This is a genomic window from Pseudoflavonifractor sp. An85 (genome assembly GCF_002161235.1).
Lineage (GTDB): Bacteria > Bacillota > Clostridia > Oscillospirales > Oscillospiraceae > Enterenecus.
Window position 1 is genome coordinate 1 of the sequence record NZ_NFHE01000010.1, and the last position, 57,671, is coordinate 57,671.

The window sequence follows — 57,671 nt, forward strand, 5'->3', positions numbered from 1 at the left end:
GATTAAGAATAAAAGAATCTTTTTCCATATTGTATCACTACATACCAGAGTTGGCAAGTCATTCCTGCCTGAATTGGCGCAAAGACCCAGACCAACCATTTGGAACCAATGGTTGGTCTAGGTCTTTGCGTCTTTTTTCTAGGACGGGAACGAAAAAACGCCCCAAAAAGTGGAAAAATTCTGTGGATGGAGGGATAAATCCCGCAACACCCACAACAAAATATTCATTTTGTCTCTAATGGACAAAGCCCAGCCGATTGAGTTCCCGGGCATGTTCCGCCCCTGAGGTCACCAAGTAAATGCGGGTGGTCTCGATGCTGGAATGGCCCAGAACATCCGCCAGCTTGGCAATGTCCCGGCTGACCTGATAAAAGGCCGTGGCGAACAGGTGGCGCAGGTTGTGGGGAAACACCTTGGATGCCTCCACCCCCGCTTTTTGGCACAGCTGCTTCATTTCCGCCCAAATTTGTCCCCTGGTCATCCCTCTCCCGCTTCTGGTGATAAAAATTTCACCGGAGGCGATTTTGTTTTTCTTGGCATACTTCAGCAGCTTTCTACACAGCTTCCCAGGCAACAAAATGACCCGAATCTTCCCTTTCAGCGAGATTTCCGCTCTGCCCCTCTGGGCCGCCTCCACCGTGAGGTATCGCACCTCGGACACCCGCACGCTGGTGGCGGCGATGCTCTCCAGCACCAGTCCCAGCCGTGTTTTCCCCAACCGGTGGGCGGTGTCCGTTAAGTTCTGGTACTCTGCACGGCTCAACTCCCGCTGGCTCTCCCGAAATACCCGCCGCTGAATGTTCACATACTTGACTTGGCACCCCGTCCACCCAGCAAAGCGAAAAAAGCTGTGCAGAGAGGCCAGCATGGAATTGACGGTGACAGGGGCATATCCCTGCTCCAGCAGATATCCCTTCCATGCCGCCACCTGTTCCTTTTCCACCCCTCTTCCTCCTAGCCAGGTACGAAAAGCCTTGATGTCTCGCATATATTTTTCTTGGGTACCCTGTGCCCGTTCCTCTCGGCGCAGCCAAGCTTGGTATTCTTTCACCTGTTGTGTGGTCATGTGATATTCCGGCATATTCATCCAGCTCCTTTCCTATCTTTCTATCATGCCACAATTTCAGGAGTACATGCCCTATTTTTGCATAAAAAAGCCTTCCCAGTGTCACCTGGGAAGGCTTTTTGAATCACACTTCCATGATTACAGGGAGAATCATGGGATTGCGTTTGGTTTTCTTGTAGAGGAAGTTGGACAAATTCCCCTTGATCTCCGATTTGATGGTGGACCAGTCCCGGATGTGGCGATCCTGGCAGGTGTTCAGGGCATCCACCGCCACCTGGCGCAGATCATCCATGAGAGCCTCGGACTCCTTGACATACACAAAGCCGCGGGTGATGATATCGGGACCGGAGATGACCTGTCCGTCCTCGCCGGACATGGACACCACCACCACGATCATGCCGTCCTGGGCCAGGTGCTGGCGATCCCGCAACACCACGGCCCCCACGTCACCCACGCCGTAGCCGTCCACAAACACCTTGCCGGAAGGTACGGTGCCGTTGATACGGGCGTGCTTCTGGGTAATCTCGATGACCTTACCCACGTCGCTGATGATGATATTTCGAGGGTCCATACCCATGCTGCGAGCCAGCTTGGCATGGGTTTTCAGCATGCGCTGTTCCCCGTGGACGGGGATGAAGTACTTGGGCCGCACCAGAGCATGAACGATTTTCAGCTCATCCTGGCAGGCGTGGCCGGAGACGTGGAGGGGCAGTTCCCGCTCATTGACCACCTCGGCATCCCGGCGGTACAGCTCGTTAATGACGTTGCCAATGGCATTCTCGTTGCCGGGAATGGCAGAGGCAGACAAAATCACCCGGTCACCCGCCTGAATCTCCACCTGACGGTGGGTGTTAAAGGCCATGCGGGTGAGGGCGGACATGGTCTCGCCCTGGCTGCCGGTGGTGATGATACACACCCTGTTTTTGGGCATGCCCTTAATCTGGTTGATATCCACCACGGTGCCGGCGGGTACCTGCATATAACCCAGCTCGGTGGACACCCGCATGACATTTTCCATGCTGCGCCCGGTCACCGCCACCTTGCGGCCATACTTGGCGGCCACGTTGATGATCTGCTGGATGCGGTCCACGTTGGAGGCAAAGGTGGTGACAATGATGCGCTGGTCACAGGTACGGAACAGCGCCTCAAAGGAGGCTCCGACGCTGGACTCACTCTTGCTGTACCCCGGGCGTTCCACGTTGGTGGAGTCGGCCAACAGGGCCAGAACCCCCTCTCGGCCCAGCTCGCCCAGGCGGGTCAGGTCAGCCATGCCACCCTGAATGGGGGTGGGGTCAATCTTAAAGTCGCCGGTGTGCACCACCGTGCCCAGAGGGCAGCGGATGGCGAAGGCCACGGCATCGGCGATGGAGTGGTTGATGTGGATGAACTCCACGGTAAATTTGCCAGCCCGCACCGTCTCCCCGGCCTCGCAGGTGATGAGCTTGACCTTCTTGTCCAGACGGTGCTCCTCCAGCTTCAGCCGGATGAGGCCAGCGGACATACGGGTGGCATAGATGGGCACGTTCACATCCCGCATCAGATAGGGAATGGCGCCGATGTGGTCCTCGTGGCCGTGGGTGATGAAGATGGCCCGGATGCGGTCCCGGTTCTGGATCAGGTAGGTGAAGTCGGGGATGACCACGTCCACGCCGTACATCTCGTCGTCGGGGAAGCCCATGCCCACGTCCACCACAATGATGTCGTTCCCGTACTCGTACACGGTGAGGTTCTTGCCGATCTCGTTGAGACCGCCAAGAGAGATAATTTTCAATTTTTCTGCCATAAATACTCCTTTACGTCGTTGATTACTCATTCTGTCGATATGCGTATCTATGGGCGCTGTGGGCGCACTCCCCCCTTGGGGGTTTCGGGTATTCACCTCCCCTTGAGGTGAGTATGCCCGAAATGAGGTTCTGATTTCCGGCAAAAGGGCAAAAAAGTCCCTTTTGTGCGCAGGCAAAAAGCGCCGTCGTCCCTTCCCCCTGTTTTGGCCCTGTCTCGCCCAACAGAAGGATGGCCGGCCGCCTTTCCCTGCGCTTGCGCTCTATCTCGTTTCTCTATCACAAGCGGGCCCACACGCCTCGCTTTACGCCGTATCCAAACCGCTCAACTCAACCCAATCGGGGAGGAGCTTGTTCAAGCAAGTATATCATACATTCATGGCAAAGTACAGTGTTTTTTGTCTGCCGGGAGTAGCCCTCTTCACTCCTTCTTGGTCTGGGCCAAGGTCAAGGCCACCACTTCCTCCGCCCCGCCCTGGAGCAGGCAGGCGGCACACTCCTCCAACGTGGCCCCGCTGGTGGCCACGTCGTCCACCAGCACAATGTGTTTTCCTGCCACGTCCGCATCTTCCCGCATCTGGTAGGCCCCGGCCACATTGGCCCGTCGAGCGGATGGGGAGACAATGCGGGACTGCTGGCGGGTGTGGCGCACCTTGTCCAGAGTGGACACCACCTCCAGCCCCGTCAGCTCCCCCACTCGCTGGGCCAGCAGTTGGGACTGGTCATAGCCCCGCCGGTTCAGTTTCTTGGATGACAGCGGCACCCAGGTGATGCAATCCACGGGCTCACCCCAATGATCGGTCAGGCACTGGGCCATGAGCAACCCAAATACCTGGGCATAATCCTGGCCACCCCAAAACTTATAGCGGTGCATCCCCCGGCGCACTCCGTCCTGGTAATACAACGGTGACAGGCAGGCGCGGCAGAAGTCCACCCGCTTTCCATCTCCCGGACACCAGGGCAGGATGCTCTGGCAGTGATGGCACATGCCCTCCTTCTCCCAGATCTCCAACACCCGTCCGCAGAAGGGACAGCGAGGCGGGTAGATCAGCCGAGTCATCCATGTTTTCCAGTCCATCTCTTCCCACCCCCTTTCCCGTCGAATTACGTCGAATGTGTTGGTAAAAAAAGGACGCAGCCGGTGGCTGCGTCCTTTTGAATGCTTGGGAAATGGATTACTGAGCGTACAGCTCGATGAGCTTCTGCAGGTGCTCCCAGCGCTCCATAGCGGCCTTCTCGTTCTTCTCGAACAGCTCCTGAGCGCGCTCGGGGAAGGAACGGGTCAGGGAGGAGTAGCGAGCCTCGTTCATCAGGAACTCCTGATAGCCGCCAGCGGGGGCCTTGGAGTCCAGAGTGAAGGGGTTCTTGCCCTGCTCCTTGAGCATGGGGTTGTAGCGGAAGAGGTTCCAGTAGCCACAGGCCACGGCCTTCTTCATCTCGCTCTGGCAGTTGGTCATGCCGCCCTTGATGGAGTGCATCTCGCAGGGAGCATAGCCGATGATGAGGGAGGGACCATGATAGGCCTCAGCCTCACGGATGGCAGCCAGGGTCTGGTTGGGGTTGGCACCCATGGCAACCTGAGCCACGTAGACGTAGCCGTACTGCATGGCGATCTCAGACAGGCTCTTCTTACCCACGGTCTTACCGGCAGCGGCGAACTGAGCCACCTGGCCGATGTTGGTGGACTTGGAAGCCTGTCCGCCGGTGTTGGAGTACACCTCGGTGTCGAAGACGAAGACGTTGACATCCTCGCCGGAAGCCAGGACGTGGTCCAGACCGCCGTAACCGATGTCGTAAGCCCAGCCGTCGCCGCCGAAGATCCACACGGACTTCTTCACCAGCAGGTCGGACATCTCCACGACCTGACGGCAAGCGTCGCAGTCGCAAGCCTTAGCCAGCTCCAGCAGCTTGGCGGAAGGCTCCTTGGAACCCTCGCCCTCGTCGCGCTTGGCCAGCCACTCAGCGGCAGCAGCCTTCAGCTCGTCGCTGGCGCAGTCAGCGGTGGTCAGGCCGGTGACAACTTCCACCAGCTTCTCACGACGCTGCTTGACACCAACCAGCATGCCCAGACCGTGCTCGGCGTTGTCCTCGAACAGGGAGTTGGCCCAAGCGGGACCCTTGCCCTCGGCGTTGGTGCAGTAGGGAGAGGTAGCAGCGGGACCGCCCCAGATGGAGGAACAACCGGTGGCGTTGGAAACATACATACGATCGCCGCACACCTGGGTGACCAGACGGGCGTAAGCGGTCTCGGCACAGCCAGCGCAGGAGCCAGAGAACTCCAGCAGGGGCTGCTTGAACTGGCTGTCCTTGACGGTGGCAACGCTCTCCACGTCCTTCTTGGGGGCAACCTTGGCCACCAGGTAGTCGAAGGTGGGCTGCTTGGGCAGCTCCTGCTCCATGGGAACCATGGTCAGGCTCTTGGTGGGACACACGCCCACGCACACGGCGCAGCCCATACAATCCAGAGCGGACACAGCCAGAGTGTACTTGTACACGCCCTTGCCAGCGCCAGCCTTGAAGTCCACAGCCACGGTGCCCTCGGGAGCAGCGGCCAGCTCGGCATCAGTGATGGCGAAGGGACGGATGGTGGCGTGGGGGCAGACGTAGGAGCACTGGTTACACTGGACACAGGTCTCGTGGTTCCAGGCGGGCACGGTGACGGCCACGCCGCGCTTCTCGTAAGCGGCAGCGCCCTGCTGGAAGGTGCCGTCCACGCAATCCACAAACTTGGAGACGGGCAGGGAGTCGCCGTCCATCTTGTTGACGGGCTCCATGATGTTCTCCACCTGAGCCACCAGCTCGGCCTTGCCCTCGTAGTTGTGAGCAACGACAGCCTCCTCGGCAGTAGCCCAGTCGGCGGGCACGTCCACCTTCACGAAGGCGGTGGCGCCCAGGTCGATGGCCTTGTGGTTCATGTCAACCACGTCCTGGCCCTTCTTCAGGTAGGACTTGGTGGCAGCTTCCTTCATGTAGCGAATGCCGTCCTCCTGGGGCATGACGTTGGCCAGAGCGAAGAAGGCGGACTGGAGAATGGTGTTGGTGCGCTTGCCCATGCCAATCTCGATAGCCAGGTCGATGGCGTTGATCATGTACAGCTGGATGTTGTTCTGAGCGATGTAGCGCTTGGAAGCGGCATCCAGGTGGTGGTTCAGCTCGTCGAAGTTCCACTGGCAGTTGACCAGGAACACGCCGCCGGGCTTGACGTCACGGACGATGGGGAAGCCCTTGGTGATGTAGCTGGGCACGTGGCAGGCCACGAAGTCAGCCTTGTTGATGTAGTAGGGGCTACGGATAGCCTTGTCACCGAAGCGCAGGTGGGAGATGGTCACGCCGCCAGTCTTCTTGGAGTCGTACTGGAAGTAAGCCTGCACGTTCTTGTCGGTGTGGTCGCCGATGATCTTGATGGAGTTCTTGTTGGCGCCCACGGTACCGTCGCCGCCCAGACCCCAGAACTTGCACTCGATGGTGCCCTCGGCAGCAGTGTTGGGAGAGGGCTTCTCCTCCAGGGACAGGTGGGTCACGTCGTCCTTGATGCCCAGAGTGAACAGACGCTTGGCGTCAGCCTTGGTCATCTCCTCGTACACAGCGAACACGCTGGCGGGGGGAGTGTCCTTGGAGCCCAGACCGTAACGGCCACCGATGACACGGATGTCGTTGCGGCCGCCGTTGGCCAGAGCAGTCACCACGTCCAGGTACAGAGGCTCGCCCTGAGCGCCGGGCTCCTTGGTGCGGTCCAGCACAGCGATCTGCTTGCAGGTGGCGGGGATGGCAGCCAGCAGCTTGTCGGCACGGAAAGGACGATACAGACGCACCTTCACCAGACCCACCTTCTCGCCGTGAGCGTTCAGGTAGTCGATGACTTCCTCGGCCACGTCGCAGATGGAGCCCATGGCGATGATGACGCGGTCAGCGTCGGCAGCGCCGTAGTAGTTGAACAGCTGATAGTTGGTGCCCAGCTTCTCGTTGACCTTGCCCATGTACTCCTCCACGATCTCGGGAACGGCATCGTAGTAGGGGTTGGAGGCCTCACGGTGCTGGAAGAAGATGTCGCCGTTCTCGTGAGAACCACGCATCACGGGGTGATCGGGGTTGAGGGCGCGGGCGCGGAAAGCAGCCACGGCGTCCATGTCGCACATCTCGGCCAGATCCTCATAATCCCACACGGCAACCTTCTGGATCTCGTGAGAGGTACGGAAGCCGTCGAAGAAGTTGATGAAGGGGACGCGGCTCTTGATGGTGGCCAGGTGAGCCACAGCAGACAGGTCCATAACCTCCTGGGGGTTGGACTCAGCCAGCATGGCAAAGCCGGTCTGACGGCAGGCCATAACGTCGGAGTGATCGCCAAAGATGTTCAGAGCATGGCTGGCCACGGTACGGGCGGAGACATGGAACACGGTGGGCAGCAACTCACCGGCAATCTTGTACATGTTGGGGATCATCAGCAGCAGGCCCTGAGATGCGGTGTAGGTGGTGGTCAGGGCGCCAGCGGCCAGAGAGCCGTGGACGGTACCGGCAGCGCCGGCCTCGGACTGCATCTCCACAACCTTCACGGTCTGGCCGAAGATGTTCTTCCGACCAGCAGCGGCCCACTGATCCACATTGTCCGCCATGGGGCTGGACGGAGTGATGGGGTAAATACCCGCAACCTCTGTGAATGCGTAGGACACGTGAGCGGCAGCGGTGTTGCCGTCCATAGTTTTGAACTTACGTGCCATTTTCGTTTCCTCCTTTTGCTTCTCAGCAAAGAGCGCTGAGGCATCTGAATTCCGAATACACCTCAGTCTACCACATTTCTCCTATAAATTCAATGAAAAATTCCACATTTTATTGGAAAGCCCTACAATGTCCTCTTCCGTTTTTTGGCTAACATGAATCTGATACCTTGCACTGGACAAACCCCCGTGGTATGATAATGAACGAAGAATTTTTGTTACGTTTTTCACGAAGAGGTGTAGCCCCTTATGGTGTGCAATTTACTCTCTCTGGGCCTGAGCGGCATCCGTGGCTACCCGGTGACGGCAGAATGTGCCCTCACCGGAGGTTTACCCGCCTTCGACGTGGTGGGTCTGCCCGATGCGGCGGTGAAGGAATCCCGGGAGCGAGTGCGCTCGGCCATCCGCGCCAGCGGCTTTGACTTCCCCGTCTCCCGCATCACCGTCAACCTGGCCCCTGCCGACCGGAAAAAGGTGGGCACCGTGTATGACCTGCCCATTTTGCTGGGCATTCTCTCCGCCAGCGGGCAACTTCCTTTGAAGGGCTATGGCGACGCCGCCTTTTTGGGGGAACTGTCCCTGTCCGGCGGGCTGCGCGCGGTGTCCGGGGTGCTGCCCATGGCCTTGGCCGCCGCCCGCTGCGGGGTGCGCCGGCTCTTCGTCCCCGCCGACAATGCACCCGAGGCCACTTTGGCCCAGGGGGTAGAAGTATATGGAGTGGAAACGGTTGCACAGCTATGCGCCCACATCCGTGGGGAGGCCACCATACCCCCCGCCCAATCCTGGACCCCACCGGACACCCGCCCCACCGGCCCCGACTTCTCCGAGGTCAAAGGTCAGGAGGGAGCCAAACGGGCTTTGGAGGTGGCAGCCGCCGGAGGACACCATATTTTGATGACCGGCAGCCCGGGGGCGGGCAAGTCCATGATGGCCAAGCGCCTGCCCTCCATTCTCCCCGACCTCACCCGTGAAGAGGCCCTGGCCTGCACGGAAATTTACTCCGTGATGGGCCTGACCAGCCGGGAGCACCCCATGGTGCTCCGCCGCCCCTTCCGCTCCCCTCACCACACCATTTCCGCCGTAGGCATGGCCGGAGGCAGCGCCAACTTGCGCCCCGGGGAGATCTCCCTAGCCCACAATGGGGTGCTGTTTTTAGATGAGGTACCCGAATTTCACTCGGATGTGCTGGAGGTGCTCCGCCAGCCCCTGGAGGATGGGCAAACCCAGATCACCCGGGTATCCGGCTCGGTGACCTACCCCAGCCAATTCATGCTGGTGTGTGCCATGAACCCCTGCAAGTGCGGTTGGTACGGCCACCCCTCGGGGCGGTGTACCTGTTCCGAGCAGGCGGTGCGCCGGTATCAAAGCCGCATCTCGGGTCCCATGCTGGACCGCATTGACATCTGCGTGGATGTCCCCGCCCTGGATTACGACGAACTCACCGGACAGTCCGGCCCCGCCGAGTCCTCCGCCCACATCCGCGCCCGGGTCAACGCCGCCCGGGACATCCAACGACGCCGCTTTGGCCCCCAGGGGCCCACCTGCAACGCCCATATGGGACCTGTGGAACTAAAAGAATACTGCCAACTGGACGACGCCTGTCAGGCCATGATCCGAGGAGCCTATGAGAAGCTGGGCCTCACCGCCCGCAGCTATGACCGCATCCTCCGGGTGGCCCGCACCGTGGCAGACCTGGACGCCTCGGCCAACATTCAGCCCCATCATCTGGCGGAGGCCCTCCAGTATCGCCCACCCGAGCAACTCCAGATCTGACCCATACCCCCGGATTTCCCCAGCCCTTTACGACAACAATCTCAGTCCATAGGATGATATCATTGTGAAAGGATGGTCCGTAATGGTACAAAGAAAGGCAACTTCCACCAAGAAGAAAACCACTGGAAAAAAAGTGATGAACAAGAAGGTTCCTGCCAGCACCGCAGCGAAGAAAGCTTCCCCTGCGGCAGAGCCGGTGGATATTGTGAAGCAGGCCCCTGCCGCCCCTGTGGTGGAACAGGCTGCTCCCGTAGAGAAAAAGGTTCCCCCTGTGGCAGAGAAACCCGCTCCGGTGGAGAAAAAGGCTGCACCCGTGGTGGAGAAGCCCACTCCCGTGGAGAAGAAGGCTGCACCCGTGGTGGAGAAGCCCACTCCCGTGGAGAAGAAGGCTGCACCCGTGGTGGAGAAGCCCGTTTCTGTGGAGAAGAAGGCCACTCCCGCAGCCAAAAAAGCGACGTCCGCAACCAAGAAGGCTGCACCCGCCAAAAAGAAGGACGCCCCTGCGGCGAAGAAACCCGCTCCCGTGGCGGAAGCACCCATCCCCACCGTAGTAGAACCCGCTCCCATGGCAAAGGAACCCACACCTGTTGTAGAGGAGGCTATCCCTATGAGTGTTATGTCCAACCTGCCCCGGAGAAGTATCGCGTTCATTGGATCGGAATGTCATCCCTTTGTGAAAACCGGCGGACTGGGTGACGTGATGTACGCCCTGCCCCGTCAGCTGGTGAAGCTCAACTGTGACGTGCGGGTGATTCTGCCCCGCTACGCCTGCATCCCCCAGAAGTACCAGGATCAGATGGTATACCGGGGTGAATTTTACATGGACCTGGGCCACACCGGCCGCAACTATTACGTAGGCATCATGGAGTACATCTGCGACGGCGTGGTGTACGACTTCATTGACAACCAGGAGTTCTTCTCCAACGGCAACCCCTACACCAATCTGGTGGACGACATCCCCAAGTATTGCTTCTTCAGCAAGGCCGCTCTGGCCGCCCTGAACTACATGAACTGGATCCCCGACATCATCCACTGCCACGACTGGCAGGCCGGCCTGGTGCCTGTGTATCTGCGCACCCTGTTTGCCGACTCCCCGGTGGGTCGGGCCCGCTCCATCCTCACCATCCACAACCTGCGCTTCCAGGGCATTTACAACATCCCCACCATCAAGTATTGGTCCGGCCTGCCCGACCACGCCTTCCAGATGGGGGCTTTGAAGGACGGCTACCAGGACGCCAACATGCTCAAGGGCGGCATCGCCTACGCCGACCGGGTCACCACCGTCAGCGGCACCTACGCCTGGGAGATTCAGACCCCCGAGTACGGCGAGCACCTGGACGGCCACCTGCGCTACCACAGCGGCAAGCTGCGGGGCATTGTCAACGGCATTGACTATGACATGTGGAACCCCGCCACCGACCCCGCCCTGGTGGAAAACTACGACCTGGGCAACGTGCTGGAGCACAAGATGGCCAACAAGCTGGCCCTGCAGCGGGAGCTGGGTCTGGAGGAGGACGAGGGCAAGTTTGTCATCGGCCTCATCTCTCGGCTCACCAACCAGAAGGGTCTGGATCTGGTGCGGGATATCATCCCCCAGGTGCTGGACGGCAACACCCAGGTGGTGGTGCTGGGTACCGGAGACAAGGAGTATGAGGACACCTTCCGCTACTATGAGAACACCCACAAGGGCACCTTCGCCGCCTGCATCCAGTACGACGAGGCCCGGGCCCACCGCATTTACGCCGGTGCCGATGCCCTACTGGTGCCCTCCCGCTTCGAGCCCTGCGGCCTGACTCAGCTCAACGCCATGCACTACGGCACCCTGCCCATCGTCCGGGAGACCGGCGGATTGAAGGACACCGTGGCACCCTACAACCCCTTCACCGGAGACGGCAACGGCTTTACCTTCGACCGCTATGATGCGGGGCTGCTGCTGGACGCCATCAACCGGGCCAAGACCGAGTATTTCACCAACCGCTACCACTGGGACGAGGTGGTGCAGCGGGATATGGACAAGGACGTGTCCTGGGAAAACTCCGCCCGTCAGTACAAGGATCTGTATCTGGAACTGACCCAGTGGTAATGCGTGTTTTCAGGGGGAACGGGGCGAAAAACCGCCCCGTTCCCCCTAATGCAACTGGCAGTTGACAGATTTCCAACCCCTCTTGGTGGCGTGCCACCCCCCTTTTTGCTATCATCAAGCCATCAAAGCCGATGGGAGGCACAACCATGATTTTAGCCGACAAGATCACTAATTTGAGAAAAAAAGCCGGTTGGTCCCAAGAGGAGCTGGCCAATCAACTGGGCGTGTCCCGACAGTCTGTGTCCAAATGGGAGAGCGGGGCATCCATCCCCGACCTGGACAAAATTCTTCGCCTCAGTCAAATCTTTGAGGTGAGCACTGACTACCTGTTACGGGACGATCTGGAGCCCGATCTGCCCCAGGTCGAACCGGAACTTTCCCCCGCTTCCAGCACCCCCCAGGCTCCGGTGCAGCGCATCACCCTGGAGGAGGCCAATACCTATTTGGACACCGTGCGGGGTGTGGCCAGCAAAATTGCCCTGGGGGTGGCTCTGTGCATTCTCTCCCCCACGGTTCTGATGTACCTGGGCGGACTGTCCAGCGAAGAGGGCCGCTTCACTCTGTCCGAGCCTCTGGCTGGCGGGGTAGGTATCCTGGTGATGCTGGCCCTGGTGTCCGCCGCCGCGGCTCTGTTCCTCTTCTTCGGCAGCCGCCTGTCCCCCTACGAGCATTTGGACAGCCAGCCTGTGGAACTGGCCTATGGCGTGGACGGCGTGGTGAAAAAGCGTCAGGCCGAATACCAGCCCACCCACCTGATGCTGTTGGTGGTGGGTATTACCCTGTGTATCCTCAGTCTGGCCCCCCTGATGGTAGCTGTGGCCATCGACGAGGATGGCATGGCTCCCATTTTGGGCATCATCCTCATGTTTGTGGTGGTGGCGGTGGGAGTGTTCCTGCTGGTGCGCACCTGCATCATCGCCGGCAGCTTCCAGCGTCTGCTGGAGACCGGGGACTACACCCGGGAGCATAAGCGAGAGGAGAACAGCTCCCTGGCCACCATCTACTGGGGTCTGGTGACGGCTCTCTACCTGGGCTGGAGCTTCTGGACCATGGCCTGGGACCGCACTTGGATCGTGTGGCCGGTGGCCGCGGTGCTGTACGCCCCGGTACGGTCTGTGGCCGGACTGCTGAGCAAGAAATAAATTTTTCCATCCCTTCTCAGATTCAAAATGAATGTGAGAAGGGATATTTTTTTGTCTCTTTTCTTTCATGCTACCTTGTTGCAAATTCAATCATCTGGTATACTAGGTTTATCTACTTTACTCACTTTATGGTAGCTGTATGGAAAGGGGCGAGGTCATGTACAAACTTGCTTTGTGTGATGATGAGCGATTTGCCCGGGAGCAAATCCTGCTGTTGCTTCGCCACTTCCAGGAAGAGTATCCAGAGCATTTGGAGATCGCCCAATTTTCCAGCGGCGAGGAACTGCTGGAGCATATGGCCCCGGACACACAGATTCTCCTTCTGGACATCAAAATGGGTGGCCTATCCGGCATGGACACCGCCCGAAAACTGCGGGAGCGTCACCCCCAACTGTGCATTCTGTTTATCACCACCATGACCCAGTGCGCCCTGGAGGGGTATGACGTCCACGCCTTTGGCTTCCTGGTCAAGCCGGTGCAGTATGAATCTCTGGCCCGCCAGCTCAAAGATGCCATCACCATGCTCTCCCACCAGCGGGGACAGACCATCTCCCTGAAACGTCAGGACTCTCTGGCTGTGTTTTACAGCAACGATATTTTGTACTTTGAGGTGTATGGGCGCACCATGTTGGTGGTCTCCACCCACGGGCAGGAAACCTTCAACATTCCCTTGCGAGATGTGGAACGTCAAGTGGCTGGCATGGGGTTTTTGCGCTGCCATAAGAGTTTTCTAGTCAACGCCTTCCACATTCAGAAAATTGGCCTGACCTCCGTGTTTTTGTCCAACGGGCAGGAAATTGCCCTGAGCAAGCACCGGCGTGCTCAATTTCTCCTGGAGTACAGCCAATACATACGAGGGCTGGTGTAAGTATGGGGGTACGCATTTTTCTAGCCATTCTACAAATTGGACTGTCCATCTGGATCTTCTCTCCCATTGCCCCCAACGGTACCATCTCTGTACGTCGAAAAAGGTTATCATACCTGATTATTCTCGCTCTGTCCCCCCTTTTTCTGGGCCTGGAGACGGCATATCCCGCTCTTATGAGTTGGATGGGCAATGCAGCACAGTTTCTCTACCGAGTAGGCATTTATACGCTGTATCTCATAGTCTCCAAAGGAAAATCCTGGGATGTATCGCTGCACATCTCCATGGTTATTACATCCATATTTACCGCCTGTCAGATTATTATCCAAGCTCTGTTGTCATCGGTCGGTGTCAATCCCTTGTATAACCTGTTGTATCTCCTGGTCATCCCCCTGGCCTACAAAATCTTGCCTCTGCGGACACAGAACGTCATCTTGCTGGATCTGCGTCTGTCCGTGACGTTAATTTTTCTGTGTATGCTCTATACCAAAACGTCCTTTTTCAAAGTGACCATTTCCTCTCCGGTAAACACCAATGCGGACAGTTTTTTCTTCTACCTTATATTGCTTCACGCGTTCTTCATCGCATTTCTGTTGCTCATGGAACGGTACGGGCATCGTCTCCAGCAAATCGAAGCCGAGTACACCCAGCAAAAGACCAGCGAGTTTTTACAAAACAGCTTGGAATCCCAACAGGCTGCCGTGCGAGAACTGCGATCCATTCACCACGACATCAAAAACCACCTGCTCATGATTCAGCAACTGGCACAGGAGGATCACGCCCCATCCGTGAGCCATTACACCACACATTTGCTAGGTCAAATGACCTCTTGTGACCACTACATCGACACCGGAAATCGCTATCTCAATGCCCTTTTGGACCAAAAATATCGCCAAGCCACCGCCCTGCAAATTCACATGGACGTAGCTGTGGACTTCCGTCCCCTGTCCCATATGCAGCCCGTAGACATTTGCACCATATTTTCCAACGCATTGGACAACGCCATGGAGGCCTGTGAAAAAATACCCTCCCATGACACCCGTTCCATTTCCATCAAAGGGGTGTTGTCAGCCGGTTATTTGTTTATCACCATTCAAAACACCTACTGCGGTACCGTTACCTTCCACGGCGATCTTCCCGTGACCAGCAAAAGTGCCCCCCACCGACATGGTATGGGCCTATCCAACATCCGAAAAGCAGCCGCTGGCTATCAGGGCATCGTAAAAACCAGTGTTGATCCCGAGTTTTTTACCCTCACTCTCATGTTTCCTATCCCGTCTGTCGAAGATACCTAAAGCTCCATTCCCACGTACAACAACCGCACAAAGCTGCACCGCGGAAACTGGTTTCCACGGTGCAGCTTTGTGTCTTTTTCGATTGGTACTGCGTTGGATTACGCAAAGCGGATCTGTCCATAGAGACAGGCACCCAGAGCGGCGATAAAGCCCATCAAAATGGCACCCAGCCAGATATTACCCGTCTTGCGGTAGAGATAGGTATTTCCGCCCGCACCCAAAATCATTCCAATGGGCATGCCCCAGATTCGGGTGATGGGAATCCCCCAGCTGGCAAAGAACGAACTGCCATGACCGACCTGAATTTGGAACACCGTCTCCAGAATATTTACCACAGAGATGGCTCCCGCAGCCAGCAAAATGTTTACGGCCACAGCAATGGCGGTGTCCTTGGACTCATTGCCGGTGGAGGGAAGACGGCGCTCCACGCACATGCCCACTGCGGCCACGGCAAAGCACAGAGCCCAAACGATCATATAGGGGATGTAGTAGACAAACTTATACCCCGCAATGGGTTTATAACCCCAGAAGAGGCAGTAAAAGTCCGTTCCAAAAATGCCTTTCTGGATAAGCAGGTAAGTCCAGCCCACGGCCACCACAATGCCCGCCAGCAGCAGGGCCTTTCCGATGAGTTCCAGCGTGCGCTTGGCGCCACCCTCAATGGTCACGCCGTAATCCTGGAACGTAGCCCCAAAGTTCTTCTTGCCCCAGGTCTTGTGGTAGAGGACAAACATCAGTGCACCAAAGATGTTGAGCACAATAATCAAGCTGAATGCAATGTTGGTAAACCATACGGAAAACAGAGGAATCAATGCCTCTTTGCCGGAAGAGCTGGCCAGAAGGGACATAAGGCCAAAGGAACCGGTGTACAGGGCCAGCACGGGGAAAACCAAAGCCAGCACAACACTGATGGCCAAAGGTACGCCCCGCATACCGATGTTCCGGGGCAGAGGCTGCTTGATGATGGCCAAAGTAGGAATCTTGTCGATGAGCATGAGAGCCAGACAGATGAGGCAGCAGACAAAGCACACCATGCCCACCATACCTGTGATGTCCTTCCACATCCAAATCTGCTCACTGCCGTCGATGGGATTGGGCACCTCAAAGGCAGCTTGGGTAAAGTTGAGGATTTCTTCAATATGCGCCGGAGTGGTAAAGGCGGCTTCGTGGACCTGATCTGGAATCAGGGCCAGTTTTCCCGCATTGCTCTCTTCAAAGGAGCCGTACAGCTGGCCAGGAACCAGTTCCCCGTCCACAGACACCCCGTTATACTCCAGCATGGTCTGGGTCATGTTGATAAAATCTGCGGGTTGGCCCGACTTATCCGCTGTACCCAGAAGGAAGAGCAGGTTTCCGTGGTAGTAGTTCTCTTCGGTTACCGCCGTTTGGAACGTCATGCCGCCGCCATCGGAGAACATGGCCACATTGGGCTGATACTTCAAGGCCATGGCCAAGCAGGTATCACTGCCCAGAGAATGTCCCCCCATGGCCCACCGCGTGTCATCCACAAAGGGCAGGGACAGCAAATACTGAGTGAACGCATCAGGAATGGAGGGGTCAAACTCTCCGCCTTCCATACTAAACTCACTGTCTCCAGCTCCCATATTGTCCGGGGCCAAACATACGAAGCCACGGCGGGCAAACTCCACCGCCCAGGACTCATGGTTTCGTGCGCTACCCGACAGGCCATGATACATCATAATGGCTGGAGCTGGAGTCTCATCGGTGGCGTTGGCGGGGACATACAGCAGCGCGCTGTACCGTAGGCCGTCATTTCCCACCAGATTGATCCGGGTAATCTTCACATTACCCCACCCTGTGATCACTCCTCAGTTCACCACTGAGATCAAGATGAGTAGCACCAAGCTTACGAGAAACGCCCTGGTGCTTTTGCGTGTGGCGGATGATTTTTGGTTGGTCATCTTTTTTCCTCCTCGTTTCTTTTCTAATGTGGGCCATCCGTGGTCCACGCCCCATTTTGGAGAAATCGCATAATCTAAGGTCGCATTCTGTATGTGCTCTTGTGAAATTCTCCATGGGATTTCATGGCCCCATTATATGGATCCTTGCTTTCTTGTTCAATAACTGTGGCACAACCGTGCACAGAACTGCTTCAACCGGCCATTCGCCTTGGATAACAGGGTGTTTTTTTGTCATAACCGGCCCTTGATTTCACTCCCCGTAACACGCCCCCACCTCCACGACACACCCTCACACCCCGCCCCCATCAATATGCACAGAGAATTTTGAAAACAGCCCCTTTTCCCTATGTGAAAATATGCACAAGTGCTAAAAAGCAAATTTCCATGTACTTTCCCTTGCCTTTGCTTGACACAACTGGTATAATCATCCGGAATTTGAGAAAGCCCATGGTTTTTCTATGATTTATTCCTGAGCTTTCCAATCACACAAGCAAGAGAAAGGAACAAAGGACCGATGAAGAACTCCAAGTTATCCCTGCTTTTGGCCCTTGCCATGACCTTCTCTGTGGCCGCCCAAAGCGCACTGCCTGCTTGGGCCGCTCAGAGTCTTTCCACCCAGGAAGAGGCCACCTCTTCCCAGGAGGAAACTCCTGCGCAGGATGAGACCACCTCTTCCACCGAGGACGTTACCTCCCAGGAGGAGACCGTCTCTCCCCAGGAAGAGGTCCCCGCTGCGGAAGAAAGCGTACCTCCTCAGCAGGAGACTCCCTCTGAGGACGAGGCAACCCCTCCCCAGCAGGACACCCTCACAGAGGATACTTCCACCGAGGACACTCCCTCTCAGGATACTCCTTCTGTGACTGACCCCACCGTGGGCGGCGTGGAAGTAAACCTCTCCTCCGCCCTGCCCATGGGCCAGGACGTAGCCTTCACTCTCTCCGTGGTGGGCGAGGGTGACAGTGGTCGAGCCACCGGCACTCTGGGGGCCAACCCCGACGGCGGCGCCTCTTCCACCCTGCTTCAGGTGGAGGATCTGGAGGCTGGCGACTACCAGGTGATGCTCACCGCCCCCGGCTTTGCCACCTACACCCAGTCCCTCACCGTGGAGGCTGGCGTGTACAGCCAGCTGACGGTGTACACCTCCACCCTGTCAGGCTTTGACGCTGAGGGCAACCACCCCGGCTTCCTCCGTCTGGGTGATGTGAACGAGGACGGGGTTCTGGACAGCACCGACGTGGATCTTCTCATCGACGCCCTTCAAACCGGCAGCGACGAGACCGGAAACGCTGACCTGAACCGGGACGGCCAGTGGAATCTGGCCGACCTGGACATGCTGGCCGCCAACCTGGGGGAGAACGAGACCCAGCTGGCCAACGTGCTCTCCACCGTCCAGACCCGTCTGGCCCACACTCTGACCCAGACTGCAGCTGCCGAGGGCACCCAGGTGGAGGGCGATCTGGACGCCCTGGTCTCCACCGGTGACACTGTCACCCTGACCCCTGCCGGGTCTGGGGAGATCAGCCAGAGCAACCCCGTGGCCCTGGACTTCAACTTTGCCACCCAGCCTCAGATGGAGGGCATGACCATTGCCCCCGCGGACAGCAACCCCATCACCGGGGGCACCATTCTGGTGACCTATGAGGAGGACGGGGTGGAAAAGACCCTGGAGGCTAACATTGTGGAGGAAGTGAGCTTCTTCTCCGGCCTCATCTCCTTCTTCACCTCCGCCCCCACCGTCACCCGCCTGTCCAACGGTTCTCTCCAGGTGGACTTCGGCAAGCAGGTGGCCGTGAAGAAGATCACCTTGACCATCACCGCCACCCAGAACAAGAACCTGGCGGAGATCTCCAAGGTGGAGTTCCTCAACGACATGGAAAACCGCATCCCCGCCCCCGAGATGGACGTGCCCACCGGGCTGACTGCTGAGGCCGGGGACAAGGAGTTCACCCTGAGCTGGAAGGCCGGGGTCAACCTCACCGGCTACGAGGTGGAGATCACCGGCCCCGTCAAGGGCGGCGGCACCGTGACCACCACCATCCGTACCACCGCCAACACTCTGCTGGTGACCCAGCTGGACGGCAAGAAGCTCATCAATGGCCGGGACTACACCGTCCGGGTCCAGGGCCTCAACGGCAAGTGGTCCAGCGGCTACAGCGAGCCCATCACCGTCAGCCCCGTAGTCACCAAGCTCCCCCCCAAGCCGGACAATCTGGATGCCAGTGCCGGCTACCAGACCATCACCCTGTCTTGGAAGGACATGGACGACACCGACAGTTACACCGTGTACTACCGAGTGAAGGGTGAGAGCGAGTGGCGCACCGCCGCTTCCGGCATCACCGGCACCCAGTACACCCTGCGCAATCTGGCCGACAAGACCACTTATGAGGTGACAGTGTCCGGCACCAACGACCTGGGCGAGGGCGAGATGGCCATTCCCTCCTCTGCCACCACCCTGTCCCTGCTCCCCGCCAAGCTGCCCGCCTATCAGCTCATCAACACCTATGTGGGTGAGGGCCAGCTCACTGCCCACATTGTGGACGTGGTGCGCACCAGCGATGGATACGGCGGCAACATGGTCAACAGCCCCTTCGAAGCTGACAAGAGCAGCATGAAGGCCTGGGGTGTGGCCGACGGCGACCAGGCTTCCTACTACTACAATTCCGACTGGGACTACGGCGTCACCTATCACCGTGGCGACTGGGGCCTGAAGTTCACCTTTGACGGTGTCCAGTCCCTGGGCGGCTTGGCTCTGGTGGAGCCTCAGAACGGCGGCATCAGCCAGATTTCCGTCTTCTACTGGGACGAGACCACCGGACAGCGCCGCTCCGTGGACGGCGCCCGAGTGTCTGTGCGCCAGGATGAGAACAACCGCCGCTACCTCTACGTGTCCTTCCCCCAGGAAGTGCGCACCCAGCAGGTAATGGTGGGCTTCTCCACCGGCTACTCCCGGGGCATGAGCGTGTCCGAGGTGCTCTTCTATGGTTACGACGGCATCTATCAGGACATCATGGCCCTGTACTCCGATCCCTGCCACACCACTCTGCACACCAACGTCTCCGAGGCGGAGATTGACGCTCTGAGCACCCGCCTCAACACCCCCGATCCCGTCAGCGGCGAGCTGCACCCCGATTACAAGCAGCTGACCCGGGAGCTGGAGACCGCCCGCAAGCTGCTGAGTGGCGACATTCTGGAGACCGTCAACGTCCACGCCGGTCTGGGTGCCTCGGTGAAGGGCCGCAACGACAGCGCCCTGGGCTTCACCGGCCTCAATGACTGGCAGCCTCTGGGCGTGGTGGCCGCAGCTGGCGAGACTGTGACCATTTACGTGGGCCACACCTCCCGCCGGGTGGGCGAGAGCGCCCAGCTGCAACTGGTTTACACCCAGTACAACGCCGAGTCCGGCAAGTTTGTGGGCCAGACCTCCAACCTGGTGGTGGGCGAGAACACCATCCAGATCCCCACTCTGGTGAGCAAGGAATTTGAGCGCGGCGGCTCTTTGTACATCCGCTACACCGGCAACAACGCCAACGACCAGTACGCCGTGCGTGTGGCCGGCGGCAACCCCATCCCCACCCTGGACCTGTACGGCATCAGCGATCAGGCCCAGGCCCTGGCTCTGACCCAGACCTATGTGGAGGAGCTGGAGACCTACGTGGCCCAGCTGGAGCAGCTGCACAACACCCACCACCAGGGCAGCAACAACGCCAACGTCAACTACGACTACAACCCCGAGGAGTGCATTCTGGGCGCCACCGAGCTGATGGGCGACCGCATGCTCTTCTCCCTCTCCGCCCAGCAGGTGCTCTCCGGTCTGGGCAGCGGCACCGCCCAGGAGAAGGCCCAGCGCCTGCTGAACTCCATGGAGGCCATGGACCAGATGATGGTGGTGTTCTATCAGCACAAGGGCCTCACCGATGACGCCCCCAAGGCCATCAACAAGACCCCCTCTCAGCACTTGAATATCCGCTACATGCGCATGTTTGCCGGCGCCTTCATGTACGCCGCTGGCAACCACATCGGTGTGGGCTGGGGCTCCATCCCCGACCTGGTCACCGGCAGCCTGGTCCAGGCCGACGATCTGGGCCGCTACCTCTCCGGCAACTGGTTCGGCTGGGGCATCGGCCACGAGATTGGCCACGACATCAACCAGGGTGCCTACGCCGTGGCAGAAGTGACCAACAACTACTTCGCTCAGCTCTCCACCTATGAAAACGGCTACGTGCGCTTTGGCTACGACGCCGTGTACGATAAGGTGACCTCTGGCACCGTGGGTCAGAGCGACGACGTGTTCACTCAGCTGGCCATGTACTGGCAGCTGCGTCTGGCCTACGACAACTACTATCCCTACAAGTCCTTCACCTCCTATCAGGACGTGGTGGACAGCCTGTTCTTCGCTCGGGTGGACACCTACGCCCGTACCCCCTCCGCCGCTCCCAAGGCTGCGGAAGGCGGCATTGCTCTCACCCTGGAGGGTGACGCCAACCAGAAGTTCATGCGCCTGGCCAGCGCCGCTGCCCAGCGCGACCTCACCGAGTTCTTCCTGGCCTGGGGCATGGAGCCCAACGCCGCCACTCTGGCCTACATGGGTCAGTTTGAGAAGGAAGAGCGGGCCATTGCCTACGTCAACGACCAGGCCCAGGACTACCGCATCCAGAACCCCGACGGGGAGACCTTCCAGGGTAAGACCCAGCTGGAGCAGCAGGATGTGCAGCTGACCCTGGGCGATGACACCAACGGCCTGGCTCAGAACCAGGTGCAGCTGGCCATCCGCCCCGACCAGGCTTCCGCCTCCCTGCTGGGCTACGAGATCACTCGCACGGTGATGGCCTATGGCCAGCCTCAGACCCAGGTGGTGGGCTTCGTTCTGGCCGGTGACAACGGCGAGGCCACCTTCGTGGACACCGTGACCACCATCAACAACCGTGCCTTCACCTACCAGGTGGTGGCGGTGGATCAGTACCTGTACCGGGCTGAGCCCCTCACTCTGGAGACCGTGAAGATCAGTCACGACGGCAGCCACGACAAGAGCTTCTGGGATGTGACCACCAACATGACCTCTGAGCAGGACAGCCAGGTGGATCACGACGAGGAGAATCCCGACGCCGGGTTCAACCCCGGTCAGCACGACCATCCCACCACCCAGTCCGCCATCAGTCTGGCCTTTGACAACAACCAGAGCACCACCTACACCGGCACCACCAGCCAGGGTGACGCCATGGTGGAGATTTCCTTCGGTCAGGCTTTGGATGTCACCGGCCTGAAGCTGAACTTACCCACCCTCCCCGCTGGTACCTTGAAGGTGCAGCTGCTGGAGGATGGAACCTGGGTGGATGTGAACCTGGAGGACAAGGTCCTCACTGCTGGAGCCTCCAACACCCTGTACTTTGTCTCTGAGTCCGGCTGGATTCGCACCAGCGCCGCCACTGGCCTGCGCCTGACCTTTGTGGGCGCTCAGGAGGTGTCCCTCACCGAAGTGGATGTGCTGGGCCCCACCGGCGACAACGTGGAAATGGCCTCTGACGGCATCGGCCTGTTGGGTGAGGACTACATCTATGACCAGAATCTGTACACCAGCTCCCAGGGCCAGGACGGCTTCATTCCCGCCGGCTCCCTGGTCTACATCGGCAGCTACAAGGGTAACCCCGCCTACAACGCCGTCATCGTCTATGACCAGGACGGCAACATGGTGGGCTACACCCCCGAGGGCGAAGGCAAGTCGGAACAGATCATTCTGGCTCCCGTCCCCGATCAGGGCGATCTGGGGAACACCTCGGATGGCCGCTGGGTCTACTGGGTAGACCCCTCCGCCACCCCCCTGCCCACCTCTGTGCGGGTGGAACTGTACCGGGTGGATGACGCCATGACCAACGCCGGACAGCGGCTGGTCAGCGACTCTCTGTGGGTGGAGCTGCCCCAGGAACTGCCCACCATCACCATCACCGGCCAGGGTTGACCCTGGATCTGAGATAAAAGGAGATCACCATGAGAAAATGGATTAAGGTCCTGGCTGTAGTCGGGGTATTGGCGGTATTGCTCACCGCCCATACTCTGGCTGCCCAGGAAGCCGCCACCACCTTTGAAACCCAGGGAGACCACACCCAAGTCACCGTGGAGCTCCAGAAGGAGTCCATGGCGCAAGGCGTGTCAGCCCTGAGCGCCAACTTCCTGGTGCAGGCCACTGTGGGTGAGCTGGGTGAGGACGACGTCACCTTCCAGTTCGCCTCCACCCTCCCCGGCACCGTGCAGCGTTACGTCTACGACGCCAACACCGGCGTGCTCTCCGTCTATGTGGCTGGCGCCAACGGCGCTTTGTTTGACGGGGTCCGGGCCACTCTGGGCACTATTTCCATCGCTGCTGAGCAGGAGGTCCAGGCCCAGGTCACGTTCGGCCAGGAGGGCACCGAGCCTCTCACCCTCCTCACCGGAAGCTCCACCCAGACCACCCCCTCGGTGCAGCTGACCCAGACCACCCTCACCGCCGGTGAGACCACCCCCGATCCCGAAGTCACCCCCAGTCCTGAGATCACCCAGGCCCCCGAAGTGACTCCCAGCCCTGAAGTGACTCAGGCTCCCGAAGTCACCCCCAGCCCCGAGGTGACCGACGCCCCTGAGGCCTCTTCCAACCCCGAGACCACCCCCGCACCCCAGGTCTCCTCCAACCCTGAGACCTCTTCCAAGCCCGAGGTCACCTCTGCTCCCCAGAACACGCACCAGGGCAGCGAGGACCAGAGCAATACCCAGACCGGGGACAGCAACAACCTGGTGGTACCCGTGGTGGTACTGGCCGTATGCGTGATTCTGCTGGCCGTTGTGGTTCTGATTTGGAACAAGCGCCGCAATCACCATTAAATCCCATCGAAACACCTGTCAATACCTGCAAAAGAGCCACCCCGGCAGACCGTTTTGGTCTGCCGGGGTGGCTTCTTGTTTGGGGAGAATGGTTCAGGCCACCAGGGTAAAGCTGGCCAGAGTGAACACGCCGCAGAAAAGAGCGCAGGGTATGGCAGCACACCAGATGTTTCCATACTTACGATACATGTAGGTGACCACGCCGGTGGTGCCGCCCATCATGTAGCAGTAGCCGAAGGCGAAGTCCAGAGCGCCGCAGCTCTTGTTGACGCCGGTGCCGTAGATGTCGATCTGGGGAATGGGAGCGTAACCGGTGCCAATGATCATGGAGCCGCCGTACTGGATGATGAGCAGGATAGCCAGAGCGCCAGCGGTGAGCACGCTGTTGACAGCCACGGCAATCCACATGTCTCTACGCTCGTTGCCGGTGGAAGGCAGCACCCGCTGGGTCAGGTTGCCGCAGAACATGGCGATGAAGATGACGATGACATAGGGGATGGCGCGAATCAGGCGCATGCCGGAGGGCTTGAGATAGGTGGCCAGGGACCAGACCTGATAGTTGATGCCGGCAAACTCCTCCAGCAGCCACATCCAGGTGCAGAAGAAGATGATGGTGGCAATGCCCATGATAAAGGCACGGCCCACATTGCCCCACTTCACCTTGGTCTCGCCCTCAGCGCCCAGAGCATAGGTAGCCAGAGAGTCCTGAATACCAGCCTTCTTGCGCTTGTTGCGGGCCAGGAACAGACGCACCAGACCAATGATGGCCAGTACCATCAGCCAGGCCATGATGCCGTTGAGGTTGTTGGAGGTGAAGATCTTCTGGAAGCCGGGAATCTCACCGGCAAAGCGCATGGCATAAGCGGACACCGGCACAAAAAGGATGGCGGGGATGACAATGCTGAACAGGATATCCATGACCCAGGCTTTGGCCCCACGGCGAGGCTCCTTGACAGGTACGGCGTTGGCAATCACCGCAAAGAAGTCCAGCTGCATCATCAGGTTGAGGAAGGCAGCCAGGGCGAACATCATGGTCACAGCGGCCACGCCGGACAGGAGCTGCTGGGGAATCCAAACCAGGTTGGCGTTGTCCAGCTCAATGGGAGCGGGCACCACGCTGGTGAAGAAGCTGACGATTTCGGTGATGGTAGCAGAGCTGATGTTGCCCGTCTGGTGCAGAGTGCCGTCAATCTGGGCGTAACGGAACACCTTTCCGTTGCGGTCATAGTCCTTGTTGATCTCCAGATCGGGGATGACGGCCTGCTCGGCCACCCACTCCAGGCACACCTGAGGATCGCCCAGGAAGTCGCCGTCATACTGGTCGGCGGTGGATTTGACCAAGCAGAAGTTGGTGTCCACGTGGGAGAAACCACCGGAGACAAACTGCAGGAAGGGGCCAAATACCTGGCACATGCTGTTGATGTTGATCTGCTCGGACAGGGCATCATACACAGCCAGGCCCGTGCCGGTACCGGCGGAGTAGCCCAGCAGGTTCACGCCGTAGTCGTGGTCCACAAAGGACAGGGTGTTAGCGTACTGGGTGACAATGGTAGCCTGTGCATCACGGCTGGTCACCGCAGACTCACCGCCGCCAGCCAGGTCGGGGCTGACCACCACATAGCCACGGCGAGCAAGCTCCATGCTCCAGGTGTCGTTGGAGTGGGTGGCATTGGAACGGCCATGGAACAACACGATCACCGGAGCCGGGGTCTCATCGGTAGCGTTGGCAGGGACGTAGGTCAGGCCGCTGATGGTCTCGCCGTTGTTGCCCGCCAGATAGAAGCGGTCAATCTTTACTTGGCCCCAGCTGGTCTGCAGGCCCCAGATGCCGATGGAAACCACCAGCAAAATGGCCATGCAGATGGCAAAGAACCGAACGGCAATCTTTTTGGAATTTTGGGTTTTCGTCATTGCATTTTCCTCCTTACTCTCTCTTGCACAAAAACCACTGTGCACATCTCATCCAGCTTCATCCATTTGCTGTATTCCCACTGTACATAACCCGTTCGGTTCTTGCAAGAGATTCGACGTAAGTGGCCCAATTTCCCGCGCAACTGCACCCGGTATTTTGTGCTCTTTCCACAGTTATCTTTCGTTACACTCCATTCTTTCCAGCACAGAGCACAATTCCTCGTTGCGTTTTTTCTCTTTATATGGTAAAATCCAGATAACCTAGTTAACTTTGTGAGAGAGGGAGGGGGGGTTATGTGGAATGTCGTCGTCTGCGACGACGAGGCCGCTGTGCACCGTCAGCTTCAATCCTACCTGGACCAGTTCGCCCAGGAGAGCGGATATTCCTTTCATCTGGCCCACTGCCACAGCGCCGAGCAGCTGCTGAGCATGGTAAGCCCCCACACCGATTTGCTGTTTCTAGATATCAGCATGGGAGCCATGAGCGGTATGGAGGCCGCCCACATTCTGCGGCAGACCTACCCCGAACTGTGCCTGGTGTTTCTCACTTCCATGGTGCAGTATGCCCTGGAGGGGTACCAGGTGCACGCCTTCGGCTTTTTGGCCAAGCCTCTGACCTACGCCCAATTTCGCCTGCAAATGGCGGATGTGGTGCGGGCACTGAGTGCCAAGCAAAGCCAGACCATATCCCTGAAAATTGGCACTGAGGTGCATAATCTGTCTCCGTCTTCCATTTTGTATGCAGAGGTGTGTAACCACAACGTGGACATCCACCTGCTGGACAGCACCCTGCGTTGCTACGGCACCATTACAGAGGTAGAGCAGTTGCTTGCTCCCCACGGCTTTTCTCGCCCTCATCAGAGCTATCTGGTCAACTTGCGCCGCATTTCCACCATTACCCAGACAGACGTCCACATGGATAACGGGAGTGTTTTGCCCCTGAGCAAGCGCAAACGCAAGGAGTTTCTCCAGGATTTCACCACTTATTTGGGGAGTGCTCTGCCATGAACTACTGGAAATTATGGAACTTTGCCACGGATTTTCTCTTTACCATCTGGTTTTTCTGGCGGGTGCACCCCTCTTCTAACCTCTCTCGCCGCCGAGTCTGTGCCGGGTACTTGCTCTTTCTCCTTCTCATTCCCCTCTACTTGCTGGCTCTAACCTACCAAGGGGAACCGGTGGATACATTGATTCGCTTCTTTCTGCGCTGGGGTGTCTATTCCGGCTATGTGTATCTGGTCAAAGGCCGCTCTCTTTCGTGCAGTCTGTACTTTGGCGTGCTGGCCTGGCTGGTGTTCACCACCGCCAACTGCCTGCTTTTGACCCCTACCCTGTACCCCCTCCACGGCACCGGGTTCTGGACTGCCCAACTCATGGAATTTTGCTTTACCCTTCTCACGGTGACCCTGTGCAGCCGCCTGGTCCCCCTCAATGAGATCGCCTACATCGGTTGGCCCCGGGTATATGTCATGGTGGTTTTGGTGTGTCTGCAACTCCACCTCAAAGCCTCGTTGGGCCATCTGTCCACCATCGTCCACCCGGATGAGCCCCTGGTTCTCACCAGTTACCCCTTTATTCTCCAACTGCTTCTGCTCTCTGCCATCATTTTCTTCGAGTGGTACCAGCACAGCCGGTATCAGCAGGAAAACGCCCGTCTGTCCGATGTGGCCAACCGCTACCGCTACGAGTACGCCCAGGTCAGCGCGGACGCCGATGCCAACCTGCGGCAGATTCACCACGACCTGAAAAACCACCTCTACGCCATTCAGCGCCTGTCCAACCACTCCAACCAGGAGCTCCAGGCCTATATCCAAAGCCTCACCCAGGACCTGGGGGAATACGAAAGCCTGGTGGACTCGGGCAACGACCTGCTGAATGGTCTGCTCTCCCACAAAATTCGTCTGGCCCGCAGCCAGAACATCCCCATCACCGTCCAAGTAGACTTCTCCCAGGGCGGTTTTCTCCAGGACAAAGATATGTGCGCCCTGTTTGGCAACGCCTTGGACAATGCCCTGGAGGCCAGTGCGGCAGTTCAAACCCCGGATCTGCGCAGTATTCTGGTCAGGTGTCAGACCACCGGGGGCAATCTGGTGCTCACCGTGGCCAACTACTATGAAGGGGAGCTGAAACAGGTGGGACGGCGCATCCTCACCCGCAAGCAGGAACCGGGCCACGGGGTGGGCCTGTCCAGCATCGCCCGCACCGCAGGACTGTACCAGGGTACCGTCACTCACTACACCGATCCCCTGCACAATTTTGTGCTGGTGGTGGCCATTCCCATCCCCCCACAGGCATAAAAAACCCTCGACCGATTGGTCGAGGGTTTTTTGCTTTTCTCTTACACCAGAGCCAGCACCATGGTGAGAACCATGAATACAATAGCCACCCACTTGGTCATCTTAGCCATGCGGGCATCGGCGGTCTTGGCCTTGTTCTTGGACAGGAAGGTATCGGCAGCACCAGAGATGGCACCGGACAGGCCGGCGCTCTTTCCGGACTGGAGCATCACAATCACGATCAGAGCCAGAGACACCACAAAATAGATGATAGACAGAATCAGCTGAGGCATGGTCATGGACATGGAATTCAATCCTTTCGGTCACAGTGTAAAAATGGGCGCAATGGCCCTTACAAGTACCAACTATGATACCATACCGTGCAGGGAATTGCAAGTGCTTTTCCTACACACCCCGGACACCGTCCGGCGATTGCGCCGCAGGTGTCCCACCAAGGTAACCATACCAGTGACCAGCAGCACCAGATAGCAGCTCACCGTCCGAGTGAGAATCATGGCTGGGGCCACCAGCTGGGTGCCAAACACCACCAGGAAGGAGCGGAGAAACACCCCTTCTGCAGCGCCGGCAGACCCAGGTAAGGGCAAAAAGCCCACCGCCACCGAGCACAGCACCTGCAACCCTGCCACCTGCACCAGCCCCATGCCGGAAAGGCCGAAAGAGCGGTAGACCAGGTAGGGGATGAGGTAGGAGCAGGCCAGCTGGGCCGCACTCAGGCCCACCACCCCCACCAGCACCAGGGGGTTGCGTGCAATGACCCGGGCGCCCTGGCGGTACTGCTCCAAAACCTTCTCCAGCTTCTCCTCCAGCTGGGCTTGGTCCAGCCGACCCACCAGGCGGCAGGCCAGGGCAATGCCCCACTGGCCCAGCCGCCGGGCGGGGCCAGGGAGAAAGAGCAGCAGGATCATGGCCACATTCAGCCCCAGGAAGATGGCCAGCCCAACACCGATGAGCAGCCCCACCTGGCCCCCCAGCTGTTCCAGTAGGGAACCGCCAAAGTACAGCGCCGCCAGGGCGTAGCCCACCACCGCCGTATGATAGCCAATGCTCACCAGCAGCATATCAATGGTCCCCGACACCACCGGCACCCCGTCCCGGTTCATGTAGTAGACCTGGGCGGGCTGACCTCCTGTGGCGGAAGGGGTAATGTTGCTGAAAAAGAACCCGGTACATGAGTAGAAATAGCACCGGCGGAAGGGCTGGGCGCAGCCTAAGGCCCCCAGTACCAGCCGGGTGGCTCCCGCCTCACAGGCGATGAACAGGGCCATCACCGGCAGGGTCAGCAGCAAGATGCGGCCATCCGCCCGGGCGATGGCCCCGGCCAGCTCCCCGGGGGACTGCTGGCGCAAAATGGTGTAGGCGGTGCCCAACAGCAACAGGGCCATGACCCCAAACCACACCATCTGTCGCTTTCCCGTCCGCTTCATGCCACCACCTTCTCTCCGGCCAGCTGTTCCACCACGGCGCACACTGCCGCCCGGCACATGGTGTTGGCCGAGCGCTCCATGGCCGCCCGCATCTGAGCCAAACCAACGGGATCGTACAGGGTGGATGCAATGGCGTCCAAGCAGTCGCTCTCCTCCTTGGTGGCCAGACGGGCCATTCCAGCCTCCACCAGGAAACGGGCGTTTTCCCGCTCCTGCTCCAAGAAGGGCTCCCACACCAGCATGGGCAGGCGGCTGGCAATGGCCTCAAAGACGGTGATGCCACCGGGCTTGGACAGCATCAGGTGGGCCCGGGCCATATACTGGTCCACCTGGGTGGTAAAGCCCACCACCTCAATGTTCTCATACTTGCCATGAAGCCGCTCATACAGCTTCTCGTTGCGTCCCGTGAGGATGGTCACGTGAATGTCAGGCAGGTCGTCCAGCTGCTGATAAAACCGGTCACCCCGGGGCATAAGCCCCAGACCGCCGCCCATGATGAGCAGCTCCCGCTTGCCACTGCTGGGTTGGCCCTGGGTAAACTGCTCCCCCACAGGAATACCGGAGACAAAAATCCGCTCCCCCTCCACGCCCTTGGACACCAGCCCCTGACGTACCTGCTGGGAGGCCACCAGATAGACGTCGGTGCCGGGGTGAATCCACTCGCTGTGACAGGTCACATCGGTGATGCAGGTGATGAGGGACACCTGGCCCCCCTCTTTTTTATATCGGGCCACCACGCCGGAGCACACGGGATGGGTGGACACCACCACATCTGCCCCTGTCTCAAACAAAAGCTCCTCCAGGTGCTCCACCCAGGCCCCCGCCAGAGGCATGTCGCCCTCCACGTTGCGGGTCAGGCGGTGAAAGAGGTTATACAGTCCCCCGCCGTACTTTACCAGCCACCCAAACATGCGGTACAGGGTGGGGGCGAACTCGGGCATGGCGTAGTCAAAGAAATCCACCGTTTCCACCGCGTGTCCCTCCCGCTCCAGCTGCTGCTGCAAGGCACGGGAAGCAGACCAGTGGCCCATACCAAATTTTCCGGTTAAAATGAGGATTTTCATATATTTTCTCCCTTGAGGTCCTAAATTTTTTCATCCTATTTCAACCAATATGATAGCAGACGCATTTTAGGTTTTCCCGTGGTTCTGGTTAAGCTTTCCTTAAGGAGTGGTAAATTCTTGGAAAAGCTCCTCCAGTTTCACCCATTCTATGGAAATTGGTGGCGTGTCCTGGCAGCACACGGACACCCACCACCCCTTTCCCTCATAGCTTTGATGGGGGCACGGTGGAGGCAAGGGCACGTTTCGGGGCGGATAGAGGGGGGTGTCCCCCAGCTTACACCAGCTCTCCATCAGGGTCCACAGCCGGGTAAAGTCCTCGTCGGTACCGTCCCACAGCCCCATGCGCGCCTCCGTCAGACAGTACCGGGGCAGGCCGGGGCGATGGGGCTTGACCAGCTCGATATCCACACCCACCGGGTACTCCGACAAAGCGCACAGGGCGTATCCCCCGGAGTGGGACAGGGACAGCCAGCGACCTTCCCCGGGGATCAGGGGCTTGCCCCGGGGGCTCAGCTCCAACTGGGGCAGCTCTCCCCAGCCGTATTTCTGGGCAGCCAGACGCAGCAGCGGGCGGCTGAGTTTCCGCCCGTCCTCTCCCTTGACCCCATAAATCTTCGTGGACATATCCACACCCCTCTCCATAAAAAACAGCCTGCGAACCACACCGATTCGCAGGCTGTGTCTTAGCTTCATAGTATCCGGGGATGGAGCCCTTGTCAAGAGATGACTCTCACCCGAATGATGCCGTCAATGGCTCGGATGTCGTCAATGACACTCTCCTCCACGGCAGAACCCACATCCACCAGGGTGTAGGCGAAGTCCCCCCGGGACTTGTTGGTCATGTTCTCCACGTTTACCCCGTCGCCAGAGAGCTGGGCGGTGATGTTGGCCAGCATGGCGGGAATGTTGCGGTGGATGATGCACAACCGCTGCACGCCGGAGCGCTCCATCTCCACGTTGGGGAAGTTGACGGAATTTTTGATGTTGCCGTTTTCCAAGAAGTCCCGCAACTGCTGGGCGGCCATGATGGCGCAGTTGTCCTCGCTCTCGGGGGTGGAGGCTCCCAGGTGGGGAATGGGCACCACATTGGGGGCCAGGGTAATGGTATTGTTGGGGAAGTCGGTGACATAGCGGGCCACCTTGCCGCTCTGCAAAGCGGCCATCATGGCCTCGTCGTCCACCAGCTCGCCACGAGCCAGGTTGACCACCCGCACCCCGTCCTTCATCTGGGCGATGGTGTCGGCGTTGATGGTGTGGCGGGTGTCGGGGGTGTAGGGCACGTGGATGGTCACATAGTCACAGGCCCGGTACAGCTCAGCCACATCCTTGACCACATGCACATGGCGGTCCAGCCGTAGGGCGGTGGCCACGGACAGGAAGGGATCATAGCCGTACACTTCCATCCCCAGAGACAGGGCCACATTGGCCACCAGAGCGCCGATGGCGCCCAAACCGATGACACCCAAAGTCTTGCGGTACAGCTCGGGGCCCACAAAGGCGGACTTGCCCTTTTCCACCGCGGCCGCCACGTCGGTATCGGGGTTTGCAGCCTGGGCCTTCACCCATTCCACGCCCCCCACCAGGTCACGGGAGGCCATGAGCATGGCGGCAATCACCAGCTCCTTGACGCCGTTGGCGTTGGCTCCGGGGGTGTTGAACACCACAATGCCCTTCTGGGCGCACTCAGCCACAGGGATGTTGTTGGTGCCTGCCCCCGCCCGGGCGATGCCCCACAGAGTGTCGGGGAAGGGATAGTCATGGAGTTTGGCCGAGCGGACCAGAATGCCCTCCTCCCCCTCTACGTTGTCCCCCACCTGGTAGTCGGCGGGGAACTGATTGAGCCCAACTTGGGCGATTTTATTCATGGTTTTAATGCGAAACATGTTGTTTTCCCCCTGTCTCAGCCGTTGGCCTGGTCAAAGGCCCGGATGAAGTCCGCCAGCTTCTCCACCCCTTCGGTGGGCATGGCGTTGTAGATGGAGGCCCGCATGCCTCCCACGTTGCGGTGGCCCTTGAGGTTGACAAAGCCCGCCGCCGTGGCCTCGGCCACAAACTTGGCATCCAGATCGGCGTTTCCGGTACGGAAGGTGACGTTCATGTCGGAACGGCTTCCCTTCTGGGCCGGGCAGGTGAACAGCTTGGAGTCGTCCAGCACATCATAGAGCAGCTGGGCCTTGGCGTGCTTGATCTTCTCCATACCTTCCACGCCGCCCCGCTCTTCCAGCCACTCCAGCACCAGCCCCAGCATGTAGATGCACCAGCAGGGGGGCGTGTTGTACATGGAGTCCTTGTCGATCATGGTCTTGTAGTTCATCATCAAGGGGGTATAGGGCAGCTCGTGACCCGCCAAGTCCTCCCGGACAATGGCCACGGTGAGACCGGCGGGGGCCAGGTTCTTTTGAGCGCCGCCGTAGATAATGCCATACTTGGACACATCCACCGTCCGGCTCAAAAAGTCGGAGGACATGTCGCACACCAGGGGCACATCGCCGGTGTCGGGAATGTACTGCCACTCGGTGCCGTAGATGGTGTTGTTGGCACAATAATGGAAGTAGCTGGCCTCCGGGTCCAGCTTCAGCTGGTCCTGGGTAGGAATATAGGTGTGGTTTTGGTCCTCACTGGAGGCGGCCAGATTGATTTGGCCGTACTTTTTGGCCTCTTTGTAGGCGATGTTGGAGAAGTTGCCGGTGACGGCGTAGTCCGCCTTTCCCGTCTTGCCAATGAGGTTCAGGGGCACCATGGAGAACTGGCCCGAGGCTCCCCCCTGCAAAAACAGCACCTTATAATTGTCGGGCACATGGAACAGACGAATGAACCGCTCCTTGGTGTCCTGAAAAATCTTGTCAAAAACCTTAGATCGGTGGCTCATCTCCATCACTGACATGCCAGAGCCCTGATAATTGGTGATCTCTGACCCGGCTCGGGTGAGGACTTCCAGCGGAAGCATGGAAGGGCCTGCGGAAAAGTTGTATACACGTTGATTGCCCATGAGCAGTTTCTCCTCTCTGAGATTTTTCACACTGTTTTGCTATCACTTTAGTGTGTTATATGCTATTATAGTTCGCTGGAGGACATCTGTCAACGGTGGAACATACATTCTCTTTATTTTGGCAAAGTACCCCGGTATGTGCCCAGAATCTCCCTCCTGTTTTGTCCAAAGTACCCAGAAGCCAGCGCATCATTCCAGTGTATGCTTCACTCATGGGATGGTTGCATGAAAAAAGCCGCCCCCAGTTTCCACTGGGAGCGGCTTTTGAGAACGCACAAAACGCCTCGCAGAGTTTTTAGCCCGGAGGCCAAGTCATATCCCGGCCGGACAAAACGTGGAAGTGCAGGTGATGCACGCTCTGGCCCGCCTGCTCGCCGCAGTTGGACACCACGCGGTAGCTGTCCAGGCCCAGGTCCTTTGCCACCTTGGCGATGACGGCCATCATGTGGCCCACCAGGGCAGCGTTGTCCTCATTGACCTCCGCCACGGAGGCAATGTGCTGGCGGGGAATCACCAGGAAGTGGGTGGGCGCCTGGGGGTCGATGTCGTAGAAAGCCACGCACACCTCGTCCTCATAGGCCCGCTTGGAGGGAATCTCCCCCGCTGCGATCTTACAAAAGAGGCAATCAGACATGGTATCAACTCCTTTCCTGAAAGCATTTTAAAAAGCCTCGCAGAGTTTTCCCGCCCTTGGCGGGAAAATAAATTGAAATCTCGTCATTTTCACGGACATGTGCCGGGAAAATGACACTTCTCATGGTGCATGGGGTGACTTTTTCGTCAGAAATCGAACCCCATGCACCATGCAAATCCTCCATCAAATGCTAGCATTTGATGGAATGACTTACAGGCCCAGTTTCATAGAGACAACGTTATCCACCATAGCCAGGGCGTTATCCACCATCAGGGGATCTTTGCCGCCACCCATGGCGGAGTCGGGCTTGCCGCCGCCGGAACCGCCGGCAATGGCGGACACCTGCTTGATGATGTCGCCGGCCTTGATGCCCAGGCCCACGGCCTCCTTGCCGCAGGCGGCCACAAAGGTAATCTTACCACCGTTGACGGAGGCCAGGACTGCCACCACGTTGGGAGCCTTGTCCTTGATGGCGTCGCCCATCTGACGCAGGGAGTTGCCGTCGGAGTCGGGCACGGTGGCGGTGATAACCTTCAGGGGGCCCACGTCGTGGGCGCCAAAGAGGATGCGGTCGGCCTCGCCGGCAGCTTCCTTGCTCTTGTAGTTCTCAATGGCCTGACGGGCAGCCTTCAGATCCGCCACCTGCTGCTCCAGCTTGGAGGTGAGGTCGGCGGGGTTGGTCTTGAGGATCTGGGCAGCCTGGAAGATGAGCTGCTGGTTGTGGTTCATGGCCTCCAGGGTCAGCTTACCCACGGTGGCCTCAATACGGCGCACGCCGCTGGCCACGGAGCCCTCGGACTTGATGCGGAAGGTACCGGCCTTGGCAGTGTTGTCCAGGTGGGTGCCGCCGCAGAACTCCATGGAGAAGTCGCCCATCTCCACCACGCGCACCACGTCGCCGTACTTCTCACCGAACATGGCCACAGCGCCCTTCTTCTTGGCCTCGTCAATGGGAAGCACCTCGGTGACCACGGGGTAGCCGTTCAAAATGGCATCGTTGACCAGCTTGTCCACCTGAGCCAACTCCTCGGCGGTGATACCCTCGAAGTGGGTGAAGTCAAAGCGGATGCGGTCAGGCTCCACCAGAGAGCCAGCCTGGTGCACGTGGTCGCCCAGCACCTTTTTCAGGGCGGCATCCAGCAGGTGGGTGGCGGAGTGAGCACGCATGACGGCCTGACGGCGCTCCACGTCAATGGCGGCCTTCACGGTGTCCCCCACCTTCAGGGTGCCGCCAGTGAGCTTGCCGTAGTGCATATACTTGCCACCCTTGTTCTTCTGCACGTCGTGGATGGTGAACACCGCCTCGCCCACAGTCAGGGTACCGTGGTCGGCCACCTGGCCGCCCATCTCGGCATAGAAGGGGGTGCGGTCCAGCACCACGATGCCCTCCACGCCGCTCATCATCTCCTCGGCCTGAACGTTCTCCACCACCATGGCGATGACCTTGGCATCGTCCAGAACGGTGTGATCGTAGCCCTCAAACTGGGTCTCGGGCAGCTCCTTGCCGAACTCGATGCCAGCCCAGCCCAGATCGCCCAGAGCCTCGCGGGCCTTGCGGGCGCGAACCTTCTGCTCCTCCATGAAGGCGCGGAAGCCAGCCTCGTCCACGGTCAGGCCCTCGTCCTGGGCCATTTCCATGGTCAGGTCGATGGGGAATCCATAGGTGTCGTAGAGCTTGAAGGCGTCCTCGCCGGAGAACACGGTCTCGCCCTTGGCCTTGTGCTGGGAGAGCATGTCGGAAAAGATCTTCAAGCCGCTGTCGATGGTCTTGGCGAAGTTCTCCTCCTCCACCCGGATGACCTTGGTGATATAGGCCTGCTTCTCCACCAGATCGGGGTAAGCGGTGCCGTTGACCTCGATGACGGTGTCACACACCCGGTACAGGAAGGGATCGTTGACGCCCAACAGCTTGCCGTGACGGGCAGCCCGACGCAGCAGGCGGCGCAGCACGTAGCCACGGCCCTCGTTGGAGGGGAGCACGCCGTCGCAGATCATCATGGTAGCGGAACGGATGTGGTCGGTGATGATACGCAGGGACACGTCACGGCTCTCGCTCTGTCCGTACCGGGCACCGGTGATCTCAGAGACCTTGTTGGTGATGTTCATCACGGTATCGGTGTCGAACAGGGAAGACACGTTCTGGCACACGCAGGCCAGACGCTCCAGGCCCATGCCGGTGTCGATGTTCTTCTGCACCAGCTCGGTGTAGTGGCCCTCGCCGTCGTTGTTGAACTGGGAGAACACGTTGTTCCACACTTCCATATAACGGTCGCAGTCACAACCCACAGTGCAGCCGGGCTGGCCGCAGCCGTACTCCTCGCCGCGGTCGTAGTACACCTCGGAGCAGGGGCCACAGGGGCCGGAGCCGTGCTCCCAGAAGTTGTCCTTCTTGCCGAAGCGGAAGATGCGCTCGGCGGGGATGCCGATCTCCTTGTTCCAAATCTCGAAGGCCTCGTCGTCCTCCTCGTAGATGGAGGGGTACAGGCGGTTGGGGTCCAGGCCCACCCACTCAGGGCTGGTCAGAAACTCCCAGCACCAGGCAATGGCCTCATGCTTGAAGTAGTCGCCGAAGGAGAAGTTGCCCAGCATCTCAAAGTAGGTGCCGTGGCGGGCGGTCTTGCCGATGTTCTCAATGTCACCGGTGCGGATGCACTTCTGGCAGGTGGTGACACGGCGGCGGGGAGGCTCCTGCTCACCGGTGAACCAGGGCTTCATGGGCGCCATGCCGCTGTTGATGAGCAGCAGAGAGGCGTCGTTCTGGGGAATCAGGGAAAAGCTGGGCAGACGCAGGTGTCCCTTGGTCTCAAAGAAGGACAGGAACATCTCGCGCAGCTCGTTGACCCCGAAGGGCTTGGGGTTGCTCATGGGAATATACCTCCATTTAAAAATTAACAAAATAAAAAAGCCCCCACCAAAGCGCAGGGGCAAAGCACAACGCTTCACGGTACCACCCTGTTTATCCTCTGGCAAGGACATCTCTGGTCATCCGATAACGGGGATGGGCCGTCCTGTTCCTCGCAGGAGACAAACAGAGTGGCGCAGAGAAACCGCACTTGCCGGGGGCTTTCACCCTCCCCCCTCGCTTTGGGCCGCTGGTGGCTCTTTGGCTCTGCTATGGTCTTTAGCTGTTACATTTTATCACATTCTTGGCAGATGTCAAGGTTGATAACCCCATCCATTCAGGGCATAATAGAGAAAAAGGAGGCTGCTGCCATGAACCGAACTTTATTTTATAATGGCCCCATTCTCACCATGGAGTCCCCCGTGCCCACCGACGCTCTGTTGGTGGAAGATGGGCGTATTGTCGCCCTGGGCGCGGATGCCCGGAATGCCACCGGGGCAACCAAAGTGGACTTGCAGGGGGACACCCTCATGCCCGCCTTTGTAGACCCCCACAGCCATTTATCTGCAGCGTCCAACAGCCTGCTGCAAGTCCCCCTGGGGGAGGTGTCCGACTTTGCCCAGCTGGAGAAGGCGGTGGCCGGATTCATCCGGGACAACCACATTCCTGCTGGGCAATGGGTGTTCGGTCAGGGCTACGACCACAACCACCTCACCGAGCACGCCCACCCCACGAAAGAACTGTTGGACAAGGCCGCTCCCAACAACCCGGTGGTCATCCAGCACGCCTCGGGCCACATGGGGGTATTCAACTCCGCCGCCCTTCACCAGCTCTTTCTCACCGGCAACACCCCTGACCCGGAAGGTGGCACCTTTGGCCGAAAAGATGGGGAACTCACCGGATACGCCGAGGAAAACGCCTTTGTCAACAACCTCCGCCGGGCCCCTATGCCCGGGTTTGACCAGCTGAAAGACGCCTTTGCCCGGGCCCAGCACACCTACGCCGCCCACGGCATCACCACCGCCCAGGAGGGCATGATGGCCGCCGAGCTGTTCCCCCTCTATCAGGGATTGGTGGCCCAAAACGCCCTGGTTTTGGACGTGGTGGGCTATCCCGGGGTGGCCGATCTCCACGCCGCCCGGATGGCCTTTCCGGACAGCGTAGGTGGTTACCACCACGGGCTACGGCTGGGTGGCGTGAAAATCTTTTTGGACGGCTCCCCTCAGGGGCGCACGGCGTGGCTGCGCACCCCCTACCAGGGAGAAACCGAATACCGGGGCTATCCCACCATGACGGACAAGCAAGTAGAGGAGGCCCTCACCCTGGCCGCAGAAGAAGGGGTGCAGATTCTGGCCCACTGCAACGGCGATGCCGCCGCCCAACAGTACCTGGATATGGGGGCCAAGGTCATGCAGAGCCACCCCAACCTCAAAGTGGTGCGGCCCGTCATCATCCACGCCCAACTCCTTGGAGTGGATCAGCTGCCCCAGGCCAAGGCGCTGGGGTTCACCCCCTCCTTCTTTGTGGCCCATGTGTACCACTGGGGGGACATCCACCTGCAAAACCTGGGGGCCAAGCGGGCCGCCGCCATCTCCCCCGCCAAGGCTGCCCTGGATTTGGGCATGCCCTTCACCTTCCACCAGGACACCCCCGTCATCCCCTGCGACATGTTGGAGACCGTGTGGTGTGCCGTCAACCGGGTGACCAAAAACGGGGTGCAGCTGGGCCCTGAGCAGCGGATTCCTGTCTATGAGGCGTTGAAAGCGATCACCGTCCATGCCGCCTGGCAATACGGCGAGGAGAAGGAAAAAGGTTCTCTGGCCGTGGGCAAGCAGGCCAACCTGGTGCGGCTGTCCGCCAATCCCTTGGAGGTACGGCCTGAGGCTCTGCGGGAGATCTCTGTGGTGTCCACCTGGAAGCAAGGCGAGGTGCTGTACCAGGGGTAAGGGGAAGAATCCCCCTTTTCAACTGGGCTCCGTTCCGCTATAATCGGTATAATATGACATGAACGGGGGAGCAAGGATGATCCGCATTGCCATTGTTGACGACGATCCACTGTGGCTGGAACAGCTGCAAAACTATATCAAAACCTACGCCGACAGCTGCGGGCGGGAGTTTACGGTCCAAGTGTTCCCCGATGGTGAGGATTTGCTCCACCACTATCAGCCCAACTTCGACCTCATTTTTCTGGATGTGGAGATGGAATTTCTGGACGGCATGACCACCGCCAAGCTGATTCGGGAAACGGACCCCAATGTGGCCATTTTGTTTATCACCAACATGGCCCAATACGCCATCCGGGGCTATGAGGTGGATGCCATGGACTACCTGCTCAAGCCGGTGAGCTACACCACTTTCGCCCAGCGCATGGGCCGGGCCTTGGGGCGGCTGAAAAGCCGGGAACAGCACTTTGTGGGGGTGGCCATCCGAGGCGGCACCATGAAGCTGGCGGTGGAGGACATCCTCTATGTGGAGAGCCAGGGGCATTCCCTCATCTACCACACCCGGGGCCGGGACTATGTCAGTTCCGGCACCATGGGCGAGGCGGAAAAGATGCTTCAGCAGCATGATTTTTCCCGGGCCAACAAGGGTTACCTCATCAACCTGGCCCATGTGGATGGAGTACAGGACCAGTGCGCTTTGGTGGATGGGGATATGCTGCCCATCAGCCGCGCCCGAAAAGGAGCCTTTCTGGAAGCTCTGACCCGCCATATTGGGGGTGGGCATCCGTGACGGATAACATTCCCCGCCTATTTACCGCCCTGGCCGAATGGCTGGCCTGCATGGTGTACATCGGGCAATACCAACACCGGTTCTCCGGCAAACGCCTGGGGGCAGTGGCGGTGGGCGGACTGGTGGTGCAGGTGTTGTGGCTGGAGGTGACCAACCCCCTGCCCGTCCCCTTCTGGATTCCCGCCATGATGCTGGCCGTGGCGCTGATGTTCCTGCTCATCTATCTGTGCTGTACCCTGGACCCCATCAGCGCCGGGTACTGCGCCATACGGGCCTTTGTGCTGGCGGAGTTCGCCGCATCCTTGGAATGGCAAATTGACTACTTTATCAGCTGGTACATCCCCCGTCACTGGCTATTGTCCTGTGGAATCATGGCGGTGGTGTACGGGGCCGTGTTCACTCTGATGTATCACATCGAGCGCCGCGCCAACCAGGGCTTCCGCACCCTGAACATCCGGCCTGGAGAATTTATCTCCAGCGCTGTCATGGGCCTGGCGGCCTTTTTTATCAGCAACTTGAGTTTCGTCTCTTCCAACACCCCCTTCAGCAGCTTGTACGTCCGAGATATCTACAACGTGCGTACTCTGGTGGGGCTGGCTGGCGTGGTGATTCTCTACGCCTACCATGTGCAGCGGTGCCGGCTGTACACCACCCGGGAGTTGGATTCCATCAAGAACATCCTGCAAAACCAGTATGTGCAGTATCGGCAGTCCCGGGAGAGCATTGAGCTGATCAACCGCAAGTATCACGACCTCAAACATCAGATTGCCATACTGCGTGCGGAAGAAAATCCCCAGCAGCGCGCGGCGTTTTTGGACAAGATGGAGGCAGAAATTCAGCACTATGAGGCCCAGAACAAGACGGGAAACCCGGTGTTGGATACGGTGCTCACGGGAAAGAGCCTGTACTGTGCCAAGCACCAGATCAAGCTCACCTGTGTGGCCGATGGCACTGCCCTGGACTTTATGGATGTCACCGACATCTGCACCATCTTCGGCAACCTCCTGGACAACGCCATTGAGTATGAATTGACCATCCCCGACAAGGAACAGCGGCTCATTCACTTGGAAGTGTCCACCAAGAAGGGCTTTTTGCTCATCCGGTGCGAAAACTACTTCCAAGGCACGCTCATCTGCCAGGATGGCCTGCCCCGCACCACCAAGCAGGACACCGACTACCACGGCTATGGCCTGAAAAGCATCCGCTACACGGCCAGGAAGTACGGCGGCAACCTGACCGTAGACGGAGACAATGGATGGTTTGTGGCCACTCTGTTGGTGCCGTTGCCGCCATCAAAATGAATAGGATCTGATACACCCCCCTCCCCCGGTTTTGACATTATGCCCGAAGCCGGAGGAGGGGGGTTGTGCATATTTACCAATCCCACGCGCAGTTCAGGCGAAAAAGTAACCGTTTGTGCATTCACCTCCAATTTGTAAAGTTATTGTGTAGAATGGGAGTCACTAACTGGTATCTTCGTTTCAAGCCTCATTTCAATCTACCATGTAAGGAGGTTTTCCCTTGAAACACCAAGACATTCTGGACAAGCTGACCCTGGTACAGAAAGTGGCTCTGCTCTCCGGCCGGGATGTGTGGAGCACCTACCCCATGGACCACGCAGGGTTGCCCTCCATGGTGCTCTCCGACGGCCCCCACGGGGTGCGCCGCCAGCTGGGCGAAGGAGACCATTTGGGCCTCAACGCCAGTCAGCCCGCCACCTGTTTCCCCACCGCTGCCGGTATGGCCAACAGCTGGGATGAAGAGCTGGCCTATCAGGCGGGCCTCACCATCGGGGAAGAGGCCTCCTGCCTGGGTGTCAACGTGCTGCTGGGTCCTGGGCTGAACATCAAGCGTTCCCCTCTGGGCGGGCGCAACTTTGAATACTACTCCGAGGACCCCTACCTGTCCGGCAAAATGGCCGCCAGCTTCATCCGAGGCGCACAGGAAAACGGCATTTCCGCCTGTCCCAAGCACTTTGCCGCCAACAGCCAGGAGCACCTGCGCATGACCAACGACAGCGTGGTGGACGAGCGCACCCTGCGTGAGCTATACCTCACCGGCTTTGAGATCGCTGTCCAGGAGGGTCACCCCCGCTCCATCATGTCCTCCTACAACCGGGTCAACGGCGAGTACGCCAACGACAGCAAAAAACTGCTCACCGACATTCTCCGCCAGGAGTGGGGCTTTGACGGCTTTGTGGTCACCGACTGGGGTGGCTCCAACGACCATGTGGAAGGCGTGAAGGCGGGCAGCAATCTGGAAATGCCCGGCACCGGCGGCGACAGCGACCGGGAGATCTTCGCCGCCCTCCAGGATGGCCGCATCGACGAGGCCACCATTGACCAGCGGGTGGACGAGCTCATCGACGTAATTCTGGCCACCCACGCCGCCACCGCCCAGAGCAACAAGCAGTTTGACCAGGCCGCCCACCATCAGGTGGCCCGCATCACCGCATTGGAAACCGCTGTCCTACTGAAAAACGAGGGCAACATCCTGCCCCTGGCACCCGGCACCCGGGTGGCAGTGCTGGGCGACCTGGCTATTACGCCCCGGTATCAAGGCGCCGGCTCCTCGGTGGTCAATCCCACCAAACTGGACACCCCGCTGGACGCGCTGCAAAACAGTGAGTTAAACCTCATTGGCCACGCCCAGGGCTATCTCCGCTCGGACAAGGAGGATGCCAGTCTGCTCCAGGCCGCCGTACAGCTGGCGCAAGAGGCGGACGTGGTGCTGCTCTATCTGGGACTGCCGGAAATTTTCGAAAGCGAGGGCATGGATCGCACTCATATGCGCCTTCCCCACAACCAGATTGCCCTGGTAGATGCTGTGTCCCAGGTCAACCCCAACATTGTGGTGGTATTGGCCGGCGGCTCTCCCGTGGAGCTGCCCTTCCTGGATGCGTGTAAAGCCCTCATCCACGGCTACCTGGGCGGCCAGGCTGGGGCTGGAGCCATGGCAGACCTGCTGTGCGGCAAGGTCAGCCCCTCGGGCAAACTGGCGGAGAGCTATCCCATCCGCTACGAAGACACCCCCAACCATCGCTACTTTCCCGGCCAAGAGGCCACCTCGGAATACCGGGAATCTCTCTTTGTGGGCTATCGCTACTATCAGACCGTGGGCAAAAAAGTGGCCTTCCCCTTCGGCTTTGGCCTGAGCTACACCACCTTTGCCTATACGGACCTCACCGTCACCCAGAAGAAAGCCACCTTCACCCTCACCAACACCGGAACGGTGGCTGGCAGTGAAATCGCCCAGTTGTACATCTCCTGGCCCAACAGCCAGATTTTCCACCCCATCCGGGAGCTGAAAGGCTTTGCCAAGGTGCATCTCCAGCCCGGCGAGAGCAAGAGCGTCACCATCCCCCTGGACGACAAGGCCTTCCGTTACTTCAACGTGAAAACCAACCGATGGGAGGTGGAGGGCGGCACCTGCCAGATTCAGATTGGCGCCAGCGTGGAGGACATCCGTCTCACCGCTGCCCTGGAGGTTCTGGGCACCCACGCCCCCCTGCCCTATGACAAGGACACCTTTGCCTCCTATTTCTCCGGTCAGGTGGAGAACATCTCTCAGGAGCAGTTCGAGGCCCTGTTGGGCCGCCCGGTGCCCCCTGCCCGGTGGGATCGCAACGCCCCCCTGAATTTCAACGACAGCCTCATGCAGATGGAGTACGCCCGCTCTCCCCTGGCCCGCCTGGGCTACAACATCTTGAGGAAAATGCAAAAGAAGGCAGAGGCCAAGGGAGAACCCAACCTCAACGTGCTGTTCATCTACAACATGCCCTTCCGTGGTCTGGCCCGCATGACGGGCGGCATGCTGTCCACGGACATGGCTCGGGCCATCCAGTGTATGGCCAACGGCCACTTCTTTGGTGGAGCCAGACGACTCATCTCCGCCCACTTTGCCAACCGGAAAGCCCTAAAGGAGAGGAGTAAACAGCTGTGAATATCTGGACTAACTTTGCACAAAAACACCCGGCTGCTGCCAAATGGATTCGGGAAGGTGGGCTGTTCGTCATCGTCAGCAACCTGATTACCGTTTTCAAGTACTTCCTGTTGCAATTTCTCCCCGCTGCCTTTTCAGGGCTGCCTCTGGTGGACTTTGGCTGGCCCGGCATCCCCATCACCCTGTTTGGAGAGACCTTTCAGTGGAACATCCTGGGCTATGACGCCGCCCACGGCGGCCTGCCCTACTTCTGCGCCTACATGATCGCCATGTTTGTGGGTGAGTGCATCAACTTCCCCCTCCAACGCAACGTGGTGTTCCGCAGCAAAGGCAACGTCTTTTATCAGGCCCTGTGGTATCTTCTGGCCTTCTGCATCGTCACCTGCATCGTCAACTCCATCAACTGCGTGTGGGTGGCAGTGGCCGGGTTGTTTGTCCCCGACTTCATCTACAACATCGGCACCACCCTTCTCAACGGCGGCATTTCCATGGTCATCTTCTTCTTTGTCAACAAGGTCATCTTCCCTGAGGGAGCGGCCAAGGAAGCATGATAGAATGCGGCCAGCACTCTGAACATTTGGTTTTAAAAACTTGATATCACATTCAAAGCTATGTTTGATCGTTAATTTACTTTTAGGAGGAATGAAACATGTTAAAAAAGCTAAGAATGAGGCCCATTCTCAGCGCAATCTCCCTTTTGCTAGTAGTGGCGATTGTTGCAGGCAATGTCGTAATCAACCGATTTTCTTATGTCATCAATCAGGCATTAGCCGGAGACACCACCGACTATGGCAGTGCCAGTGCAGAGCTGCAAGAGGGCGATGAAATTGTCCAGGCCCTGGGCGAAGAGAGCATGGTACTGCTGAAAAACGAGGACAATTTTCTTCCCATTGACAAGGAGACAAAGGTCAATCTCTTTGGCTGGGCTTCCACGGATCAGGGCTTTCTGTTGGTGGGCGGCGGATCCGGAGGTACCGTCATTGCCGCACAGAACAAAGTTACTCTGACTTCGGCTTTTGACCAGGAAGGGCTTGCATATAACAAGGAACTTCTGGATGCCTACAGTGCAGTCAGTTCGGCCGATGCAGACGTTAACAGCAATTCTCCTGACTCTATGGCTGCACTTGCCAATCCCGACGCATCTTTTTATACGGAGGATAGAATGCAGCAAGCCAAGGAGTTCTCTGATACGGCTATTGTTGTACTCAGCCGCTTCTCTGGCGAAAACGCAAGCCAGACCGAGCTGATTGATATCGGCACCTATTCCAACGGAACATTTCTTGAGCTGACTGAAAATGAAAAGGCTATGTTTGATGCGTTGGAAGAGAATGATTTTAATGTCATTGTGCTCTTCAATACCACAAACAATATGGAAATGGGCTTTTTGGAGGAGTATGACTGTGTAAAGGCCGCTCTCTACGTAGGTCTTCCTGGTCAGTCCGGCGCCCTTGCCATTCCCAGAATCCTCTGTGGTGACGTCAATCCCTCCGGCAGAACGGCGGACACGCTGGCTTATGACTACCAGACCAATAATCCTACCTATGTAAATGGTCGATATGTGGATAACAGCATGGTATATCAAGAGGGCATCTATGTCGGCTATAAGTGGTACGAGACGGCCGATGAAGAGGGCTTCTTCGACAGCGTATCCAATGACTACGGAACGGGCTATGACGCTGTGGTCCAGTACCCCTTTGGCTATGGTCTGTCCTATACCGACTTTGAATGGGAGGCCAAGACCTCTTGGTCGGCCTCTGAGGATATGTCTGCAACCGGTAAATATACCGTTGAGGTAACGGTACACAATACCGGTGACAAGGCCGGTAAGGATGTGGTTGAGCTCTACAGTACGCCCCCTTATACCCAGGGCGGCATTGAGATGGCTTCCGTCAATCTGCTTGCCTTTGCCAAGACGGATCTGCTCCAGCCCGGCGAGAGCCAGACCGTAACCCTGACCTTTGATGCCTATGATCTTGCCTCGTATGACTACAATGACGCCAACGGCAATCAGTTCTCTGGATACGAAACGGTTCCGGGTGACTACGAGATTCGCCTGATGAAGAACTCCCATACCAATGGGGCCATGGTAGAAAACGGCGAGAGCTCCTTCCTTCTCCATTCTCCCGGCATTACCTTCCCCCAGGACCCTGACACCAATGCTGAGGTGAGCAATCTGTTCACTGGCGACACCGCCTATGCAGGCACCCCCATTGATGGATCTACCATGATTGAGGGCGGCGTGGACTATCTCTCCAGAGCCGATGGGTTTGCCAACTACCCCACCACCACCGCAGGTGCTCCCAGCAGCCAGGTCGATGAAATCGGTGTTTACGAATACGACGGCTACGACAATGCCGATGTTTCCGATATTCAGTATGGCGTTGACTCCGGAATGTATCTGGTTGTTGTTGAAAATGAAGACGGCTCCACGCAGCGAGCCACCCTCGACCAGCTGCAGGGAACCGATACAAGCGGAGGCAAGCTGGTCATTAACGAGGAACTCATGGAAACGCTCTCCGATTACGACGCAGAAGAGTGGGACGCATTCCTGGACCAGCTGACCGAGCAGGAAGTCAAGGATCTGATTGGCAAAGGTGGCTTTAAAAACGAAGCCGCTGACAGCGTGGGCAAACCCCTGTGTACCGACCGTGACGGCCCTGCCGGATTCAATATGGGCGTTACCAATCCCAATACCGAGACCAAGTGGACTGGCTTCCCCACCGAATCTCTGATCGGCTGCTGCTGGAACCCCTCCCTCACCTACAGTATGGGCGTTGCCCAGGGCAAAGTGGCCTCTGCAACGGGACTGCAGGGATGGTATGCACCGGGTGTCAATCTGCATCGCTCCGTGTATAACACCCGTAACTATGAATACTTCAGTGAGGATGCGGTGCTGACGGGCAAGCTGGCAGCATCTATCGTACAGGGCGCTAAGGAAAACAACCTCTATTGCTATGTCAAGCACTTTGCGGTCAGCGAAGCCGGTGCAAACCCCAACGACAAGAACACCTGGCTCACCGAGCAGGCCCTGCGGGAAACCTATCTGAAGCCCTTTGAAATGTGCGTCAAGGACGGCGGGGCAAACGGCATTATGAGTGCATTCAATCGCGTGGGTGCAGTATGGGCCGGTGCCAACCATGCCCTCATCACCGATTTGCTCCGTGGCGAATGGGGCTTCCATGGTACCGTGATCACAGACTGGTATCAGCCCTACTATATGGATTACACCCGGGGTCTTAAGGCTGGCAATAACCTGTGGCTCGATGGTACCTTTGACCGGGCAGCCGAGATTGACCTCTCGGATGCAGGAACGGCTTACAGCGCTCGCCAGGCCGTAAAGAATATCCTGTATACCTATGTCGTAACCACGACTGCGGTGTCCATCACCGATGTGCCCCAGTCTACTCTTTTCATTGCACTGTGGGTCGGTATCAATGTGATTCTTGTTGCCGGTTTGGGCACATGCGTATTCTTTATTGCCAAGCCTTCTAAGAAAAAGAAAAAATGATGTTCAGGGACAGGTGAAAATATCCCTCTGTGCATCCAAAAGGGCTGAAAAACACAGCTGCTGAAAAACAGGAGTCCACCAAAAGGGTGGACTCCTGTTTTTCTAAAAAGTATGACCTCCCACTGAGCTCTCTGGTCCAGGGGCACAGGCCACGACCAGCCTGTGAAATTTTTTCTCCTTGGGTGAATGGATTTCCCTCCCCCGTTCGTATTACAAGTGAAACCGGAAAAACAACAGACATGGAGGAATGATTATGTTAAAATTAGTAGCAGGATTGGTGGCAGGGGCCACCCTTCTCACCGTGGGCACCGTGTCCGCTTTTGCCGCTTCCCAGGGCAACTGCCTGGGGGATTGCACCAAAACCCGGGCCTGTGACACCACCAACTGCTCCGCCCAGTGCTATGTGGACCAGAACAGTGATGGGGTTTGCGACAACCGAGGCACCGTGTGCAACGGACGGTACTATGTAGATGTGGACAATGATGGCGTGTGCGACAACCAGGGCCAGAACTATGTGGACACCGACAACGACGGTATCTGCGACAACCAGGGCACCCACTGCCAAGGTGGCAACCAGGGGCACCACGGCAACGGCTACCGGGGCGGACACCACGGGTAATTCGACACAAAGCAAGGTGATTTCATGAGGAGCGAAGAGGAGGTCACCAGGGCCATTGAAACGTATTCCGACACCGTCCAACGGCTCTGTCTCATCCATCTGAAAAACCAAGCGGATACCGAGGACATTTTTCAAACGGTGTTTTTGAAATATGCCCTCTGCTCCACTGTGTTTGAAAGCGCTCAGCATGAAAAGGCCTGGATCATCCGGGTGACCCTCAACGCCTGCAAGGATCTTCTCAAAAGCTTCTTCCGCTCCCGCACCGTCCCCTTGGATGCCCTATTGGAACAGGCCGCCCCGGAGGCGGAGGCCCACCCCGAGGTGCTCCAGGCAGTGCTGACCTTGCCGGAGAAATACCGGCAGGTCATTTACTTACACTATTACGAGGGGTACACCGCCCCAGAGATAGGAAAACTGCTGAATAAAAACGTCAATTCCGTATATACTCTGCTGAATCGAGCCAAAAAACAGCTGAAAGAGATCCTGGGAGGTGAGGGGCTTGGATAACCGTATGAAAGAGGCCTTTGACCAGATACACGCCTCCCAGGAGCTGAAAGCACACACCCACCGCCAAGTGCTCCAGGCCATGGAGGCCCAGCACAAGCCCGCCCAGTCGGTGTGGAAGCCCCTCTGTGCCCTGGCCGCATGTCTGCTGGTGGTGGTGCTGGGCCTGGGTGGGTATCACCTCTATTTCACCCCCACGTCCGTCATCAGCATCGACATCAACCCCTCCCTGGAAGTGGATGTGAACCGTCTGGGCCGGGTCATCGGCCTCCACGGCTACAACCAGGACGGGGAGGAATTTGTGGCCTCCCTGGACGTACTCCACCAGAACTACCAGCAGGCGATGGATGAAATCTTGAACAGCGACACCATTGTGGACTGCCTCAACAGGGGCGGGTTCCTGTCCATATCGGTGGTGGAGCTGAGCGGAAACCAGGGGGATGAGATCACCACCTATGTCTCCGACTGCACCTCCGGCCATCACAATGTCTCCTGCTCCACCATCTCCTCCCAGGAAGCCCATGAGGCCCATCACGTGGGACTGTCCTACGGAAAATATGAAATTTACGCCCAGATTGTGGCCTATGACCCGGATTTCACCCCGGAAGAAGCCAACGAGATGACCATGCGGGAGCTGCGGGATATGCTGGCGCGTCTGCAAACAGATGATCCGCAGCAAACGCCTCCCACTGTGGATGACACAGACAGCAGCGGCGAAAAAGGACACGGCCAAGGCAACGGCAACCAGCATGGCCACAGCAACCATAGTTAATCCCTCTCTCCCAGAGGCTGAGCACTGAGATTGTTCTCCGTGCTCAGCCTCTTTTTACATGCAAAGGAAATGATTTCCTCCATTTTTTGCAGCAAAAAAGTGGGTTTTTACCAAAAAGCACGGTATAATAGCCCCATTCATCTTTTGTACCGCACCCCCCCGCTCTTTGATTTTCTGTTGTGTGCCCAAGGGGCTAATATAAAAGTTGCCACATTCATTGCATGTTTTTTATATTGAAAAATTAGGCGCTTTTTGGGGATAATTGAGAAAAGGAGAAACCTTATGATTACTGTTTCAAAAAGGCAAAAAGAAATAATTCAATATTTGATGAAGCAGACCGACTATGTGACCATCTCAGATATCGCCACAAAGTTCTCCATGGGTGACCGCACATGCAGAAATGATTTGTCCGCCATCGGCCTATTCCTCAAGCAGGCCAACCTGTCTTTGAGTCGAAAACCGGGCAAAGGCATTCTTCTGGACTGTTCTAACCTGGAGCGGCAGACGCTGCAAACCCTTCTGCAAACCTCAGACACCCGCTTTTACAGTCGAAAAGAGCGGGAGAACCTCTCCATTGCTCTGCTGCTGCTCAACGAAACCACCACCTTTCAGGAGTTGGCGGACATTTGTCTGGTCAGCCGCCAAACGGTGATCAACCAGTTTGACAGTTTGGAGCAGCGGTTGTCCAAGCACACGCTCACCATTGAGAAGGTACCCGGCCAGGGCCTGCGGCTGAAAGGGGAAGAGAAGTGTATCCGCTTTCAGTTCTTGGAGCTGTTGGGTATGCAGTTGTGCAAAGAGGAGATCTACAACCTCTTTGTCCACCACCCCTCTCTCCAACCCTATCTTGCCACCGCCGCACAGCTGGTGGATGAGATTCAGGAGCTGAAGAAAGTACAGTTTATGGACTACCGGCGGATTCAGCTCATGCTCTGCTATACCATGAGCCGCATCCACCTAGGCCACACCCTTCGTATGGACTGGGTTTATGAGGACACCTCCCAGCTCAAACAGCTGGTAGAGCGCTATTTTCGTCCCCATTCGGAGCAATACTACATCTGCTCCCTCATCCAATCCGAGCGCACCAGTCAGTCTGCCACAGGAGAAGCCATCCCCGATGAGGCACAGATGATTTCCCAAGAGCTGATTTCCGCTCTGGCACACATGCACCCCATTGAGCAAGAGGCCCTGCGAGATATGATTGACGGCCTGACCGCCCACCTGCGGGCAGCCATATACCGCACCCGCAACCACATTCACATATACAATGAATTGCTCAATGAGATCAAGTTGTCCGTCTCCCTGATGTTTGAGTTCACTTTGGGAGAAATGGGGAAGATTTCCCAAAAGTATGGCATTCCCTTTGATGAAAATGAGATTGCATACATCGCCATGTATCTCACTTCCATCTACGAAACCAGCATCAAAACCAACGTCTCTCTGGACGTGCTCATTGTATGCTCCTACGGACTGGCCACCAGCGCCGTTTTGAAGCTGCGGCTGGAACAGGCTTTCCCTGACTGCAACGTCTGGGGTCCCTGTTCTCTGGACCAGGTGGATGAGTACCTTCAGACCAACAACATAGATCTGATCATCTCCGCCAACAACTACTCCCATCCTCGGATTCCCGTGGTGGTGGTAGACCCGCTGTTGCCGGAAAAGGACTTGGAACGCATTCGCCAGACTCTATATCACGACTCGTACTCTCTGGTCTGCTCCACCTTTCTCAAGGCCTATTCCACCCAGCCCCACACCCACTGCATCGGCAACTACATTCTCCCGGAGAACATCCAGATTTTGGACCATTGCAGCAGCTGGAACGATGCCATCAAAATCGCCTCTGCCCCTTTGCTCCAGCGCGGGGACATAGAACAGCGGTATGTGGATCAGATGATCAACGCCGTAAACAACTACGGCACCTACATGGTGCTCACCCCTGAGGTTACGTATGTCCACGCCGGTGTCAACGACGGCATCCAGCGCAACTGTGCGGCCATGCTCTTGCTGCGCACCCCCATTCTCTTTGGAAATTTCGACCGGAAACGGATTCGGGCGGTGGTGGTGTTGGGCATCAACAACCGTCAGGAGGACAGCGAACTCATTAACCTGGCCTACATCTTGGGAAACGAAGATAATCTCCAACGATTGAAGGATCAACATATCACCATTGAAGAAATTTTAGCACTACACGATTAACAACACGGAAGGGGAAACTTATGTCAGCCAACATATCCTTAGACCACATTCTCATTGGTCAAACTGCCTCCACCTGGGAGGAGGCAATCCGCACAGCCGCCACTCCTCTGGTGGACAGTCACTCCATCACTCCGGAGTATGTCCGGCAAATGATTCAAAGCGTGGAAACTTACGGCCCGTACATCGTCTTGATGCCCGGCTTCGCCCTGGCCCATGCCTCCCCTGGCAGCGACGTGTTGCATTCGGACATCTCCATTGCCACCTTCCAGCCTCCTGTGGACTTCCACAGCGAGAATGGACCCGTCTCCGTGGTCATGTGTCTGGCCTGCACCGACCGCACGTCTCACATTGACCGTCTCCAGAGCATTGCCTCCACCCTGATGGATGCCGACAGCATCCGCAGAATTGCAGCCTGCAAAAATAAAGAAGAATTGTATTCTTTATTTCAGGAATAAACCAAACCATAAACAAGGAGGGAACAAACATGAAAAAGCCTAAGATTCAGACAGTGTGCGGATTCGGCTGCGGCTCCTCTCTCATGCTGCGCATGAACGTGGAGGCCATCGCCAAAAAGCACAACGTGGAAATCGAAGCCTTTTGCGGCGACGTGGGCACCTGCTGTGCCAACGACTGCGATGTGATCTTCATTTCCAAGGAGTTGGCCCAGCGCATTCAGGATCGCGCCAAGGTACCCATTGTAGAGTTCAACAACTTCATGAATAAGCAAGAAGTTGAAGAAAAGACCCTGGCCTATTTCCAGACACTGAACTAACCAACATCAGGGAGGACGTTTGTTATGGGAGTCTTAAATTTTATCATCAATGAAATTTTTGGCCAAGGTGCAATCTTTATTGCCCTGATCGCCTGCATTGGCCTGATTCTGCAAAAAAAATCTTTTTCTGAGATCGTCCGTGGTACGGTGATGACCGCCGTTGGCTTCTTCATCCTGTCCACCGGTACCGGCTTGATTACCGGCAACTCCATCGACGGCATTTCCACCGCCTTCAACACCATCATGCCTCAGGCTGTGGAGTCCAAGACCGTGGATATCGGCACCATGTACGGCACCGAAATCGGTATCGTCATGATCGTGGCCTTTGCCATCAACCTGCTGGTGGCTCGCTTCACCCGCTGGAAATCCGTGTTCCTCACCGGACACATGCTCTACTGGTTCCCCTTTGTGTTCATTGCCGCTGGCGTGGACGCTGGACTCACCGGCGGTAAGCTGATTATCCTGGCCGCCATCTTCACCGCTGTGTATATGGTTGTCTCCCCCAACCTCATGCGTCCCTTTGTCAAGGCTGTCACCGGGGATGACTCCTTTACCATCGGTCACCCCACCACCTGCCTGTCTGTGGTCTCCGGCCTGTTGGGCAAAGTGGTGGGCAACAAGGAGCACTCCACCGAGGATCTGAAGATTCCCTCCTCGCTGGGCTTTTTGAGAGAGATCTCCATCACCGGCTCCCTGGCCATTGCTTTGACCTATGCCGTGATGTACGGCCTGCTGCTGGCCAACGGCTATGATCCCGCCCAGGTGTGGGGCTATGCCGAGGGCACCACCGGCGCTTTCACCTACATCTTCACCCACGCCATTTACTTTGGTGTCGGTATCACCATCATGCTCCAGGGCGTGCGCATGTTGATCGCCGAGATCGTTCCCGCCTTCAAGGGCATTGCCGACAAGTTTGTCCCCAACGCCATCCCCGCTCTGGACGTTCCCGTGATCTTCCCCTATGCCCCCAACGCTCTGGTCATCGGCTTCCTGGTGGCCATGGTCACCTCCATCATCACCATCCTGCTCACCGCTGGTATGTTCCCCACCGTGGTCATTCCTCTGGTGTCCACCTGCTTCTTTGAGATTGGCTGCGCCGCCATTGTGGGCAACGCCACCGGCGGTGTCCGTGGCTGCATCATCGGTGCTGCCGTGTCCGGCATCATCATGGTCTTCCTGGTGGGCTTCGGCGCCTACTTCTTCAACAACACCATTCAGCAGTGGATGCTGGTGTACGGCGGCCAGGACTTCTCCCTGTGGGGCATCGTCGAGGGTCTCATCGCCCGACTGATCGCATAACTGCCCCCCGTTCCATCCATCTCCCACACGCTTGCATAGGAAAGGTATATCTACCATGAGTTTCAAGTACATGGACCGTATTTATCAGCTTCTTCACACCGTGGAACAGGAAGAGGCCACCCACATGCATCAGGCCGTGGACCTGCTCTTTGACTGCGTCCAGCGCAAAGGTACCATTTACACCTTTGGCGCCAGCCATGCGGGCATCCTCAGCGAGGAGCTGTACTACCGCGCCGGCGGACTGATGCTGTTCAACCCCATCTTCGGCCGGGAGCTGATGCTGGATTCCAGCCCCATCACCCTGACCAGCCAAATGGAGCGCTGCCCCGGCTATGGCACAGCACTGGCACAAAACAAAGCGGACTTTCAGCCTGGAGATGTGCTCATCGTCCATTCCGTGTCCGGACGCAATCCCGTGGCCATTGAAATCGCCGCAGAGGCCAAAGACAAGGGCGCGGCCGTCATCGCTGTGACCAACTTGTCCTACTCCAAGTCCGTGATCTCCCGCCACCCCTCCGGCCTGCGCCTGTTTGAGTTGGCGGACATCATCCTGGACAACCACGGCGACGTGGGAGATGCCTGCGTGGAAATCAGCGGCATCCAGCAGAAGGTCTCCCCCACCTCCACGGTGGTAGGCGCCACTATGCTCAACTCCATTGTAGCCGAGTTGGCTCAAAAGTTGGTGGATTCCGGCATGAAAAAGCCCCCCATCTTTTACAGCGCCAACCTGGACGGCGGCGACGAGCTGAACCAAGCCCTGTACCAAAAGTACCGGGATTCCATTCGCTACGCATTCTAATTTCTTTCCTTCCTCAATAGACAAAGAGCGGAGAATTGCCCATAAAGGCAATTCTCCGCTCCTTGTTTTCTTTATTCTTATGCAATCACCAGTTCATCTCCCTGGGCATCCACCACGATGGTGCTGTCCGGGGTGACCTCTCCGGCGATGATCTTGCGGCCCACCAGATTCTCCACGGTGTGCTGCAGGTAGCGGCGCAGGGGCCGAGCGCCATACATGGGATCGTAGGCAGACTCCAGCACCAGATCCTTGGCGGCATCGGTGAGTTCCACATGCAGCCGCTTGTCGGCCAGACGGCGGTTGAGGCTATCCAGCTGCAAGTCGATGATGTGGAAGATGTTGTCCTTCGTCAGGGGCTTGTAGAACACAATCTCGTCCAGACGGTTCAAGAACTCCGGCCGGAAGGAGCGGCGCAGCAGCTCCTCCACCTGGTTTTTGGCCTCGGGACTGATCTCCCCATCCGCCTGGATGCCGTCCAGCAGGAACTGGCTGCCCAGGTTGGAGGTGAGGATGATGACGGTATTCTTAAAGTCCACGGTGCGGCCCTGGCTGTCGGTGATACGGCCGTCGTCCAGCACCTGGAGCAGCACATTGAACACGTCGGGGTGGGCCTTCTCCACCTCGTCAAACAAAATGACGGAGTAGGGGTGACGGCGCACCGCCTCGGTGAGCTGGCCGCCCTCCTCGTAGCCCACGTATCCGGGAGGGGCTCCGATGAGGCGGGAGACGGAGAACTTCTCCATGTACTCGCTCATGTCAATGCGCACCAGGTTCTTCTCGCTGTCAAAGAGGGCCTCGCTGAGGGTCTTGGCCAGCTCGGTTTTACCCACACCGGTGGGGCCCAGGAACAGGAAGGAGCCGATGGGCTTGTTGGGGTCGGCGATACCGGCCCGGGAGCGGAGGATGGCCTCGCTGACCAGCCGCACCGCCTCGTCCTGGCCCACCACACGCTGGTGGAGAATGTCCTCCAGGTGCAGCAGCTTCTCCCGCTCGCCCTCCATGAGCTTGGCCACGGGAATGCCGGTCCAGCGCTCCACGATGCGGGCAATCTCCTCTTCGGTGACCTTATCCCGGAGCAGCTGATTCTCCTTCTGGTTAGCAGCAATGGCCTCCTCCTCCTGGAGCTGCTTTTGCAGGCCGGGGATGGTGCCATATTGCAGCTGGGCAGCCTTCTCCAGGTCGTACTCCCGCTGGGCTTTCTCCAGCTGGGCGTTGGCCTGTTCCAGCTCCTCCCGCAGCTTCTGCACCTTGCCGATGGCATTCTTCTCGTTCTCCCACTTGGCCTTGCCGGCGTTGAACTCGTCCCGCATCTCGGCCAGTTCCTTCTGGATGTCGGCCAGACGGGCACGGGACAGCTCGTCCTCTTCCTTCTTCAAGGCGGCCTCCTCGATCTCGTGCTGGATGATCTTCCGGGAGATCACGTCCAGCTCGGTGGGCATGGAGTCCATCTCGGTGCGGATGAGGGCGCAGGCCTCGTCGATGAGGTCGATGGCCTTGTCGGGGAGGAATCGGTCTGTGATATACCGGTCGGACAGGGTGGCGGCAGCCACAATGGCGCCGTCGGTGATCTTCACGCCGTGGAACACCTCATAGCGCTCTTTCAGGCCACGGAGGATGGCCACGGCGTCCTCCACCGTGGGCTCGTTGACCATCACAGGCTGGAACCGGCGCTCCAGGGCAGCATCCTTCTCAATATACTGACGGTACTCGTTGAGGGTGGTGGCGCCAATGCAGTGCAGCTCGCCCCGGGCCAGCAGAGGCTTCAACAGGTTGCCCGCGTCCATGGCGCCCTCGGTCTTGCCGGCGCCTACGATGGTGTGCAGCTCGTCGATGAACAGGATGATACGCCCCTCGGACTTCTTCACCTCGTTCAAAACAGCTTTCAGACGCTCCTCAAACTCGCCCCGATACTTGGCACCTGCAATCAAAGCGCCCATATCCAGAGCAAAAATGGTCTTGTCTTTCAGCCCCGCAGGCACATCGCCTTTCACGATCCGCTGGGCCAGACCCTCGGCAATGGCGGTTTTACCCACGCCAGGCTCGCCGATGAGCACGGGGTTGTTTTTGCTCTTGCGGGACAGGATGCGGATGACGTTGCGGATCTCGTCGTCACGGCCAATGACGGGGTCCAGCTTGTTCTGCCGGGCCCGCTCCACCAGGTCGCTGCCGTACTTTTTCAGGGCCTCGTAAGTCTCCTCAGGGTTGTCGCTGGTGACCCGCTGGTTGCCTCGCAGGGCGGCCAGGGCCTGCATCACCTGCTCCCGCTCCACCCGGTAGGTTTTCAGCAGCTCCTTGATGGTGCTGTCCGCCTTGTCCATCAGACCCAGCAACAGGTGCTCCACTGAGACAAACTCGTCCTTCATGCTCCCGGCCACGGACACAGCCTGATTCATGGCCTGATCCACACCGGAAGAGATATACACCTGGTCGGCTCTCCGGCCCGAGCCGGACACCTTGGGCAGCTTCTCCATCTCGTGGCGGAGAGCGGCGTCAAAGGATTCGACGGTCATGCCCATGTGGGTGAGCAGCTGAGGGATGAATCCCCCCTCCTGCTCCACCAGGGCGCAGAGCAGATGCACCTGCTCGATCTGTTGGTTTCCATGTTCGGTGGCCAGGGTCTGGGCGGCCTGCACCGCCTCCAGGGACTTCTGGGTAAATTGATTCATATTCATAAGGCTACACTCCTTTGCATGGGGTACAAGCCCCAATCTGTCGTTTGACCTTAGTATACCTCTTTGGTAGGAAAAATCATGAACGAAGTGTAAACAATTAGCACTCTCTTTGTCCGAGTGCTAATTCATGTCAGAAAAAGGAACCCCTGCATGGAGTATGAGCCATGCAGGGGCTATTTCGGGTGTTAATCCGGCCAAACCAGGGCGTAATAATCCCGTTCGATGACCAATTTGGCGTAGGTGTACTTGGCATTCACCAACCGGCTGACCCGGCTGACGTAGTCCTCGTCCACCGCCACCCCCTCCCGGGGGGTAAAGGTCTTGGTGGAGGCCTCATAGGTACCGGCGTCGGTGATCCAGCTGCTGCCGTAACCCTTGTTGGCAAACACCACCAGGGGAATGTTGCTGGAATATTGACCCGGCTGGTAGTTGGTGGCGAAGATGTCCCGGCCGGAGTAGAGCCGGGAGTCGTACTCCAGCCCAAAGAGGTTGGACAGGGTGGGCACAATGTCGATGGCAGAACAGGGGGTGTCCACCACCACCGGTTCCTCCATGCACCCGCTCCACAAAATAAAAGTGTTGCGGTAGCGGGCAGTGTCCCGCTCGGAGTTGTTGGTGCCCGCCAGCTCGTTGTAATAGTCCTTGTCCCCTTCCACCAGGGCATAGGGGTAGTGGTCGGCGGAGAGGGCAATCACGGTGTCGTCGGCAATCCCCGCCGCCGCCAGCTGCTCCACCAGATACGCCATGGCGTATTCCAGCTCCAGGTTACAGGCCAGATACGCCTGCACCTGTTCCGACGCATTGGGGTACAGCTTTTGGATGGTCTCCTGGTTTTTCCGGGACATGGCGTTGCCCGTCCAGTCGTAGTTGCAGTGTCCGCTCACCGTCATGTAATAGGTGTGGAAGGGGGTGCCGTTTTTCACGTAGTTCTGGATGTACCCGTCCACGGTGGCCTCCATCATCTCCAAGTCGGAGCAGGGCCACAGGTTGCTTTTCAGCACCAGACCGTTGCCGAGCCCAAAGTACTCATACCCCAGGTTGGGGTGGGTCTCATCCCGGCCATAGTAGGTATAGGTGTTGTTGTGGTAGGCCAGGGTTTGATAGCCCAGCTTCTGGAACTGCCAGCCCAGGGCCACCGCCATGTCGTCGTTGACGCTGACCCGGAAGGACGGGTTGCTTCCCCCAATCCAGGTGGGAATGAGGCCG

The 57,671-nt window shown here is 58.1% G+C and carries 40 protein-coding genes (1 of these 40 running past the window's edge); 24 read left to right on the forward strand and 16 right to left on the reverse strand.

Annotation, left to right across the window (positions count from 1 at the left end; all coding sequences use genetic code 11):
* The coding region (locus B5G37_RS15535; RefSeq protein WP_204217883.1) for a hypothetical protein at window positions 1-239 on the forward strand (239 nt) is incomplete at its 5' end.
* On the opposite strand, the gene B5G37_RS06440 is transcribed toward B5G37_RS15535, so the two are convergent.
* From B5G37_RS06440 to nifJ, 4 genes are all read right to left on the reverse strand, one after another.
* A complete protein-coding gene (locus tag B5G37_RS06440) occupies window positions 236-1,081 on the reverse strand; it encodes a tyrosine-type recombinase/integrase (RefSeq protein ID WP_087255772.1) in 846 nt (281 codons plus the stop codon). The two genes, B5G37_RS15535 and B5G37_RS06440, sit on opposite strands and share 4 nt — an antisense overlap.
* A 109-nt stretch (window positions 1,082-1,190) precedes the next feature.
* Entirely contained in the window at window positions 1,191-2,849 is a 1,659-nt protein-coding gene (locus tag B5G37_RS06445; protein ID WP_143482887.1) for a ribonuclease J, read from the reverse strand.
* A gap of 419 nt (window positions 2,850-3,268) precedes the next feature.
* Entirely contained in the window at window positions 3,269-3,925 is a 657-nt protein-coding gene (locus tag B5G37_RS06450) for a ComF family protein (protein ID WP_087255660.1), read from the reverse strand.
* Window positions 3,926-4,022: 97 nt separating this feature from the next.
* Window positions 4,023-7,562 carry a pyruvate:ferredoxin (flavodoxin) oxidoreductase gene (gene nifJ / locus B5G37_RS06455; RefSeq protein WP_087255662.1) on the reverse strand — a complete coding sequence of 1,180 codons (3,540 nt, stop codon included), beginning with the start codon at window positions 7,560-7,562 and terminating at the stop codon, window positions 4,023-4,025.
* 246 nt (window positions 7,563-7,808) lie between these two features.
* On the opposite strand from nifJ, the gene B5G37_RS06460 reads away from it, so the two are divergent.
* The 5 genes from B5G37_RS06460 (at window position 7,809) to B5G37_RS06480 (ending at window position 14,717) form a co-directional block, all read left to right on the forward strand.
* Entirely contained in the window at window positions 7,809-9,332 is a 1,524-nt protein-coding gene (locus B5G37_RS06460; protein ID WP_087255664.1) for a YifB family Mg chelatase-like AAA ATPase, read from the forward strand.
* Window positions 9,333-9,414: 82 nt separating this feature from the next.
* Window positions 9,415-11,415 carry a glycogen/starch synthase gene (locus B5G37_RS06465; RefSeq protein ID WP_242962792.1) on the forward strand — a complete coding sequence of 667 codons (2,001 nt, stop codon included), beginning with the start codon at window positions 9,415-9,417 and terminating at the stop codon, window positions 11,413-11,415.
* A 146-nt stretch (window positions 11,416-11,561) separates the two neighbouring features.
* Entirely contained in the window at window positions 11,562-12,557 is a 996-nt protein-coding gene (locus tag B5G37_RS06470) for a helix-turn-helix transcriptional regulator (protein WP_087255666.1), read from the forward strand.
* A 157-nt stretch (window positions 12,558-12,714) separates the two neighbouring features.
* Complete coding sequence (locus B5G37_RS06475) at window positions 12,715-13,425, forward strand: LytTR family DNA-binding domain-containing protein (RefSeq protein ID WP_158099360.1); 711 nt, start codon at window positions 12,715-12,717, stop codon at window positions 13,423-13,425.
* 2 nt (window positions 13,426-13,427) lie between these two features.
* Window positions 13,428-14,717: a sensor histidine kinase gene (locus tag B5G37_RS06480; RefSeq protein ID WP_087255668.1), complete on the forward strand. Its 1,290-nt coding sequence runs from the start codon at window positions 13,428-13,430 to the stop codon at window positions 14,715-14,717.
* Between the two features lie 98 nt (window positions 14,718-14,815).
* On the opposite strand, the gene B5G37_RS06485 is transcribed toward B5G37_RS06480, so the two are convergent.
* On the reverse strand, window positions 14,816-16,522 hold the full coding sequence (locus B5G37_RS06485) for an alpha/beta fold hydrolase (protein ID WP_087255670.1): 1,707 nt from the start codon (window positions 16,520-16,522) through the stop codon (window positions 14,816-14,818).
* Window positions 16,523-17,153: 631 nt separating this feature from the next.
* On the opposite strand from B5G37_RS06485, the gene B5G37_RS06490 reads away from it, so the two are divergent.
* On the forward strand, window positions 17,154-22,592 hold the full coding sequence (locus B5G37_RS06490) for a fibronectin type III domain-containing protein (protein ID WP_087255672.1): 5,439 nt from the start codon (window positions 17,154-17,156) through the stop codon (window positions 22,590-22,592).
* A 29-nt stretch (window positions 22,593-22,621) separates the two neighbouring features.
* A complete protein-coding gene (locus B5G37_RS06495; protein WP_087255674.1) occupies window positions 22,622-23,488 on the forward strand; it encodes a hypothetical protein in 867 nt (288 codons plus the stop codon).
* Between the two features lie 93 nt (window positions 23,489-23,581).
* Here the strand turns inward: B5G37_RS06495 and B5G37_RS06500 are convergent, their stop codons facing one another.
* Complete coding sequence (locus B5G37_RS06500; protein WP_087255677.1) at window positions 23,582-25,399, reverse strand: hypothetical protein; 1,818 nt, start codon at window positions 25,397-25,399, stop codon at window positions 23,582-23,584.
* A 294-nt stretch (window positions 25,400-25,693) separates the two neighbouring features.
* Between B5G37_RS06500 and B5G37_RS06505 the strand changes: the two genes are divergently transcribed.
* Window positions 25,694-26,407 carry a LytTR family DNA-binding domain-containing protein gene (locus tag B5G37_RS06505; RefSeq protein ID WP_087255680.1) on the forward strand — a complete coding sequence of 238 codons (714 nt, stop codon included), beginning with the start codon at window positions 25,694-25,696 and terminating at the stop codon, window positions 26,405-26,407.
* Window positions 26,404-27,696, forward strand: coding sequence for a sensor histidine kinase (locus B5G37_RS06510; RefSeq protein ID WP_087255682.1), 1,293 nt, complete (start codon window positions 26,404-26,406; stop codon window positions 27,694-27,696). Before B5G37_RS06505 ends, B5G37_RS06510 begins: the two co-directional genes overlap by 4 nt.
* A 41-nt stretch (window positions 27,697-27,737) precedes the next feature.
* On the opposite strand, the gene secG is transcribed toward B5G37_RS06510, so the two are convergent.
* From secG to alaS, 8 genes are all read right to left on the reverse strand, one after another.
* Window positions 27,738-27,980 carry a preprotein translocase subunit SecG gene (secG, locus tag B5G37_RS06515; protein ID WP_343229692.1) on the reverse strand — a complete coding sequence of 81 codons (243 nt, stop codon included), beginning with the start codon at window positions 27,978-27,980 and terminating at the stop codon, window positions 27,738-27,740.
* A gap of 60 nt (window positions 27,981-28,040) precedes the next feature.
* Window positions 28,041-29,120, reverse strand: coding sequence for a lysylphosphatidylglycerol synthase transmembrane domain-containing protein (locus tag B5G37_RS06520; RefSeq protein WP_087255686.1), 1,080 nt, complete (start codon window positions 29,118-29,120; stop codon window positions 28,041-28,043).
* Window positions 29,117-30,184, reverse strand: coding sequence for a glycosyltransferase (locus B5G37_RS06525; protein WP_087255688.1), 1,068 nt, complete (start codon window positions 30,182-30,184; stop codon window positions 29,117-29,119). The genes B5G37_RS06520 and B5G37_RS06525 overlap by 4 nt, the downstream gene beginning before the upstream one ends.
* Window positions 30,185-30,283: 99 nt before the next feature.
* Window positions 30,284-30,808, reverse strand: coding sequence for a hypothetical protein (locus tag B5G37_RS06530; RefSeq protein WP_087255690.1), 525 nt, complete (start codon window positions 30,806-30,808; stop codon window positions 30,284-30,286).
* Between the two features lie 92 nt (window positions 30,809-30,900).
* A complete protein-coding gene (locus tag B5G37_RS06535) occupies window positions 30,901-32,067 on the reverse strand; it encodes a phosphoglycerate dehydrogenase (RefSeq protein WP_087255693.1) in 1,167 nt (388 codons plus the stop codon).
* A 17-nt stretch (window positions 32,068-32,084) separates the two neighbouring features.
* Complete coding sequence (serC, locus tag B5G37_RS06540; RefSeq protein WP_087255695.1) at window positions 32,085-33,173, reverse strand: 3-phosphoserine/phosphohydroxythreonine transaminase; 1,089 nt, start codon at window positions 33,171-33,173, stop codon at window positions 32,085-32,087.
* 295 nt (window positions 33,174-33,468) lie between these two features.
* On the reverse strand, window positions 33,469-33,807 hold the full coding sequence (locus B5G37_RS06545; RefSeq protein ID WP_087255698.1) for a histidine triad nucleotide-binding protein: 339 nt from the start codon (window positions 33,805-33,807) through the stop codon (window positions 33,469-33,471).
* 210 nt (window positions 33,808-34,017) lie between these two features.
* Complete coding sequence (gene alaS / locus B5G37_RS06550) at window positions 34,018-36,672, reverse strand: alanine--tRNA ligase (RefSeq protein WP_087255700.1); 2,655 nt, start codon at window positions 36,670-36,672, stop codon at window positions 34,018-34,020.
* A gap of 348 nt (window positions 36,673-37,020) precedes the next feature.
* Between alaS and B5G37_RS06555 the strand changes: the two genes are divergently transcribed.
* The 14 genes from B5G37_RS06555 (at window position 37,021) to B5G37_RS06620 (ending at window position 53,793) form a co-directional block, all read left to right on the forward strand.
* The gene (locus B5G37_RS06555; RefSeq protein ID WP_087255702.1) at window positions 37,021-38,595 is read left to right on the forward strand and encodes an amidohydrolase; all 1,575 of its coding nucleotides are present in this window, start codon (window positions 37,021-37,023) and stop codon (window positions 38,593-38,595) included.
* Between the two features lie 76 nt (window positions 38,596-38,671).
* Window positions 38,672-39,382, forward strand: a complete 711-nt coding sequence (locus B5G37_RS06560; RefSeq protein ID WP_087255704.1) for a LytTR family DNA-binding domain-containing protein — start codon at window positions 38,672-38,674, stop codon at window positions 39,380-39,382.
* A complete protein-coding gene (locus tag B5G37_RS06565; protein ID WP_242962793.1) occupies window positions 39,379-40,683 on the forward strand; it encodes a sensor histidine kinase in 1,305 nt (434 codons plus the stop codon). The genes B5G37_RS06560 and B5G37_RS06565 overlap by 4 nt, the downstream gene beginning before the upstream one ends.
* Window positions 40,684-40,903: 220 nt before the next feature.
* The gene (locus B5G37_RS06570) at window positions 40,904-43,324 is read left to right on the forward strand and encodes a glycoside hydrolase family 3 C-terminal domain-containing protein (protein ID WP_204217885.1); all 2,421 of its coding nucleotides are present in this window, start codon (window positions 40,904-40,906) and stop codon (window positions 43,322-43,324) included.
* On the forward strand, window positions 43,321-43,875 hold the full coding sequence (locus B5G37_RS06575; protein ID WP_087255706.1) for a GtrA family protein: 555 nt from the start codon (window positions 43,321-43,323) through the stop codon (window positions 43,873-43,875). The genes B5G37_RS06570 and B5G37_RS06575 overlap by 4 nt, the downstream gene beginning before the upstream one ends.
* Before the next feature lie 98 nt (window positions 43,876-43,973).
* Complete coding sequence (locus B5G37_RS06580; protein WP_087255707.1) at window positions 43,974-46,832, forward strand: glycoside hydrolase family 3 protein; 2,859 nt, start codon at window positions 43,974-43,976, stop codon at window positions 46,830-46,832.
* Between the two features lie 253 nt (window positions 46,833-47,085).
* Window positions 47,086-47,451, forward strand: a complete 366-nt coding sequence (locus B5G37_RS06585) for a hypothetical protein (RefSeq protein WP_087255709.1) — start codon at window positions 47,086-47,088, stop codon at window positions 47,449-47,451.
* A 24-nt stretch (window positions 47,452-47,475) separates the two neighbouring features.
* Entirely contained in the window at window positions 47,476-47,958 is a 483-nt protein-coding gene (locus B5G37_RS06590) for an RNA polymerase sigma factor (RefSeq protein ID WP_087255711.1), read from the forward strand.
* Window positions 47,951-48,727, forward strand: coding sequence for a hypothetical protein (locus tag B5G37_RS06595; protein ID WP_087255713.1), 777 nt, complete (start codon window positions 47,951-47,953; stop codon window positions 48,725-48,727). The genes B5G37_RS06590 and B5G37_RS06595 overlap by 8 nt, the downstream gene beginning before the upstream one ends.
* A 282-nt stretch (window positions 48,728-49,009) precedes the next feature.
* The gene (locus B5G37_RS06600; RefSeq protein ID WP_087255716.1) at window positions 49,010-50,923 is read left to right on the forward strand and encodes a BglG family transcription antiterminator; all 1,914 of its coding nucleotides are present in this window, start codon (window positions 49,010-49,012) and stop codon (window positions 50,921-50,923) included.
* A gap of 20 nt (window positions 50,924-50,943) precedes the next feature.
* Window positions 50,944-51,378, forward strand: a complete 435-nt coding sequence (locus B5G37_RS06605) for a PTS sugar transporter subunit IIA (protein WP_087255718.1) — start codon at window positions 50,944-50,946, stop codon at window positions 51,376-51,378.
* A gap of 29 nt (window positions 51,379-51,407) precedes the next feature.
* Window positions 51,408-51,695 (forward strand): PTS sugar transporter subunit IIB, encoded by a 288-nt coding sequence (locus B5G37_RS06610; protein WP_087255720.1) that lies wholly within the window; start codon window positions 51,408-51,410, stop codon window positions 51,693-51,695.
* A gap of 24 nt (window positions 51,696-51,719) precedes the next feature.
* Window positions 51,720-52,994 carry a PTS ascorbate transporter subunit IIC gene (locus tag B5G37_RS06615; protein ID WP_087255722.1) on the forward strand — a complete coding sequence of 425 codons (1,275 nt, stop codon included), beginning with the start codon at window positions 51,720-51,722 and terminating at the stop codon, window positions 52,992-52,994.
* Window positions 52,995-53,049: 55 nt separating this feature from the next.
* Window positions 53,050-53,793 (forward strand): SIS domain-containing protein, encoded by a 744-nt coding sequence (locus B5G37_RS06620; protein ID WP_087255724.1) that lies wholly within the window; start codon window positions 53,050-53,052, stop codon window positions 53,791-53,793.
* Window positions 53,794-53,870: 77 nt separating this feature from the next.
* Here the strand turns inward: B5G37_RS06620 and clpB are convergent, their stop codons facing one another.
* On the reverse strand, window positions 53,871-56,465 hold the full coding sequence (gene clpB / locus B5G37_RS06625; RefSeq protein ID WP_087255726.1) for an ATP-dependent chaperone ClpB: 2,595 nt from the start codon (window positions 56,463-56,465) through the stop codon (window positions 53,871-53,873).
* A gap of 185 nt (window positions 56,466-56,650) precedes the next feature.
* Window positions 56,651-57,671, reverse strand: the 3' portion of a protein-coding gene (locus tag B5G37_RS06630) for an alkaline phosphatase family protein (RefSeq protein ID WP_242962795.1). 1,175 nt of this gene lie beyond the right edge of the window; the window shows 1,021 of its 2,196 coding nt (coding positions 1,176-2,196); the start codon falls outside the window, past its right edge — the gene reads right to left on this strand; the stop codon is at window positions 56,651-56,653.

What these genes read in the sequence shown, in the direction of transcription:
- B5G37_RS06475 (WP_158099360.1), top strand. Translation starts at nt 12,715, where the DNA reads ATGTACAAACTTGCTTTGTGTGATGATGAGCGATTTGCCCGGGAGCAA.
- alaS (WP_087255700.1), bottom strand. Translation starts at nt 36,672, where the DNA reads ATGAGCAACCCCAAGCCCTTCGGGGTCAACGAGCTGCGCGAGATGTTC.
- B5G37_RS06470 (WP_087255666.1), top strand. Translation starts at nt 11,562, where the DNA reads ATGATTTTAGCCGACAAGATCACTAATTTGAGAAAAAAAGCCGGTTGG.
- clpB (WP_087255726.1), bottom strand. Translation starts at nt 56,465, where the DNA reads ATGAATATGAATCAATTTACCCAGAAGTCCCTGGAGGCGGTGCAGGCC.
- B5G37_RS06500 (WP_087255677.1), bottom strand. Translation starts at nt 25,399, where the DNA reads ATGACGAAAACCCAAAATTCCAAAAAGATTGCCGTTCGGTTCTTTGCC.
- B5G37_RS06510 (WP_087255682.1), top strand. Translation starts at nt 26,404, where the DNA reads ATGAACTACTGGAAATTATGGAACTTTGCCACGGATTTTCTCTTTACC.
- B5G37_RS06580 (WP_087255707.1), top strand. Translation starts at nt 43,974, where the DNA reads ATGTTAAAAAAGCTAAGAATGAGGCCCATTCTCAGCGCAATCTCCCTT.
- B5G37_RS06490 (WP_087255672.1), top strand. Translation starts at nt 17,154, where the DNA reads ATGAAGAACTCCAAGTTATCCCTGCTTTTGGCCCTTGCCATGACCTTC.
- B5G37_RS06440 (WP_087255772.1), bottom strand. Translation starts at nt 1,081, where the DNA reads ATGCCGGAATATCACATGACCACACAACAGGTGAAAGAATACCAAGCT.
- B5G37_RS06525 (WP_087255688.1), bottom strand. Translation starts at nt 30,184, where the DNA reads ATGAAAATCCTCATTTTAACCGGAAAATTTGGTATGGGCCACTGGTCT.
- serC (WP_087255695.1), bottom strand. Translation starts at nt 33,173, where the DNA reads ATGGGCAATCAACGTGTATACAACTTTTCCGCAGGCCCTTCCATGCTT.
- B5G37_RS06600 (WP_087255716.1), top strand. Translation starts at nt 49,010, where the DNA reads ATGATTACTGTTTCAAAAAGGCAAAAAGAAATAATTCAATATTTGATG.
- B5G37_RS06520 (WP_087255686.1), bottom strand. Translation starts at nt 29,120, where the DNA reads ATGAAGCGGACGGGAAAGCGACAGATGGTGTGGTTTGGGGTCATGGCC.
- B5G37_RS06615 (WP_087255722.1), top strand. Translation starts at nt 51,720, where the DNA reads ATGGGAGTCTTAAATTTTATCATCAATGAAATTTTTGGCCAAGGTGCA.
- B5G37_RS06495 (WP_087255674.1), top strand. Translation starts at nt 22,622, where the DNA reads ATGAGAAAATGGATTAAGGTCCTGGCTGTAGTCGGGGTATTGGCGGTA.
- B5G37_RS06585 (WP_087255709.1), top strand. Translation starts at nt 47,086, where the DNA reads ATGTTAAAATTAGTAGCAGGATTGGTGGCAGGGGCCACCCTTCTCACC.
- B5G37_RS06450 (WP_087255660.1), bottom strand. Translation starts at nt 3,925, where the DNA reads ATGGACTGGAAAACATGGATGACTCGGCTGATCTACCCGCCTCGCTGT.
- B5G37_RS06535 (WP_087255693.1), bottom strand. Translation starts at nt 32,067, where the DNA reads ATGTTTCGCATTAAAACCATGAATAAAATCGCCCAAGTTGGGCTCAAT.
- B5G37_RS06530 (WP_087255690.1), bottom strand. Translation starts at nt 30,808, where the DNA reads ATGTCCACGAAGATTTATGGGGTCAAGGGAGAGGACGGGCGGAAACTC.
- B5G37_RS06590 (WP_087255711.1), top strand. Translation starts at nt 47,476, where the DNA reads ATGAGGAGCGAAGAGGAGGTCACCAGGGCCATTGAAACGTATTCCGAC.
- B5G37_RS06605 (WP_087255718.1), top strand. Translation starts at nt 50,944, where the DNA reads ATGTCAGCCAACATATCCTTAGACCACATTCTCATTGGTCAAACTGCC.
- B5G37_RS06480 (WP_087255668.1), top strand. Translation starts at nt 13,428, where the DNA reads ATGGGGGTACGCATTTTTCTAGCCATTCTACAAATTGGACTGTCCATC.
- B5G37_RS06445 (WP_143482887.1), bottom strand. Translation starts at nt 2,849, where the DNA reads ATGGCAGAAAAATTGAAAATTATCTCTCTTGGCGGTCTCAACGAGATC.
- nifJ (WP_087255662.1), bottom strand. Translation starts at nt 7,562, where the DNA reads ATGGCACGTAAGTTCAAAACTATGGACGGCAACACCGCTGCCGCTCAC.
- secG (WP_343229692.1), bottom strand. Translation starts at nt 27,980, where the DNA reads ATGTCCATGACCATGCCTCAGCTGATTCTGTCTATCATCTATTTTGTG.
- B5G37_RS06460 (WP_087255664.1), top strand. Translation starts at nt 7,809, where the DNA reads ATGGTGTGCAATTTACTCTCTCTGGGCCTGAGCGGCATCCGTGGCTAC.
- B5G37_RS06555 (WP_087255702.1), top strand. Translation starts at nt 37,021, where the DNA reads ATGAACCGAACTTTATTTTATAATGGCCCCATTCTCACCATGGAGTCC.
- B5G37_RS06545 (WP_087255698.1), bottom strand. Translation starts at nt 33,807, where the DNA reads ATGTCTGATTGCCTCTTTTGTAAGATCGCAGCGGGGGAGATTCCCTCC.
- B5G37_RS06610 (WP_087255720.1), top strand. Translation starts at nt 51,408, where the DNA reads ATGAAAAAGCCTAAGATTCAGACAGTGTGCGGATTCGGCTGCGGCTCC.
- B5G37_RS06560 (WP_087255704.1), top strand. Translation starts at nt 38,672, where the DNA reads ATGATCCGCATTGCCATTGTTGACGACGATCCACTGTGGCTGGAACAG.
- B5G37_RS06465 (WP_242962792.1), top strand. Translation starts at nt 9,415, where the DNA reads ATGGTACAAAGAAAGGCAACTTCCACCAAGAAGAAAACCACTGGAAAA.
- B5G37_RS06620 (WP_087255724.1), top strand. Translation starts at nt 53,050, where the DNA reads ATGAGTTTCAAGTACATGGACCGTATTTATCAGCTTCTTCACACCGTG.
- B5G37_RS06505 (WP_087255680.1), top strand. Translation starts at nt 25,694, where the DNA reads ATGTGGAATGTCGTCGTCTGCGACGACGAGGCCGCTGTGCACCGTCAG.